Genomic DNA, 47,467 nt, shown 5'->3' with positions numbered 1-47,467 from the left:
GTCATAAAACAAGGTTGAACGGGCAAATCCAGCCACGGGAAGGACATATCCGCCCAGCGACAGGACGCCTGCCGTGGTGTGAGCATAAACCACGCTTTAAAGTAGATAACCCCGGCATGAGCGGTCATAAAACAAGGTTGAACGGGCAAATCCAGCCACGGGGAGGACATATCCGCCCAGCGACAGGACGCCTGCCGGTGTGAGCATAAACCACGCTTTAAAGTAGATAACCCCGGCATGAGCGGTCATAAAGCATGTTTGAACGGGCATATCCAACGATATGCCCGTTCAGCTCTGAGATATCTACTTTGAAATCTACTAATATGACCTTTCAACATCATTAAATGCCCATTCAATTCAATGATTAAAAATATCTTTACTTTCACTATTTTTAAATGGTAATATATTCTTTAAAAACTATATAGAGAAGTGTGGGGGGGAACGAAGTGATTAGACAGTTAACGGAAGCAGATAATCAGCAGTGTCAGCAACTTATTCAACAAAGGCCAGCCGAAAATTTATTTATTATTGGGGATATTGAGGCGTATGGTTACAAGCAAACTTTTCAAAAAATATGGGGAGATTTTGATAATCAAAATCAATTAAGAGCTGTTCTATTAAAATATGAAAAAAATTATCTGCCTTTTTCACTTGATGAATATAATGCAGCAGGATTTGCAGCTATTATGAATCAGGATGATGATTTTAAGATGCTTTCAGGATTAAAGCAAGTTACTGAAAAGTTAGAACCATTCCTCTCCAGGAAGATCACACAGAAAAAACAACTATATTATGCAAAATGTACAAATACATCTCAGATGGAAGAAATAGAAGCAGATGATATTAAACAGGTTAGTTTCGATGATTTACCAAGGCTAAAAGAATTGTTAACGAGCATACCCGAATTTGATAATATTCAGTTTAATGTAGAAAGCAAAAAAAGAAACATGGAACAGGGTGTAACACGTGCTTACTATATTGAAAGTGATGGCAAGATGGTGTCAACTGCATCTACGACTGCAGAAAATAGTAAGTCGGCGATGATCGTTGCCGTTGCAACAGATGAACAATATAAAAAAAGAGGTTATGCATCAAAATGTGTTACCAAACTCTGTTTGGATGTCTTAAATGAAGGTAAGGAATTGTGTTTGTTTTATGATAATCCAACCGCAGGCAAGATCTATAAACGAATTGGTTTTGAGGATATTGGTTATTGGACGATGTATTACTTTGACTGAGCTTAAACCTTTAAAGAAAAGGTTTAAGCTCAGCTGAAAAAATTTCGTATCATTGGTTCAAGGGCTTGGAAAACTTTAAATCCTAAATACACACCAACTATTCCGACTACCCCTGCAAGTGCGGGGGGAGCTGGGATTGGTAGTTTGAGTAGTGCAAATAAAAATCCTACGATGGTTCCAGTAAGTAAAGCTAGTATTACTTCTCCCACAGTATTTCCTCCTATAACAATGGCTTAATACATGCAGCAATTAAGCCAGATAATTTAGTCGTGATCGGTTGTTTGTTCATCCATTGTTCTGTTAACGAATTACTTGCTTGCATATCTTTAAAAAACGCTTCGCGAATCTCTTTAACAAATTTGGGATTTGTATCGATTACCATATTAATTTCCTTATTTAGCATGACACTGCGGTTGTCAAAATTAGCAGTACCGATATCGCAAAAGGACTCATCAATAATAATAACTTTTGCATGATAAAAACCATTTGTATATAAATAGCCTTTCCCACCTGCTTGAAGCAACTTTCGATAATAGGGAAATGCAGCAGGCTTAACGAAAGGATGATCACCTTTTATCGGAACAAGTAAATTGACTTCTACCCCGCGATTAAGAGCGGCAATAATTGCTTCAAACATCCGTTCACTTGGAATGAAATAGGGCGATCCAATTAAAATTTCTGATTTAGCTTGATTGATCCAAGCAACAAACTTACCTTCCAACTGACCGCTTTCGGTGACGATAAGTTTAAGCGCTTGGTCTTCGTTTGGGACATCTGATTTACGTTCAATAGTAGGTGTAATTACCTGCCCTTTAGCTGAATCCCAGTCGTAATCAAATACTTGCGATAAGCTGTTAACAACATCTCCGGTAACTTTTAGATGATAATCTCTCCACGGACCGAATTTTGTGTCCTTGCCTAGATATTCTTCGCCGACGTTAAATCCTCCAAAATAACCGATTTGTTTATCTATAACTGTAATTTTTCGATGATTACGGCGATTTAGTTTGTAAAAAAAGTAAGGAAACGATGGTTTATCACTATATTGAAATTGAACACCATTCGACTCTAGGCCTTTTATAACATCTCTTTTTAAAGAAAAACTTCCCATGTAATCGACAAGTAAACGCACATTAACTCCTTCATCTACTTTTTGTTTAAGTAAATGATACAATTGTGTACTGATATTGTCATTTCCAACGATAAAAAACATAATGTCAATGGATGTTTTAGCTTTTTCTATCTCCGAAAAATAAGATGAAAATAAATCATTTCCATTCGTAAATAACTCGTAATCTGCATCATTAATACCAAAATCAAAATGAGGAGCTTTATTTTGATACATCCGTTTTCCTAGATGAAAATCGATAACTAACAATACGATAATGACTAGTAATGTTAGGATAATGGTGAGTGGTATCAAATATATTCTCCTTTCAAAGCCTTTCTAAAATTACTATTCCCATTTGCAATGTAATTAATTAAATAAAAAAGAAAAATATTGACTGAATGTTCATTCATAATTTACAGTATACATATAGGGATGGGGGAAACGACTTTTACTACAAGGGGGAGTATAGATGAATGAACTGCTAATTATAAATTGGTTATTGTTTTTGGCTGTAACTGTATATGCAGGATATTTATTCGCAAGGGTGATTCGAACTCGAATTGCTTATATTAAATTAGGGAAAAAAGAAAATTTTGATGGGCAAATTAAACAGCGTTTAACTAACATTATGGTCAATGTATTTGGTCAAAAGAAGTTATTGAAAGATAAAAAGTCTGGTATCATCCATGTGATGATGTTCTATGGCTTTATTATGGTCCAGTTTGGTGCGATAGATTTTATTTATAAAGGACTAGTTCCAGGTGGACATCTACCTTTAGGGATTTTCTATCCAGCATTTACTTTTTTTCAAGAGTTAGTCACTGTGATGATCCTGCTTGCCGTGGTTCTTGCTTTTTACAGGCGCTACGTTGAAAAGCTAGTTCGACTAAAAAGAGGATTTAAAGCAGGCCTTGTGTTGCTATTTATCGGTTCGCTTATGTTATCTGTTTTATTTGGAAATGGGATGGAATTGATCACACACGGGGAGCAGGGTTCTTGGACAGAGCCAATTGCGACATTAATTGCAAACGCTTTCTTTTTTGTGGGTCCATCAGTTGCGGGCATTCTTTTCTTTATTAGTTGGTGGATTCACTTACTTGTGTTACTTAGCTTTCTAGTTTACGTCCCTCAATCAAAGCATGCACATCTAATAGCCGCCCCGGTAAACGTGTTTTTTAGTAAACAAACGAACCCGGGAAAGCTAGAGAAAATCGATTTTGATTTGGACGAAGAAGATGCGGAGCATGCTACATTTGGAGTTGGAAAAATAGAAGACTTTAAGCAACTGCAAATGATTGATTTCTACGCTTGTGTAGAATGTGGACGCTGTACCAATGTTTGTCCAGCAACTGCAACAGGGAAAATTCTATCGCCAATGGACTTAATTATTAAACTTCGAGACCAGTTAACACTCACCGGTGCCGCTGTTACTGGAAAGTCACCATGGGTTCCAACACAAGCATTTGCAAATACTCAAGGTAACCAATTAGCTGGCATGGCTAAAGTAGGCCAGACAGCTACAGATGAAGTAGCTGCAGGTCTGGATGGAGAACATGCTTCTAACCTGATTGGGGATGTCATTACAGAGGAAGAACTGTGGGCGTGTACAACGTGCCGTAATTGCGAAGATCAATGTCCAGTTATGAATGAACATGTTGATAAAATTATCGACTTAAGGCGTTATCTAGTACTTACTCAGGGAAAGATGGATCCAGATGCGCAAAGGGCGATGCTTAATATTGAGCGTCAAGGAAATCCGTGGGGACTTTCAAAGCGTGAACGAGAAAATTGGAGAGATTTAGATTCAACTACTACGATTCCAACGGTCAAAGAATTAAAGAAGCAAGGAGAAAGTTTTGACTATTTATTTTGGGTTAGTTCGATGGGTGCGTATGATAGTCGTAGTCAAAAAATCGCTATAGCATTTGCAAAATTAATGCAAGAGGCAGGAATTAAGTTTGCGATACTCGGTAATAAAGAAGCAAATTCAGGGGACACTGCTCGTCGGTTAGGAAATGAATTTTTATTTCAGGAACTCGCTGAGAAAAATATAAAAGAATTCGAAAAAAATGATGTCAAAAAAATAGTTACCATTGATCCACACGCGTATAATATTTTCAAAAATGAATATCCTGATTTTGGATTTGAAGCAGAAGTGTATCACCATACACAATTATTATATGATTGGATCGAGCAAGGCCTAATTGTTCCAACAAAGGAAATCAAGGAAACGTTAACGTATCACGACTCTTGTTACCTCGGTAGGTACAATGGTGTTTATGATCCACCACGAGAAATACTAAAAGCAATCCCAGGCATTACACTTGTTGAGATGGACCGAAACCGAGAGAATGGCATGTGTTGTGGTGCTGGAGGTGGCTTAATGTGGATGGAAGATAATACTGGTAATCGGATCAATGAAGCACGAACGGAACAGGCAATGAAAGTAAAACCAACAATGATCTCTAGTGCGTGTCCATTTTGTTTAACGATGTTAAGTGATGGTACAAAGGCAAAACAAGTAGAGGATGATATCGGAACAATGGATGTGGCAGAAATATTGGCCCTATCAGTATGTGGGAATAAAATAGAGCAAACAGCCATTTGAGCTATAGTTAGGGGCTTAGTTTTCGAGTGAAGGAAGGGGTGCAAATAGCATAACGGGTTCCGTTAACTATCGCAAAACCCGAAATTATATTAAAAATGTACCTAGATTTGTATAATAAATTGTGCCGTTTTTTGTAGATGTATTTGTAATTAAAATTAAAAAAATCTCAGTTCACTGAACTGAGATTTTTCTTCTATTTACATTCATAAGCTTATTAAACTAAAGCTCCTTTAGCACAAGAAACATAAGGATGTTCAACCAATTCGTTTTGTGCGGTTCATTTTTTGTTATTTACAAGAAGCAATACAACCGCTGAGACAAATCCAATAATGTTAATTAAATAATGAACTTTGGAAATGCCCAAAAGAATTATGCTGGCGAAAATTAGAATATTGTTCTCATTTTTATTTTTAATAGTTTTAAATAAGCGGTAAATTAAAATAGCGCTTATTATAAAATATCCAATTAAAGGAATATGGTATATCGCTTGCAATTCAATCCATTCCAGATCAATTATTTATTAAACTTTTCAGGACTTTTAACATAACTTTCTTTTATGTAACCACAGTCTGCACAAAATACATGCAAAATTTCAGAACCCATATTAAAAATGTTTCTACCCTCTGGAAATATATTTGCTTGATTATGCTGTGTACCTTTTAATGTGTTATTGTTTCCGCATTTTGGACATTCATAATTTTGGTAATCCACTTTTATCTACTCCTTTAATATACATACGAATAAATATCATAAAACTTTTTTTACATTCATAATAGTTTCGGGAATATATGTTAGAGTAAATGTATAAGTTTTAAAAATCTTAATTTGATCCAGATTGCCAATGACCTGTGAAAAATTCATTGATGACGGAGGGGCGGAATGAAACTACCAAATTGTAAGGTGTGTAAACGTCCATTTGGCTGGAAAAAAGTCTATACTTCCCTATGGAATTCTAATAGGAAAGCGTAATGTAATCAGTGCGGAACAATACATAGAATAACGTCACGTTCAAAATGTATATCCTTGCTCGTATTAATACCTATGCTCTCATTAGGTATGGTGTTAAATAATCTATTCGCATTCTCTCCTTTATTTGTTGTGTTGGGACTTTCATCAATACTTTTTCTTGGTCTTCTAATTTCATTATTTTCGCCCTATTTGGCAAATCACGCAGATATTTAAAGTTATCAGGTGCGTTTGACGTGATAATAAGGTAACATAGAGTTAATAAGTAGAGTGCTATTTGTTCGTAAAAGGTAACGTTTGCAAATAAGTGCTCGAATGAAAAAGTAGAGGTGTTTAGATTGCAAAAGTTAGTGTTTTTTGTTGGAGTAGCAGGGACGGGAAAAACAACCGTCGCAGAAAAAATTGCTGTACATAAAGCCTGTGCATTTCTTGATCGTGACACAGTCGGTGGAAGGTTTGTTGAGAAATTTTTGGAAGATAACGGGTTAGATAAGGACGACCGTGATTCTGAGTTTTATAAAGCAAACCTTAGAGATTTAGAGTACGACACGACAAAGGATATTTGTATTGAGAATTTAGCAGCTGGTCAAAATGTATTTATGATTTCACCATTTACTGCTGAATTAAAAAACAAACAATGGATAGAAGATGTACTTCAAGCAAGTAACAAAACAAAAGATGAAGTAGATGTGAAAGTGATTGTCGTTACACTAAGTGATATTGAAACACAGAAAAATAGAATTGAAGAACGTGGAACCATCCGAGATACATGGAAACTAGAAAACTGGAGTTCATATGAAACAAGAGTAGATTTTGTACCTACAATAAATTGGGACATACCAGAGTCGAGTGTTAACATTTTTGATAACTCAGGTGAACTAACAGAAGAAAAAGTAAAAGGGCTTATTCAGTTTATAGAACAATAAATAAAAAAAACAGATGATCATTAGCTGATCATCTGTTTTTTTACAGAACCTAGCTAAGCTTATCGAGCGCTAATACAAGCGCTTGCGACAAAGCTCTTTATTTTCTCCAACGCAACAAATAACGCTCCAATTGTGTGAGAATTGTCATGACGATGGTTACGATCAGACCAATAAATAAGATACCTGCAACAACTCTTGTATAATTTCCAAAGTCGGTTGCTAGTTTTACATAGTAACCGATACCGGCATTGGCGCCAATCATTTCAGCAGCAGTAAGTAAAATGAAACTTAAGATCATCCCAATGGTTAAACCAGTAAATATAGAAGGAAGTGCAGCAGGGAAAATAATCTTTCTAAATAATGTCCAATTGTTTAACCCCAATGTGCGTGCAGAATCAATATACCTTCTGTCTATCCCAGCAACACCATTTAATGCAGCAACAAAGATTGGCCAAAAAGCGCCAATGAAGATAACAAATATGGACGATGCTCTAAATGAAGGTAATATTGCAATAGCGTAAGGGATCAATACGATTGGCGGAATCGGCGCTAAGACGCTTGCGATTGGTCGCATAATTCTATCCAAACGTCCAAACCATGCGCTGATGATACCGAGTGGTATGGCCAAACAAACAGCAAGTAAAAACCCTGATGCAAGTAACCTAATTGAAGCAAGCAAATGTAATACTAAATCAGGTGCATCCTTTTTAAATTGTTGCATTACTTCTCCCGGTGTAGGGTAAATAAAGCTAGTTAAAATTTCAAACCGGTTTGTTGATAATTCCCAAAGGATAAGCAGTACGAATATAATAGAAATTATATCTGAGGTAACTTGCTTGTATATTGGGTGTTTATAAAAAATAAATGAAATAAAAATAAATAGCACGTATATACTAACAAATAAACCAATGATAGAGCCGTTCTCCACCCCATCTTCAACGGAAGGAAGTAAGATAGTTAGAAGAATGGCAAAACCTGTTAAGATGGTAGGTAGTATAAGATGACGTAATGACTTCATGTAGAGCCCTCCTAAACCTTTCCTTCTATCGCTTCTAGCAATTGATTTCGTATCGTTAAATATTCTGTGTCTGCTTCCAAGCTTTGACGATTCCTTGGTCGCTTAAAGGTAATCTCTTTTGCTAATATAGCTTCACCCTCGTGTAAGACAATAACGCGATCCGATAAATAAATAGCTTCTTCGATATTGTGTGTGACTAGTACAATCGTTTTTCGTGATTTTTCTTTTTCCCATAGATCCAATAGAAGTTGTTGCAGGTGCTTTCGTGTAATTTCATCGACTGCAGCAAAGGGCTCATCCATTAAAAAAATGGGCGAATCAAGTGCAAACATTCTAGCTATGGCAACACGCTGTTGCATACCACCAGATACTTTAGATGGATACACATGCTGTGATTTCCCTTTAATCCCAACTTTGTCGAGTAATTCCTTAGCCCTTTCTATTAATGCTTTTTTTGGTAAATCTGCCTTTTGTGCTAGGGCGAAACGAACATTTTCCAAATTAGACATCCACGGAAATAGTGAGTAGTTTTGGAAAACAACTCCCCTGTCAGTGCCAGGTTTTGTAATGATTTCATCATCAACTTTAAAGGCACCAAGGGACGGCTCGATTAAACCAGCCGCCACATTTAATGCTGTAGATTTACCACACCCAGAGGGTCCGATAAAGGATATAATTTCACCTGAGTTTATGGTGAGGTTTAAATTCTTGATTGCTTGGTGTCCATTTGACTCGTATGTGACGCCTACATTTTCATAAACGATTGTGCTCAAGCTAAACTCCTCCTACAAATCTAGGTTCCTGTCTTCATAACGATCAATCAATTGATCGTAATATGGATTATCGGTATCTTGTTCCATGACATTATCTAACGCTTGCTTATATACATCGATATTGATGATGTCAGAAACATCACGACTTTCTTCAAGATAACCAATGTTTACCATTGTGTCCCTAAAAGCAAGAATCGCTTCTTTATCAGGATCAGCAGTCTGAATTAAATAATCACTATATAAGTCTTTTTCGATGATTTCTTCATCGACATCGATATACTTAGCAACGTCTTTTATAACACTGTCCTTATTGTTTTCATCCTGTAAGAATGCTTCTGCTTTAATCATTGCTTCCATAAAACCAACATAAAGGTCTGGATTCTCCTCAAACTTACTTGGATTCGCAATAAGACGTCCACATACGTGTTCAGGGAAGTAATCATCGCTATAGGATACGATTTCTAAACCTTCTTGTTTTGCCTTTTCAACAAACGGCACCCATACAACACCAGCATCAACTTCACCTTGATTAACCGCAGTGATTACATCAGCAGGGCTTTGCATCTCGATGATTTCTAGATCTTCTTCCCAATCTAATCCAGCCTCCGCTAAAGCGCCTCTCCAAACAACATCACCTGTTGCGAGTGATACAGTAGCAACCTTTTTACCAGCAAAATTAGCAGGGTCTTTTAATGCTTCGGCCTGGTCAGCCTTTGCTACAACTCCTGCACCAGTTCCCATTTGTCCACCAAAGAAAATGAATTCAGCACCCTCTTCTTCAAACTTAAGTGGAGCAGCAGTTCCAAATGTACCAACATCTAATTGTCCAGCTGCAACAGCATTAATCCCTTCTCCACTATTGTTAAATGAACTTAACGTAATATCTAATCCAGCTTCTTCAAAAAATCCTTCTTCTTCAGCAATATAATAAAGACTGTGTCCAGTTGTTGGTAAGTAACCGACTTTAACAGGTGTAAGTTCGTCTGTTTCACCTTCACTGTTAGTATCACCAGCATTCTCAGTACCGGTAGCACTTTGACACCCTGTTACGAATAAAATAAAAACTAGTAAACTAAATAATGGCTTTGCAAATCTCATGATTTATGACACTCCTTCTGTAAAATATAAAGATTAGAATAGCTAAATAGTGAACGAAAAAGCCCCCTTCTCATGGAAGGGGGCTGTATGCACGATATACAATCCTCTTCCTCATCTGCAGGTACAACTGAAAAGTTCAGGTTGTAGCCACTGAAATTAGCACCGTTGCAATACAATGATTGCATGGTTGCTGAAGCTTCGTAGGGTCAGTCCCTCAGCCTCTCTTGATAAGGAAATTTCAAACTATTTAGTTTTTTCGATTTTCTAGAATTTTACGTGGTAATTAATAATTTGTCAATCACTTAAATCAATTTCATAATACCAATACTGTATTCACCTGCAACAATGTATAGTTGGATAAACATTTCCAAACTATACATTGTCGCAGATGAAAGAACAAGGTAATTATGAAATTAATCATTAAAGGGTATATTTTGAAAAATAAAAATGTTAACGTTTGCATTTATTCTCCAGTAATGATTGTCGATTTTTTCTATTGAATAATAAAAGGGTATAGGTTAGAATTTACACTAATTAAATAAAATTCTTATCTTGAGTGGTGGAGGGACTGGCCCTATGAAACCCGGCAACCGTCAATTATTTTGAAAAGGTGCCAATTCCTGCAGGATATTTTATCTTGAAAGATGAGAAGAGAACGTCCACTGTAGACAAAACTCTCTTCTTAAACTGGAAGCGAGTTTTTTATTTTTCTAGATTAATCAATTTCATAATACCATTATCGTCACTTAGACTGAATAAGGTAATTATGAAATTGACTCAGATAAGGTAGGTTTTACGGAATCTCGCTCTAATTTTTAGAAAAAACGATATCTTATCGCTTTAGCAGATAACATGCTTTGCGGATACAGCCATAGCCTAATTAGAAGCGGAACAAGAAAAGAACAATATAGCGATAAATTCGCTAGTATGTATACTTAATTTTTGCAACAATATGACTATTCACATAAAAGGGGCGAGAAAGATGTTGAAACCAATTATTAATGCAAAAGACGCTGTCAAACACGTGGAAGATGGTGCAGTGATCATGTTTGGTGGATTTTTAAATGCTGCGGAAACATTAGTGGACGCATTAGTAGAAGCAAACGTTAAAAACTTAACGATTATTAGTAACGATACATGTTATGAAAATACAGGTGTTGGCAAGTTAATAAAAAATAAGCAAGTCAAAAAAGCAATCACCTGTCATATTGGTACAAATCCGGAAACACAACGACAAATGAATGCAGGTGAGTTGGAAGTAGAGATTGTTCCAATGGGTACGCTTGTCGAGAAGGTCCGTGCTGGAGGAACCGGGTTGGGTGGAGTATTAACACCAACCGGACTCGGAACGAAGATTGCAGAACGAAAACAAATAATAGAAGTGAACGGACAGTCATTTATCGTAGAGCCTGCATTAAAGGCTGACATCGCCTTTATTCAGGCAAGTATTTGCGATAAAAAAGGAAACTTATTTCATAAGGGAACAACGCGTAACTGGAACCCAATTATGGCAATGGCTGCTGAGACAGTAATAGTAGAAACAGATAGTCTTGTTGAGGTAGGCCACTTAGACCCGGAAACAGTTCATACGCCAAATATTTTTATCGATTATATCGTGTGCAAAGAAGGGAGCAAAATCTCATGACCTTAAATTCTAGAGAAGTAATTGCGTCAAGAGTTGCCAAGGAATTACATGATGGCGATCTTGTGAACCTCGGTATCGGGTTACCTACTTTAGTAGCGAATTTTATTCCTGATGAGATTGAAATAATTTTACAATCGGAAAATGGAATGATTGGAATGGGACGGTCCCCGGAGGAAGGATTTGAAGACCCAGATTTATTTAATGCGGGTGGTCAGCCGGTAACTGTTAAACAAGGTGGAGCTTTTTTTGATTCTTCCCTATCACTCGGAATTATCCGAGGTGGTCACGTTGATTTAACAGTGTTAGGAGCATTAGAAGTTGATCAGCACGGCAATTTAGCTAGTTGGTCTATTCCAGGGGTATTTTCACCTGGAGTTGGTGGATCGATGGATTTGGTAGTTGGCGCTAAAAAAGTAATCGTTGCAACAGCTCATACAAACAAATCTGGAGCTTCTAAAATATTGAAACAGTGTAAATTGCCACTTACTGCAGCAGGGAAAGTAAATGTTATTGTTACAGAATTAGCTGTATTTGAAGTGAAAGAAGACGGTTTATATTTAAAAGAGTTACAGCCGGGGGTTACATTAGCCGAAGTGAAAGATAAGACGGAAGCGGAATTTACCATATCGAAACAATTGCTAGCGGAAATACAAGTATAAGTCAGCCTCACTAACGAAATGTTTGAATTATATAAAAAGGATGAGATGAATGGAATATATTACGTATCAACAAGATGCAAAAATTGGCTATGTTACATTAGATAATGATAAGCAGCGGAATGCACTATCTGCTCCACTTATCGAAGAATTAAACACATTACTAGCACAAATAGGCGAAAAAAGTGATGTGCATGTCGTCATTATTCAAGCAGCCGGTAAAGTATTTAGCTCTGGTCATAATCTTCGAGAAATTGAAGGTCAAACATCACAAGAAAATCTAGCATTATTTAAAAAGTGTGAACAACTTATGAAAACAATGAGAGATATCCCACAAGTAATTATTTCTAAAGTTCACGGCATTGCGACTGCTGCTGGCTGCCAATTGGTTGCCGCAAGTGATTTAGCTGTTGCGAGTGAGAAGGCGAGTTTCGGAGCACCAGGTGTTCACATTGGTCTGTTTTGTAGTACACCTGCTGTTTTTATTAGTAGAAATGTTGGCAGAAAAAAAGCCGCAGAAATGCTTTTTAGTGGCGATCTAATTCCAGCAGAAGATGCATTGGCACATGGTTTAGTAAATAAAGTAGTAGCGCATGAACAACTAGATCAAGTTACATTAGACCTTGCTAAATCAGTTAGTCGTCACAGTTTATCGACACTAGCTATTGGTAAGAAAGAATTTTATCAGCAATTAAATATGGAGGACTTTCAAGCGCTTAATTATGCCTCTGAAGTTATCGCACTTAATAGTGAGCACGAAGATGCCAAAGAAGGAATCCGAGCATTTATTGAGAAAAGACAACCAAGCTGGAGAGAAGAATAATACTTGTTACGCACAAGCCCAACGGGTACGAATTTGTTTCATGAATTCGTGCCCGTTTATAATTTCTAAACGATGGGTATTACTTTATATTGTTCGAAAAAGTTTGATTAGAGGATATATCTACAGTTTTAAAAAATATAATAATGGTGCAGGCTAGGAGCGTAGCATATTGCATTTTGATTTTTATAACAATATAATGTATGGTAGGCTTTGCAATTTAAAGTAAATTTTACATAAAAGACGTACAACTTGCCTGAGGAAATCAAGGGAATAGAAAGCTTTCACTAGCTAATCCGTAGTGATTAGCGTGAATTTAATAATCACATAAAGGGAGTGCTTTGTCCGTGAGCTTAAAAAAATATAGCAGTCAAGAAATAGCAGAAAGATCTATGATTGAGTTAGCAAACTTAATTTTAATTGAAAAAAATAAAGCAACAGACTTCAGAGAAGTATATGATGAAATCGTAGAACTAAAAGGATTTACAAAAAAACAAAAAGAAGAATACATTTCTCAGTTTTATACTGATTTAAACATTGATGGCCGTTTTATGACGATGGGTTCTAATCTGTGGGGACTAAAAAGTTGGTACACTGTTGAACAATTTGATGAAGAAATAACAGCAGCGCCAAAGAAAAAGAAGAAAAAGAAAAAAGCAGCTACGAAACGAAAAGCTAAGGTCAAAGAACCTGTAGAAGAAGATTTAGACGAAGAAGATTTAGACTTTGATGATGTCGATTTAGACGAAGAGTTAGATGATTATGACGATGATGATCTAGATGATGCTTCAGATAGTGATGATTATGACGATTTTGATGACGATGAAAGTGATGATACTACATCAGATGAAGACGATGATGAAGAGGATGAAGACTAAAAACGTGCTTGACTTTCCAAATACAAATAAGTAAAATTCTATTTGGGCTCCATTCGTTTATTTATAAAAGCGTTCCCCTGTTTCAAGGGGAGCGCTTTATTTTATTTCGATGAATAGTAGGATGCTATGTTTAAATATATTGTGTTATTCACATATGAAACTTTATCTAATAACAAAAATGTTTTAAACTATCCTAATTTTTGTACTAACAACGATTTTTTGTAATAGCGCATGATTAATGTATTGTTATTCCAATACTAACAAAATAAAAATATAGAAAGAGGGATATAGGTGACAAATTATATCTTTGTAACAGGTGGGGTAGTTTCGTCAATTGGTAAAGGAATCACAGCAGCATCATTGGGTAGATTGTTAAAGAATAGAGGGCTTAAGGTAACGATACAAAAGTTCGATCCTTATATAAATGTGGACCCAGGAACAATGAGTCCCTACCAACATGGTGAAGTATTTGTAACCGAAGATGGTGCAGAAACAGATCTAGACTTGGGTCACTATGAACGTTTCATTGATATAAATTTAAGCAAGTACAGCAATATTACAACAGGTAAGATCTATTCCACCGTAATTAGGAAAGAACGACGTGGCGACTACCTTGGTGGGACTGTGCAAGTTATCCCTCATATTACGAATGAAATTAAAGATAAAGTATTTGAAGCTGGTAAACAAACAAACGCAGACGTTGTAATTACTGAAATTGGCGGAACTGTTGGAGATATTGAATCACTTCCATTCCTTGAAGCCATTCGCCAAATAAAAAGTGATATTGGTAGAGACAATGTCATGTATATTCATTGTACACTTGTACCATATATCAAAGCAGCCGGTGAACTTAAAACAAAGCCAACCCAACATAGTGTAAAAGAACTACGTTCGCTTGGTATCCAACCAGATGTGATTGTTCTTCGTACAGAGATGGAAATTAGTCAAGAAATGAAAGAAAAAATTGCGCTATTCTGTGATATCGATGAAAAAGCAGTAGTCGAAATGCGAGATGCAGATACGTTATACCATATCCCTCTAGCATTACAAGAACAAAAATTAGACCAGCTAACATGTGATCACTTCGGTCTTAATTGTGGACAAGCGGATATGACGGAATGGATGGAAATAGTAGAACGTGTACAAAATTTATCGAAAAAAATTACCATTGGCCTTGTTGGAAAATATGTTGAGTTGCCAGATGCTTATATTTCTGTTGTGGAGTCATTAAAACATGCAGGGTTCGCTTTTGATGCGGATATTGATATTCGTTGGATCAATGCGGAAGAAGTAGATGAACAAAATGTAGTTGAGCAACTACAAGGTGTCGATGGAATCCTTGTTCCTGGTGGATTTGGAGACCGTGGAATTGAAGGTAAAATTGAAGCAATTCGTTTTGCTAGAGAAGAGCAGATTCCGTTTTTAGGTATTTGCCTTGGAATGCAACTAGCAACGGTGGAATTCGCGCGTAATGTAGTTGGTTTAGTAAATGCACATTCTGCAGAATTTGATCCAGAAACACCTTATCCAATTATTGACTTATTGCCAGAGCAAAAGGATGTATCTGATATGGGTGGAACATTGCGCCTAGGTGTATATCCATGCCGGTTAAAAGAAGGTACTAAAACGAGAGAAGTGTACAATGACGAAGATGTCATTTATGAGCGACATCGTCACCGTTTTGAATTCAACAATCAGTTTAGAGATCAAATGGAAGAGAAAGGATTTATCTTTTCTGGTACAAGCCCTGATGGCCGATTAATTGAAACAATTGAACTGGAAAACCATCCTTGGTTTGTTGCATCTCAATACCACCCAGAATTCAAATCACGACCAAACCGCCCTCAACGTTTGTTTTACGGATTTATAGGAGCATCAGTTAATAAAAAAGAGAAATAAATTAGATGAATAACAGTAGGAGTTCTTATTTACTAAATAGTAGGTAAGAGCTCCTATTTCGTTTACACCTTTACCATAAAAATACAAAAAAACAGTTTTTTTGTAGGAATAGCAGGAAAAATTAACTTTTAATAGAATATTTAGTGTTAGTTATTTTTTGATTAAGTAGAAAATCTTTTGGAATTTTAATTTATCGTGAAAATAATGTTATTTAAGGGGCTTGTGTTTTTGTGAAAAGTGTTACACTTAACGTAATAGTTGGTAAAAATTAATAAATATATTGTCTCATAGTTAAAAATTCTCCTTTTAAATAAATATAACAAAAGTTAGGTGGATTTTTATAGGCGTTGAATTTAGTAAAACTATCATAAAATATCAATCTATATCGCTAAGCCAAGTTTTTCTAAATTTAAAGAAAGGGTTGAGCTATAATGAAAAAAACGGTAATGATTGTAGATGATCAACTAGGGATCCGATTGTTATTAGAAGAGATTATTAAGAGCGAAGGACATAGTGTTTTTACTGCTGAAAATGGCAAAGAGGCTCTAGATAAAATAGAACAAACAAAGCCTGATTTATTGCTAATTGATTTTAAATTACCAATAATGGACGGTCATACATTAATCCAACAGCTGGAACAACAAGATATTAGAATCCCAACTATATTAATGAGTGGATTAGCAGATGAGGCAGCAAAAAAATGTGAAGGTTTAGAAACAGTTAAACAAGTATTCGCAAAACCATTTAATGTAGAAGAAGCCCGCAGACATATCAATCGTTTGTTAGAACTTCAATAATTCATAATTTATACATATTTATTAAAGTTTGATATAGTGGGTAAAGATTAACATGCTAAAAAGCGTTATTTTATGGATTTTTCAAGTGCGATTTTTAAGTATGTTTTATTGTAAATGACAAATAACTAATAAGAAATTAGCAAAAATTAACCAGAGAAAACGCTTACTATTATTTGATTTGTTGCACCTTTGTCAAGTAGTTGGTATTCTTATAATGTTGGTTATCAGAATTGATATTTTATTATTTAGTTAATTTAAAGGAGGAAATGAAATGCCATTAGTTTCAATGAAAGAAATGTTAGAAGACGCAAAAGCCAAAAGCTATGCAGTTGGTCAGTTCAACCTTAATAACTTAGAATATGTACAAGCTATTCTACAAGCAGCGGAAGAGGAAAAGTCTCCAGTTATTCTTGGAGTATCTGAAGGTGCTGGAAAATATATGGGTGGATTTGGTGTCGTAGTTGCGATGGTAAAAGCTACAATGGAAGCACAAGGTACTACAGTACCAGTTGCCATTCACTTAGACCACGGTTCTAGCTTTGAAGCATGTGCTAAAGCAATTCATGCTGGATTTACTTCAGTAATGATTGATGCTTCTCACGGAGAATTTGAAGATAACGTTGCAGTATCATCTAAAGTTGTTGAATTAGCACACTTTCATGGTGTATCTGTTGAAGCAGAATTAGGTGTTGTTGGTGGACAAGAAGATGACGTAATCGCTGATGGCGTTATTTATGCAGATCCAAAAGAATGTCAAGAACTTGTTGAGCGTACAGGTATTGACTGCCTAGCTCCAGCATTAGGTTCTGTACACGGACCATACAAAGGTGAACCAAACCTTGGATTTAAAGAAATGGAAGAAATCGGTTCAGCTGCAAGTGTTCCACTTGTACTTCACGGCGGAACAGGAATCCCGACAGCTGATATTAAACGTGCGATTTCTTACGGAACATCTAAAATCAATGTAAATACTGAAAACCAAATTCAACAAACGAAGGTAGTTCGTGAAGTGTTGGATGCGAACCCTGAAATGATTGATCCACGTAAATACCTAGGACCAGGCCGCGATGCAATTAAAGCAACTGTAATCGGTAAAATGCGTGAATTTGGTTCATCTAACCAAGCATAAAAAGTATATTTTTAAACATAAAAAAGGAACTGCAACTTGCAGTTCCTTTTTTATGTGATAAGAAATTCTCTATTCACTTTAACAATAATAAAATCATTCTTAAGCATTGTTACTATACCACAGGACGTTGAAATGGCACTCATGAATTTGCCCCACCCAAAGAGAAGAAGAATTCCATGAACGTTAATGTTATGAGAGGAAGGCTTAGTATCAATTAGAAACCTGTAAACTAGCTTTGGTAGAATGCTTCGACTCCTGCGGGAACAGCAAATGTTTCCGATGGGGCGAGTAATCGCAGTCCCACGCGTCCGAAGACCCCGCAGTAAGTGTTTTTTGCTTTCGATGAGGCTAAGGCCGTGCCCGCGGAAAGCGAAGTATTCTGCTAGAACGGTATAATAGCACTTAAACCATTTGCCCTTTATTTACGAAGTACTTTATATTTTATCTGTCACAAACAATAAGCTTTTAGAAAACAACCTTAACTAAAGACGAGTTCTAATTGTAAAAGAATTTAAAAGCATTTATAATAGTTATAATTGTTGCTATAAAGTGGCAATATAAATTAAATTAGTTTTTCATTAAAGAAGAACTTCTTCTAATGTTGGTAATTATAATATCGTACATAGGAAATTCGAATTTCTTCCAGTTGGCACGGTTATTATTTTTTAATGGAAATGACATTTCTTATGCATAATTAACGAGAAGTTGTTGATTTAAAAAATAATACTGTATTGTTTTGGTAAATATGTGCAAACTAAGAAGTGAAAGGATTTACCTTAAAAGTGAGGAGTTCCAAATGCAAAAAATACTTGTACAAGGTGGCAATCCTCTTACTGGTAAAGTGAGGATTAGCGGGGCGAAAAATAGCGCGGTTGCTTTGATACCTGCTGCTATTTTAGCTGATTCGAAAGTGATCATTGAAGGATTGCCTCAAATTTCAGATGTAGATATTTTGAGTAATTTGTTGGAAGAAATAGGTGGAAGTGTCTCATGGCGAGGTCAAACAATTCACATTGATCCAAGTCAGATGACTGCGATGCCATTACCAAACGGCAAAGTGAAAAAACTTCGCGCTTCCTATTACTTTATGGGCGCAATGTTAGGCCGTTTTAAAAAAGCAGTTATTGGCTTACCAGGTGGATGTCATCTTGGACCCAGGCCAATTGATCAGCATATTAAAGGATTCGAAGCGCTTGGTGCTAAGGTAACAAATGAACAAGGCGCAATTTATCTTCGTGCTGATGAATTAAGAGGTGCGAGAATTTATTTAGATGTAGTTAGTGTCGGTGCTACCATTAATATTATGTTAGCGGCAGTTAAGGCTAAAGGTAAGACCATTATCGAAAATGCTGCAAGAGAACCGGAGATTATCGATGTTGCTACACTTCTTACTAGTATGGGTGCAAAAATAAAAGGTGCTGGTACAGATGTCATTCGTATAGAAGGTGTAGAAACACTTACTGGTTGTATGCACACAATTATTCCTGACCGAATTGAAGCAGGAACTTATACGATTATGGCTGCAGCTCAAGGAGAAAAAGTGTTAATTGATAATGTAATCCCGCAGCACTTAGAACCATTGCTCGCAAAACTTCGGGAAATGGGTGTTAATATTGAGGAAGGGGAAGAACAGTTACTTATCACTTCTAGTAAGAACTTGAAGAGTGTTGATATAAAAACCTTAGTTCATCCCGGATTCCCAACAGATTTACAACAACCATTTACATCGTTGTTAACGAGTGCGCAAGGTACAGGTGTTGTTACAGACACGATTTATCAAGCGAGGTTTAAACACATTGACGAGTTGCGGAGAATGAATGCACAAATCAAGGTGGAAGGTGGCTCCGCTATTGTGTCAGGACCTGTACAATTAGAAGGAGCGAAAGTGAAAGCGAGTGACCTTCGCGCTGGAGCGGCATTAATTATTGCCGGTTTAATGGCAGATGGTATCACAGAAATAACAGGATTAGAGCATATTGATCGTGGTTATGAGAAGTTAACCGAAAAATTGAAAGAGTTAGGTGCAGACATTTGGCGTGAAGAAATGACAGAAGAAGAAATTGAACAATTTCAAAATTCATGACCTAACATATTTTACACCTTGAAAAGGAAGCCGTCTCGTTTGTGGCTTCCCTTTTTACTATGGTTAAGCCCCAGTGATTCTGTCGGGTGGAGATTCTTTCATCCGATCTTCATAGATAGTTTCGGAATTATTTCTAGTTAAAAAACCAAAAAACATCGAAATCATGTCTAAATAGTGAGTTTTTCTATAACTTTTTAAATTTAACTATAAAATAGAGTTGAATAAAACAATTTTAAAAGGTAATATGAAAGAGGTTTAACTCAATCTAGTTTAGGGAACCTTTAATAGAGAAAACTTCAATTCTAGCTTTTATGTTTTCCTTCTCATTCTTCTTGGCACATTGGTTTATTAACTCCACTAGAATTCTTCAATAATTTATGTGTGGAATAAATTATTTTCAATAAACTTGCCAAAAGACTTCATTCTAAAGATTTGTATAACCCAAGGAGTATTATTTATGATTTTAATTTAGTCGTAATATTGGTATAGGAGAAAAGACCTCTCTTAAATTGACTCATCCGTTTATGATTGAATAGAGTGGCTTACATAGTAGCCTGATTATTCGTTATGCTCTAAATAAAATTAAAGATTATATGTATGAAATAAAAAAAGAAAAATTAAATAGGTGTGGTGATTTTGTGGCTGAAGTAACAATTTCTCAATTAGAGTCGATGACATTAAAAGATCTCTATGCGCAAGCGAGAGAATTTAAAGTATCGTATTATGCAAAACTAACAAAAAAGGAATTAATTTTTTCGATTTTGAAAGCTCAGGCTGAAAAAGGCGGATTTCTCTTTATGGATGGTATATTAGAAATCATCCAATCAGAAGGGTTTGGTTTTTTACGTCCGATTAATTATTCACCAAGTGCAGAGGATATCTATATATCTGCATCGCAAATTCGACGTTTTGACCTCCGAAATGGAGATAAAGTATCAGGTAAAGTAAGACCACCGAAAGAAAACGAGAGGTATTATGGTTTGTTGCATGTGGACGCAGTAAATGGAGAGAATCCAGAAGCTGCAAAGGAACGTGTGCATTTTCCTGCACTAACGCCTCTATATCCAGATAGATTAATGCGTCTAGAGACAGAAACGAAAAATATTTCTACACGGATTATGGACTTAGTTTCACCGGTTGGTTATGGCCAACGTGGTCTAATCGTTGCCCCGCCAAAGGCTGGGAAAACGATGCTACTTACGCAAATAGCGAACAGCATTACAAAAAATCATCCAGACGCTAAGTTAATCATTTTATTAGTAGATGAGCGACCTGAAGAAGTAACAGATATTGAACGTTCGGTTCATCCTGATGTAGACGTAGTGAGCTCAACATTTGATGAAGTGCCGGAGAATCATATCAAAGTATCTGAATTGGTGTTGGAACGAGCAATGCGTTTAGTTGAACACAAAAAAGATGTCATCGTTTTGATGGACAGTATCACTAGATTAGCAAGAGCGTATAACCTAGTAATCCCACCAAGTGGTAGAACATTGTCAGGTGGTATTGACCCAGCTGCATTCCATAGACCTAAGCGTTTCTTTGGTGCTGCACGAAACATCGAAGAAGGTGGAAGCTTTACGATTCTTGCGACTGCGCTAGTAGAGACAGGCTCTCGTATGGATGATGTCATTTATGAAGAGTTTAAAGGTACAGGTAATCTGGAGTTGCATTTAGATCGTAATTTAGCGCAACGAAGAATCTTCCCTGCCATCGATATTATACGTTCTAGTACTAGAAAAGAAGAGCTTCTACTTCCTAAACCGCATTTGGAAAAAATGTGGGCAATCCGTAAAACGATGCAGGATTCTCCTGATTTCTTGGAGCGTTTCTTAAGAAAACTAAAAGCTTCAAAAAACAATGAAGAGTTCTTCCAAAATGTGGAGGAAGAGATGAAGCGTAAAGGTACAGCTCGTAGGTCTTAATGGTTAATAAGTAACAAGCGTTTGTCAAAATAAAAAAAACAAGCTCTTGCAAACAAAAATTGACACTGTTATAATCTTTCTGTATGAAATAAAATACTTTTCATTGCAAAGGTATTTATAATAACTCTGTTTCTAAATGATTCAGGGCAAAAGGAGTGGAAAGACATGAAAGAAGCAATTCATCCGAATTACAGAAAAGTTGTTTTCCTTGATACAAGTTCTGATTACAAGTTTCTTACTGGATCTACAAAGACTTCTGAAGAGACAATCGAGTGGAAAGATGGTAACACATACCCATTAATCCGTGTTGAGATTAGTTCAGAATCACACCCGTTTTACACTGGTAAGCAAAAAGCTGACAAAGCTGGCGGCCGTGTAGACCGATTCAAGAAAAAATACAATCTTGGTTAAAAAGCGGAGACGACTGGTTAACTCAGGCTGGATAAGAAAGACAGCTATAGTGTCGTGAACTTCGACACAATATATGGATTGCTTATCATAGCGAGGAGTTAGGAGTCGTAGCTGAACAGCGGCTTAAGCTGTTTGCTACCAAGATTAAATAAAAGTGGTTCTTTAACCAGAATCCAAAAAACAGGCAAATTGTCTAACGTTTGCCTGTTTTTTTACTTTTATTTTACTGGAATTATCCTTTTTTCTTCTAGAAATCGCTATTTTTTACAATAAACCTTATAAATAATTGGATTTTTAGAGCAAGTCTTTAAAAGTTCGGTTTATAATAAACAATAAGACGAATCTCACATATAACTTAACTATCGAAGGGAGAGACCTGTAAAGTGCACGTAATGAAACATACTGGATGGGTAGAACTAATTTGCGGAAGCATGTTTTCAGGAAAATCAGAAGAATTGATTCGACGTGTTCGTCGTGCTACATATGGCAATTTATCTGTTAGAGTGTATAAACCAGCCATTGATAGTAGGTATTCTGAGGAATCTGTGGTTTCTCATAATGGAACATCAATTTTGGCAAGACCTGTAGATTGTGCCGATGATATTATTAATAATATGGATAAAGATATTGATGTGGTTGGAATTGATGAAGTTCAATTCTTTGATGATAAAATAATTGAAGTCGTTGATGAACTTGCGAATTTAGGATATCGTGTAATCGTTGCGGGTTTAGATACGGATTTCCGCGGAGAACCTTTTGGCCCGATGCCTAAGTTAATGGCTTTAAGCGAGTCCGTAACAAAACTGAATGCTATTTGCCCTCTCTGTGGGTCACCAGCGAGTAGAACACAACGTTTAATAGATGGAGAGCCTGCTTCTTACGATGACCCTATAATCCTTGTGGGAGCTTCTGAGGCATACGAGCCGAGATGTCGTTATCATCATGAAGTACCGAATCGTCCGAGGTTAGCATTAGATTTAAGTTCTTCTAAGGTTGCTAATAATAAATAATAGAGTAACGAGCCCGATTTGAATCGAGCTCGTTTTTTTGATCTAGATATCGCTAGTTTCAATCAATAACATAACTAAGCGAAAAGTGATTACAGGTTACGTGCCATAGGATAATTACATAGGAATGAAAATAGGAATGGTATATTTTGATCCTCATTCTTATGTTTCATAGCATGAGTGCCCAGGTATAAGTATACCTGGGCCTAATTTTTTACATACCGATCTTTTATAAAGCATCTGCTTACTGGTCATACTATAGAGTAAGTATGAACTTGTAGAGGAGGCGCGGAATACATATGAAATATCGGATTGTTTTATTTATGTTTACGATAGTGGTGCTAACTGCATGTCAGCAAGGAAACCCTTCAGAGGTGCTTCGAGATCCGGAGTCGCCTCTTGGTCCAGATGAAATTGAAACGACAGATGAAGGATATACTCAAACTAATAATCCAGGTCCAAGGACATTTGGTCGAAATGGAGAAAGTCATGATATCATAGAAGATAAGAAAACAATAAAAAAAGCTGCAGAACGAATGCCGGATGTTCAAGTAGTATCGGTAGCTATTATGGAAAATGAAGCGCATGTAACGGTAAAAGTTAGTACACCACTTAGTAGCAATGAACGAAAGGATCTCCAAGCTAATATCAAATCTGCTATTGAGGCAGTTACTCAAGAATACGAGATTAAAATCACAACAGAATCATGACCTCCGAATTTCGCCTTTTGACGGGGGTTTTCTCTTGTACTATAATTAGACTGTTAAGGAGAAAGAGGTGGAAGACGTGCTAGATAGATTAGAATCATTAGAAGCTCGTTATGATAAGTTGAATGAATTACTAAGTGATCCCGAAATAATTAATGATACAAAAAAGTTAAGAGAGTATTCAAAAGAACAATCAGACTTAGAAGACATTATTCAAGCTTATCGTGAATATAAAGAGGTTAGTTCCGAGTTAAATGATGCAAAAGTAATGCTAGAAGATAAATTAGATCATGACATGTATGAAATGGTGAAATCAGAAATAAGTGAGTTAGCAGAGAAAAAGGAAGAACTTGAAGAAAGCCTGCGAATATTACTTCTTCCAAAAGATCCAAATGACGATAAGAACGTTATTATGGAAATAAGAGGTGCTGCTGGTGGTGACGAGGCTGCTTTGTTTGCTGGTGACCTTTTCAGGATGTACTCGAAGTATGCAGAGACACAAGGTTGGAAGCTTGATGTAATGGATGCTAACTCTACTGGTGTTGGCGGTTATAAAGAAATCATTTTTATGATCAATGGTAAAGGTGCGTATTCAAGTTTTAAATTTGAAAATGGTGCACACCGTGTTCAACGTGTACCTGAAACAGAATCAGGCGGACGAATCCATACATCTACGGCAACGGTTGTTGTTATGCCGGAGGCGGAAGAAGTAGAAGTAGATGTTCATGAAAATGATATACGAGTAGATACATTTACTTCTAGTGGTCCAGGAGGGCAGAGTGTTAATACTACCATGTCTGCTGTTCGTTTAACGCATATGCCGACTGGAATTGTTGTTTCGATGCAGGATGAGAAATCTCAAATTAAAAACAAAGAAAAAGCAATGAAGATATTGCGCGCTCGTATTTATGATAAGTTTCAACAGGAAGCGCAAGCAGAGTACGATCAAACAAGAAAATCCGCAGTCGGTACTGGGGATCGTTCTGAGCGTATTCGCACGTATAATTTTCCGCAAAACCGTGTAACAGACCACCGTATTGGTCTAACGATTCAAAAGTTAGATCAAATCATGGAAGGTAAAATGGGAGAGTTTGTCGACGCGTTAATGATTGAAGAACAAACAAAGAAAATGGAACAGATTGGTGAGTAATATGACGAAACAACCAATGACTATTCATGAAGCCCTTCGTTGGGCTTCTCTTTTTTTACAAGAGTTTCATCGTGAAACACCTGTCGCAGAAATATTACTGATGCACCACCTTCATATGACTAAATCGCAATTGTTAATGTCACTAAGAGATAAAATTAATCCGGAAACGTTGAGCCTTTTTGAAAAGGATATTAAACGTCATGCTTCTACTGGCGTACCTGTGCAACATCTTACCGGAGTCGAAGATTTTTATGGTAGAGAATTTCAAGTAAATAAAGATGTACTTATCCCAAGGCCCGAAACAGAGGAATTAGTGTTAGGTGTATTGGCACGAGTGGACAAGTACCCAAAACCGGTTTCTGTTGTCGACCTTGGTACGGGTAGTGGGATTATTGCAATTACCTTAAAACTAGAGAATCCTGAACTGATTGTAAACGCTAGTGATCTTTCAGAGCACGCATTAAATGTAGCTAAGCAAAACGCCAAATGTTTAGATGCAGACATTGACTTTTTCCAAGGGGATTTTTTGTCCCCTTTCATAGAGAATGACATAGAAGTGGATGTCATCGTCTCTAACCCACCATACATTCCGTATGATGAGGAAGCTACATTAAATGATACCGTTAAAGATTACGATCCAGCACTCGCGTTATTTGCAGATAGTGACGGTTTAGCTGCTTATCAACAAATTATTAACAATGCCAAACACGTCCTAAAAAAACCGGGACTGATTGCTTTTGAAATTGGTCATCAACAAGGAAAACAAGTAAGTGAACTAATTGGACGTAAGTTTCCCCATAGTAAAGTGGAAGTAAAAAAAGACATTAATAGTAAAGATCGAATGGTATTTGCGGAGATTTTTGCATAAATAACTAATAAGAAATGTGGATAATCAACATATCCACATTTTTATTTTAAAAAAATACTAGATTACAAGTTTAAAAGATAAAGTTCCTGCCCATACTGTGGATAACAGTTTATAAGGGGGCAGGAATTATTATGAAAAGGTATCTAGCGGCATTTTTTATATTTTTAGTTTTATTCGGCTCATTTCCAGCCAAGGGATTTAGTACAGGAGAGCAGGAGCAATACACAACATCGGATTATCAAGTCATCCCAGATGAGGCAATCCGTTTACGAATATTAGCAAATAGTGATAATGAAAAAGATCAAGTGCTAAAACGTGAGATTCGTGACCAAGTAAATGAGGAAATTACAGAATGGGTAGAAGAGATTACTGAAATTGAACAAGCAAGACAATTGATTGAAAATCGTTTAGTTGATATTGATGCAATAGTTAAAAGAGTCCTAAAAGAAAAAGGGATAGATCAAGACGTTAAAGTTGAATATGGGGATAACGTTCAATTTCCTACAAAAGTTTACGGTGCTTATGTATATCCTGCAGGTGAATATGAAGCAATTTTAATCACGTTAGGAGAAGGCAAGGGTGCAAATTGGTGGTGCGTTTTGTTTCCTCCATTATGCTTTTTAGATTTCTCAAATGGCACAAGTGTTGACGAAGAAGCGCAAGAAGAAAAGAAAGAAGAAAAAGAAGAGCCTAAAGAGGAAGAGAAAAAGAAAAAAGACAAGGACGAAGATGATGAAGAGAAGAAAGAAGTCACGTTTAAACTTTTCTTTTTAGATTGGTTTAGCTAATCTAGCATATTTCTCTCTATTTTTCATAGAGTAGTAGTAACTACTAAAAATGATTAATAGGGAGTGGAAAGTAAATGAAATTTGTAAATACATCAAATTTAAAGGCTAGTGTACTACATGAATTTTTTGAAGAAAAATGGGAGACGTTTGATAATCAACAGTCCTTAAGGGAATATGGGTATCTTGTCGAACACAAGGGTGTCTATCAAGCGTATTTCGCGCTAGCGCCTGTGGAAGAACAAGCATTTTGGTTAAAAAGTTTATACATAAAAGAAGGAGTCCCTTCGTCTTTCCCACTGGCAATTATTGAAGCATCGATTACATTAGCAAAGGATAATTTAGGTTCTTATTTATATATTAATAGTCATCAAGACGCTTTAAGTTCTCTACTTTCTCTGATGAACTTTGAAAAAAAACAAGAACCTTTTTTTGCTGAAGGTCTTGAATGTAAGGATGGTACCTGGTGGAAAATGGATGTAACGAGCATAGCCCAAACAAATTGATATAGTTATCAACAACTGTGGATAAACTATGTTAATAAACTGTGTATAGTTGTGGATAACATACAGATAACTTTTGAACGAAATAAATTAATAACGCTAAATTTACATCTATCTCGCCGATTTTGCGCTAAAATAAAAGCTCTTTGCCTAATTACAATTAGGCAAAGAGCTTTTTCCTTTCTTCCTCAAATAGCAGAAGTGCTTGCGAAAATAAAAGGTACCTTTCATAATGTGGATAAAGTGTTGATAAAAAGCGAATGGTTGTAAAAGGAGTAAATAATGAAAAAAGAAACAAAGTATTGGAAAATTGACAAAATAAAAGATGATCATAAAATAGCAATGGAAGAAGCGGCTCAATTAATAAAAGATCAAGAAGTAGTTGCGTTCCCTACGGAAACTGTGTACGGACTTGGAGCAGATGCGACAAATGAACAGGCTGTAGCAAAAATTTTTGTCGCAAAAGGCCGTCCGTCTGATAATCCGTTAATTGTCCATGTCGCAGATGAACATCAAATAGAGCAATATGTTACAAGTATTCCTGATATAGCTAGGAACCTGATAAAAGCCTTTATGCCTGGGCCACTTACTATCATTTTAAAAAGTAATGGGAAGATAGCTAAGAATGTGACAGCAGGACTAGATACCGTTGCTGTACGAATTCCAGATCACCCCATTGCTCTTGAATTGCTTCGTTCAGCCAATCTTCCACTAGCTGCCCCAAGTGCAAACGTTTCTGGTAAGCCCAGTCCAACAAAAGCAGATCATGTATTTCATGATTTAAATGGCAAAATAGCTGGCATTGTAGATGGTGGAGCGACAGGTGTTGGGTTAGAATCGACGGTAATAGATTGCACGAGTGAAATTCCTGTGATTTTACGACCAGGTGGCATAACGATAGAAGACTTGAAACAAGTAATAGGTGAAGTAATGCTAGACCCTGCATTAACAAAAACCGAAGATCAACCTAAAGCACCAGGGATGAAATATAACCATTACCAGCCAGACGCACCTTTGTGGTTAATTAACGGCGATGCGAACTTTTTTCAAGATCAAATTAACCAACTAGTAGAAGCAGGGAAAAAGGTAGGTGTGATGGGAAGCGTAGAATTAAAGAGTGAGATTCAAGCTAAAATGATTATTTCATGCGGTACACGTCAGGACTTGAAAGATATTGCCATCCATCTATACGATACGCTTAGGGCTTTTAAACAAACTGATGTTGATATCATTCTATGTGAAACTTTCGTTGAAACTGGTGTAGGTCAAGCAATTATGAATCGTTTAAATAAAGCGGCAACACGCAAGATTACACAAGACTAGTAGCGGAAACTTGCGCATATATCCCTCTCTCAAAGCATATAGTGAAATAGCATGTCCGGAGAGAGGGGTAGTGGGATGTCGGTGGCGTTTATTGGGGAATTTTTTTCTCTTTTATTTATGGCAATTGCTTTAGGAATGGATGCATTTTCAGTAGGTCTGGGGATGGGGATGCAAGCGTTAAGATTAAAAAGGATTTTCTTTATTGGTGTAACAGTGGGCATTTCTCATATTGCTATGCCATTCCTGGGGATTGTTATTGGCAAGTTTATTTCGACAAGAATGGAAGGATTTGCAGTATTAGGTGGCGGTTTATTACTATTTGGATTAGGTGTGCAAATGGTACTCAATTCATTTAATCGTGATGGAAAACAAATTATGAAACCAGTAGGAATTGGACTTATGCTATTTGCTTTTAGTGTAAGTTTAGATAGTTTTTCCGTTGGTTTAAGTTTAGGGTTATCAGGAGTAAAAACATTCCTAGCACTCATGCTTTTTGGACTAGCTAGTATGTTTATGACGTGGACAGGCCTATTAGCAGGTAAAAAAGCAAGAGGTTTATTAGGAGTCTATAGTGAATTGCTTGGTGGAAGTATTCTGTGTGGCTTTGGATTAAAGATAATATTTGGGTAAATATCTTTCAATTGTATAAACACATAGAACATCGCCTAATAATAGTGTAGGCGATACATAGTTGTTACAGCTTAAGCGGAGCGATTTTGACTTAATGAGTAGGTAACGCAAAATAACCTATCAAAAAGTATAAAAATAATAATAGGAATTACTAAGCAAGGACTCATGTTTACTACGTTGAAAAAATAGTAAACTTAAGCCCTTGCTTCTTTGTCGCTACCTAAGATTGTGGTATAGTTTTTGACATAGAGAATTTATTTCAATGGTTCCACTACACTTACTCGAAGAATAGGCATATAGGTAGTAGTTCATCATAACAAGTTAGATTGTCTCATGGAAAAAAACAGGGCACCTAAGATTTTCATAATTAATGGAGGTTAAAGTAATGAAGATATTATTTGTTTGCACCGGAAATACATGTCGTAGTCCGATGGCGGAGGCTTTACTTAAAAAGTTATCTTCAGCACAAGTCAAATCTGCAGGGATATATGCGGGTGACGGGCAACAGGCTTCGCAAGGAACGCTTGACGTACTTCGTCAAAAGGGAATTGCCCTTAATCACAGGTCACAACCTGTATCCATTGACTTGTTAAAATGGGCAGACCTTGTTTTAACAATGACAACTAGCCATAAGCAAGCTTTAGCCCTTCAATACCCAACCTATAATGATAAATTATTTACCTTAAAAGAATACGTTGACCAAGAAGATAATGAAATATGGGAAAGACTTAAAAAAGCTTATTCGGAATTAGAGGATAAAAGAGCTGTTTTTATTGCTGAAAGGGGAAAAGAATTAGATCATAATGAAATGGATCGTGCCCTATACGACCATTTAAGAACAGAAATAAGTGATATTCAAGTACTAGAAGCGAGATTACCGAACTATGATATATCTGATCCATTTGGTGGGGACGTGTCTGTTTATCAAAAAACTTTAAAAGAAATGGAAAAGTATGTTGAACTATTGGCGAAAAAAATAGAGAATAGAAATAGTTGAAGTTTTTAAATTACCACTCATTTTAGTTGCCTATACATCAGGAGGAGAACCAATGGAAAACAGATCAAGATTAAACCTGCGTTTAAAACTAGTTATTTTTACAACATTATTGGCAATCGTTACCTATTCAACAAGTGCTATTTTTATTTATCTAGTATTTAATCAGGTAGAGTCCTATATCGGGATATCAGAAACACAATTCGTTTTAATTACATTAGTACTCGGTATCATTTGGTCAGGGATATTAGCATTTTTTGCAGCACGTTTCATTACAAAACCATTAATAAAACTAGAAGAGGTTGCATCAAAAGCTGCAGATGGTGATTTGCAACAAGAAATAGAACTGCCAAAGTCAATGGATGAGATTGGGTTACTAACAGTAGCATTCAGTAAAATGCTAACAAACCTAAAAGGTATTATTGGGAATATAGATGCTAACTTTGAACAAACAAATAAATCTGTTCATGAGATCAAGGAAGCAGCTTCACGTTCAGCGTCCCAAACAAGCTTGATAGAACAGACGGTTATGCAAATATCAGCAGGTGCAGAAGAATCATCGAAATCGATTCAACGAACGGCTGAATCGATTGATAAATCGACACAGATTGCTAGTCAAGTTAGCCAGAAAGCAAATACATCGAAACATAAGTCTGATGCGATGATGAAAGATTTAGATAGTGGTAAAGAAGTTATTCATTCATTAATATCTGGAGTTAACGCATTAGCTGAAAATCAAGAAGCGTCTTTAAAAGATGTTGAGCAACTATCACAAAATGCAACAGAAGTAGAAAATATTATTACAATGGTTGGAGATATTGCTGAACAAACTAATTTACTTGCTCTTAACGCGTCTATTGAAGCAGCAAGGGCTGGGGAGCATGGAAAAGGGTTTGCTGTTGTTGCTGAGGAAGTAAGAAAACTGGCTGATCAAAGTACCCAGGCTGTTCAAGGGATTTCTGATCTTATTAAAAATATGCAACAAGATGTAACCCAAGTTGTTACGAAGATGACGGAACAAGTGAATCACACACGTGATGAAGCTAAAAAAGGTGAAAATACTAACCAGGTTATTCAAAATATGTCAACATCCGTTGGAGAAGTTGTAGGAACGATTGAAGAAATAGCAACGCTTGTCGACAAACAATTAATAGAAATCAAAGCAACATCGAAACAATCACAAGAGGTTTCAGCGATTGCAGAAGAAACATCAGCAGGAGCACAACAAATGAGCGCCTCGGTCCAAGAACAAACAGCTGTTTCAGAACATCTAGAGGAACTGGCAATTACATTAGAAGACCATGCACAAGTGTTAAAGAAGCAAATTCGTCGTTTTAAACTAACTAGTTGAGTCAATTTCATAATTGCCTTATTCATAGGTGACGACAAGATTGGTATTATGAAATTGATTAAGTTAATAAATTACCGTAAAAGGAGCATGTGAAAATGAAAGTTATTCTAGCGTCTGATCATGGTGGGATTAATTTATCAAAGGAAATTGCTACACTTTTAACAGACTTAAAGATTGAATTTGAGGATATCGGGTGTAATTGTGCGGATTCGGTGGATTACCCGGACTACGGGATTCCAGCAGCAGAAAGAGTTGCGAATGGTGAGTTTGATAAAGGTATTTTAATTTGTGGTACTGGAATTGGTATGTCAATTGCGGCAAACAAAGTCAAAGGTATCCGTTGTGCACTTGTTCATGATGTGTTTAGCGCGAAGGCAACAAGAGAGCATAATGATTCAAATATGCTTGCGATGGGCGAGCGGGTCATCGGAGCTGGTTTAGCTGGAGAAATTGTACAAACATGGTTAGGCACAGAATTTTTAGGTGGCCGACATGCAAATCGTATCGGGAAAGTAAGTGAATACGAGACGAAGTAAGGTTGGGAAGGAATGTTTGAAGTGGAGCAGTTGCAAACGAATCTAAAAGTAATTATAGATGAATGGTTAACGAATGGTTATGTTCAGGAAGGTGATTTATTTGTGATTGGCTGTTCGACTAGTGAAGTAGCCGGTGAGCATATTGGAACAGCTGGAAGTGAACAGATTGCAGCGGCTATATTTGAACAGGTCAATCGCTTAAAACAAGAAGCGGGTGTACAACTCGCATTTCAGTGCTGTGAGCATTTAAACAGAGCGCTCGTTGTAGAAAAATCAACCATGCGTGTTTTTGGTTATGAACAAGTCAGTGCCATTCCTGTTCCTAAGGCTGGAGGTTCCATGGCTTCATACGCCTATAAACAGTTCAAACAACCCGTACTAGTAGAACAGATTGAGGCAGATGCAGGCATCGATATCGGTGAAACGATGATAGGAATGCACATAAAAAAAGTTGCAATTCCTTTACGTTTAAAGCAACGGTACGTTGGTAATGCACGCGTCAATGCAGCGAGAAGGCGGCCAAAATTAATTGGCGGGGAACGAGCAGTTTACGCAGATGAAATACAACAAGAGCATTGTGATTAAGGTATCTCTTTTTGCACAATGATGTGCATACTTCCTAACGGAGGTAAACAACATCTTACTATAAATAAGAAATAGGATAAGGGGGAAATACGAATGGATCACGTTAAACAATTTGATTTAGATGTTTTTAATGCGATTGAAGATGAAAGAAACCGTCAGAATGACAAAATTGAACTGATTGCATCAGAGAATTTTGTATCGCAAGCGGTGATGGAAGCTCAAGGTTCTGTATTGACGAACAAATATGCTGAAGGTTATCCAGGCAAACGTTATTATGGTGGTTGTGAGCACGTAGACGTAGTGGAAGATTTAGCTCGTGACCGTGCTAAAGAACTGTTTGGAGCTGAACATGTTAACGTACAGCCGCACTCCGGGGCACAAGCTAACATGGCTGTTTACTTCACGGTGTTAGAACCAGGAGACACAGTTCTTGGTATGAACTTAAGTCATGGTGGCCACTTAACACACGGAAGTCCGGTGAATTTCAGTGGTTTACTTTACAATTTTGAAGAATACGGTGTGGACGAGCATTCTGAACAACTAGATTATGATGCTGTTTTAGAAAAAGCGAAACAAGTCAAACCTAAATTAATTGTTGCTGGTGCCAGTGCCTATCCACGTACAATTGATTTCGAAAAGTTCCGTGCTATTGCCGATGAAGTTGGCGCATATTTAATGGTCGACATGGCTCATATTGCTGGACTTGTAGCAAGTGGTCTTCACCCAGATCCGGTTCCGCATGCCCATTTTGTTACAACGACAACACATAAAACATTACGTGGACCTCGTGGTGGAATGATTATGTGCAACGAGGAATTTGCCAAGAAAATCGATAAGACAGTATTTCCTGGTATGCAAGGTGGCCCATTAATGCACGTAATCGCTGCAAAAGCGGTAGCCTTTAAGGAAGCATTACAGCCTGAATTTAAAGAGTATTCAAAAAATATCATTGCCAATGCCAAGCGTTTTGGTGAGGCTCTTCAAGCAGAAGGTATTCGCATCTCTTCTAGTGGTACAGATAACCATTTATTATTACTAGACGTTCGTGGTCTTAACTTAACTGGAAAAGATGCAGAAAAAGCATTGGATGATATCGGTATTACAACAAACAAAAACACTATTCCTTTTGATCCAGAAAGTCCATTCGTGACTAGTGGAGTTCGTGTAGGAACAGCTGCGGTTACATCTCGAGGATTTGGTTTGGAAGAGATGGAAGAAGTTGCATCGATCATTGCTTTTACGTTAAAGAATATAAATGACGATGCAAAATTAGAAGAAGCGAGAGAAAGAGTCAAAACCTTAACCGGTAAATTTCCCTTATATCAATAGTAGATGTGGTCCCTTGTCCTCTGTTTGAAGTGGTGAGGGACTGTTTTAATATCTAAAGAACGCTATTAAATGGATGTGTAATCAAAGTAAATAGATTGGGAAAACTAACAATTGCATGAACTTGCTTGAATTATCGACAAAAATATTGTATCTTCGCTTGAAAGCAAGCCATTTTTTCAGTACACTTTTAAGGATGTAAAAAATAGAAGGAGTGATCGTATCGTGAGTAATGTATTTGTACTGGATCATCCATTAATTCAACATAAACTTACCTACATAAGAAATAAAAAGACAGGAACAAAAGAATTTCGTGAGCTAGTTGATGAAGTAGCTGGGCTTATGGCCTTTGAAATTACAAGAGATTTACCTGTCGAGGAAATAACGATTGAAACACCGGTAACGACTGCGAAAACCAAAATACTTAGTGGTAAAAAAATTGGTTTAGTGCCAATTTTGCGTGCAGGGCTTGGGATGGTTGATGGTATTCTCAGTTTAATTCCAGCAGCAAAAGTAGGGCATGTTGGACTTTACCGTGATCCAGAAACATTAACGCCGGTCGAATATTATATTAAATTACCTTCAGATATCGAAGAACGTGAACTTATCGTCATTGATCCAATGTTGGCAACAGGTGGTTCAGCAAATGATGCGATCCATTCACTAAAAAAACGTGGTGCAACAAACATTAAGTTAATGTGTTTAGTCGGTGCGCCAGAAGGTGTAAAAGTAATCCAAGAGGAACACCCTGATGTTGATATTTACTTAGCAGCTTTAGATGAAAAGTTAAATGACCATGGATATATCGTTCCAGGCTTAGGTGACGCTGGAGACCGTTTATTCGGCACGAAGTAGAATTTAAAAATAGCTAGCAATTGGAGTGAGTTTAATGGGTAAAAGAATAAAAGTTATGACTATATTTGGTACAAGGCCAGAGGCAATCAAAATGGCTCCGTTAGTGTTAGAACTTAAAAAAAGGCCGGAACAATTTGAAGCGATTGTGACTGTAACGGCTCAGCATAGAGAGATGCTTGATCAAGTATTAGATATTTTTGGTATCACACCTGATTATGACCTAAATATAATGAAGTCCAGACAAACGTTAGCTCAAATCACAACGAGGGCCTTAGAAGGTTTAGATCAAGTGATGCAAGAAACAAAACCAGATATTGTGCTTGTTCATGGTGATACAACGACAACGTTTGCAGCGTCGCTTGCCGCTTACTACAATCAAATTGCAGTTGGTCATGTGGAAGCGGGACTTCGTACATGGAATAAATATTCTCCGTATCCAGAAGAAATGAATAGACAACTTACTGGCGTTATGGCTGATCTTCATTTTTCACCGACAGATCAATCAAAACAAAATTTGTTAAATGAAAATAAACCTGCTGATAATATTTTTGTTACAGGTAATACTGCAATAGATGCGCTGAAAACTACGGTTAACAACGCGTACCAAAGTCCTGTATTAGAAGGGATAGGGAATAAGCGGCTTGTGCTAATGACAGCTCACCGTCGTGAAAACCTAGGGAAAAATATGCAGCAAATGTTCCGAGCTATTAAACGATTAGTGGAAACGCATGATGACATACAAGTGTTATATCCAGTTCACTTGAATCCAGTCGTTCAGGAAACTGCCAACGAAATATTAGGTAACGATGACCGCATTCAATTAATAGAACCACTTGGAGTTGTCGATTTTCATAACTTTGCTAGTAGAGCCCATTTGATATTGACAGACTCTGGTGGTGTCCAAGAAGAAGCGCCATCTTTAGGTGTTCCTGTACTTGTATTGCGTGATACAACAGAACGTCCAGAAGGAATTGCAGTTGGTACATTAAAATTAGCTGGAACAGAAGAAGATAACATTTTTAATTTAGCCAATGAACTGCTTTCGAATCCAGAAGCCCATAAACAAATGGCACAAGCATCTAATCCATATGGGGATGGCCAAGCATCAGCAAGAATTGCAGATGCAATCCGCTTCTTCTTTAACGAATCAGATTCTAAACCAGATCCATTTAACGTATAACTATCGAGAATTTCTCGATAGTTTTTTTATACTTGAAAGCAATTCAAATTGTCCATCTCTATATATAGATGGACCTGAAATAAGCTTCATTACAGTAGAAAATAGAAATTAGTCAGACCGAGCTCAGAAAAATATTAGAACAAGGCTCTTTTCGAAAACATTGTCCCTTTACAACTGCGAACTTGATATAAAGTACGCAGTAGAGTACTGACCCCGCTCCTCAAGCAAAATCGACTCCCTTTCCGCAGGCACGGCTTCAGCTAACTCAGAAGAAAACCACTTCTGAGTGGATCTTCAGCTCGCGCTGTTCCTGCAGGAGTGTCGCCAATTTAACTTGATCCGCTGAAAACAGCATCTATTAGATTAGAATAACATTTCATCTGGTAGTTAAGTTTTTAATATGTTTCTTTATAGTGCATGAAATCAAACCCTAACTACCCTCACACTTAGAAAGAAAATTATACGAAGCGGAGGGGAAATGCGACACTCCTATGGGAAAGGAACAGTCTGAAGACCCCACAGAGAGCGCTTTTTGCGAACGAGGAGACTGAGGCGTTCCCCATGGAAAGGGAGTATTTTCCCGCAGCGCCGGATTACCACCCAACTTGGAAAGAATGCAAAAAAATTAAGAATGTCTTACTGCGTACTTTATATATTATCTGTCATAAACAACAAACTTTTAGAAAAAAGCTAGTTCAAAAATAGCCCTAATTAATAGAAAACCTACATAATAATTATCCCACCATATGCCAAAGCTGGCAAAAGTAAATACGAACTCTTCCTAAGCAAATTTACCATGCATGAAAATCAATAAATCCTCTCATACTAAATAGAAAAAGAGGGGAAGTTCAAATATGAAAGTAATCACAAAAATACTATTATGTTTCTTTTTCACCACGATCTTTTTCTCTGTACATATCAAAGCAATAGAAGAGGAACAATCAATCATTATTGAAGTGGAAGGCGATCCGCATAAACATAGGCAATACATTGAAGACTACCACCCATTAATTGAAGTAGTTCAAGTATACGATACAATTTTTACCGGAATAGCTTTGAAAGGAAAAGCAAGTAACTTAGAACGGATGGGATCCCTGCATTTTGTTAAGAAGTCCTATCCGGTCCGCACGTATCAAACAAATATTAACCGTAGTGTTCCGTTTTTAACAGAAACGGATGATATCGACACAGAACAAATGAAATTTACAGGAAAAGGTGTAAAGGTCGGTGTTATCGATACGGGAGTTGATTATAGTCATCCTGATTTATCGGCTAATTATAAAGGTGGCTATGATTTAGTGGATTTAGACGATGATCCAATGGAAACCTTACCTGAACAAGGTGAGCCAACTTTACACGGGACACATGTTTCGGGAATTATCGCAGCAAGCGGCAACATGAAAGGTATTGCACCAGAAGCAGATCTATATGGATATCGTGCACTTGGCCCAGGCGGGAGGGGTACATCGATTCAAGTGATTGCAGCCATTGAAAAAGCTGTCAAAGATGGCATGGATGTCATTAATATGTCACTAGGAAATACAGTCAATGGTCCAGATTGGCCTACGAGTATTGCTGTTAACCATGCCGTTGATCGCGGCGTATCTATCGTAATAGCTAATGGAAATTCAGGCCCGGCAAATTGGACGGTTGGTTCACCAGCTACATCACCAAAAGCCGTTTCAGTTGGTGCTTCAACTCCACCAATGAAAATTCCTTTTCTGGAAGATTCCTTTGAAGACAAACGAATTGAATTAGCTCCTTTAGCGGGATCAAAACCATGGGATCTTGAAAAAGAATATCCACTAATAGATGGAGGCTTGGGAGAAGAAGAACTTCCCAATGCCCGAGGTAAAGTCGTTATCATGGAAAGAGGAATAGTTCCTTTTTCTGAAAAAGCAAGGAAAGCAGCTGAGGCTGGTGCAAATGCGCTCATTATTTATAACAATGAAGAAGGAATATTACAAGGTTCACTTGATGATAGTCAAGGCCCGATTGATATACCGGTTGCAGCTGTAGGAAAGAAAGATGGTCAATGGTTAATGGATCACGTAACAGAAGGTGAATATTGGATTGATACGACCTATCAAAATATTCAAGACAAAATAGCGGATTTCAGCTCAAGAGGCCCGGTTACTACAAACTGGAATATTAAGCCTGAAATTGTTGCACCAGGTGCAGCAATTGTCAGTACTGTCCCTGGCGGTTACCGAGAACTGCAAGGAACGAGCATGGCGTCTCCGCATGTTGCAGGTGGGTTAGCGCTTGTTAAGCAAGCCCATCCAGACTGGAAACCTGAGCAATTAAAGGGTGCATTGCTAACGACAGCTTTACCATTAAAGAATGGCAAAGGATTGTATAACCCAATTGATCAAGGTATGGGACGGATGCAACCACAAGCAGCTATTGACACAGAAACGATTATTTATAACCCAATGTTGGCTTTTGGGAAAATAGATAAGCTGAAAGACTCCCAAACAGTAGATGTGAAAATTGAAAATGTATCAAAGGAAACAAAAACTTATCATTTTGAATTACCACAGAATACACATGGTTTAAGCTGGCAGCTACCAAAATCGTTCACACTAGAGCCTGGGGATAAGAAAAATGTTTCCATTCAGCTTTCTGTAATAAGTAATATGATGGACAAGGGGTTACATCAGGGCTGGATTACGTTAAAGGCGAAAGATACAAGCTACCAACTACCATATTTATTTATAAACCGAGAAGCAGATTATCCAAAAGCGATGGGATTAGAATTTGCACTTAAAACATTCTCGAAAGAGGAGTATGAATATCGAATTTACCTACCGGAAGAAGCAAAATCAGTTACTATAGATTTGTATGATCCACATTCCTTAGTGTTCCAAAAAACGCTAGTCACCCTGGAAGATACAGAAGCTGGTGTGATTGAAGGAACATTAAAGAAGAGGAACATAACAGAAAACGGTGAATTTATAGCGAATGTTGAAGTGAAGACAACAGAGGATAAAACATATAATTATCAGACGGTCTTATCTATTGAATAAGACCTTTTCCCCTAAGTGTTGAGAAGTGTAAACATCTTGTATGAATTGTCACAAAAAGTTCACATTAATAGTTGTTTAAGTAATTGGTATATTCCTTTATAATTAAAGATACACTTCTCACCTTTAACTTAAACTGAATATATTGGGGATTTTATCCAACTCATAAAATGTCCCCCAAATGAATTGACATTACTTTACCCCTATTGTACACTGTTTTAGTATGGGTGAAAAGGGTTGCAAAGTGTGATGTTTATCACTGTGATTGGCACTTGTTTATGATACAGGGGCGGTTTTAATGAGCAAAAAGCAAAGTGATAATCCGTTTTATGGTATGGCAATTACGAGTAGTATATTGTCTCAATTAGTTGGGAGTCCGCTCATTGGCATTTTTATAGGTAGGTTTTTAGATGATTATTATTCTACCAAACCCATCTTTTTAATTATTGGTTTCGTATTAGGTTTAATAGCAGGTATATATGGTACCATTTACTTAGTTCGAAAATACATAGGGGACGAATAAAAATGCAGGATGAAATCTATAAGAAAATGATAAACCGACAACGTAAATGGATGCTCTACTTTATTTCTGTGCTTGTTCTTGGTGCAGGATTCACGCCATACACAACTGTATTCCTCGGCCTTTTATTAGGCTCAGTGCTTAGCTTTTTTAATTTATGGGTTCTTCAAAAGAAGATTAATAAATTTGGACAGGCAGTTATCGAAGGGAAAAGAATATTGGGTATAGGAACAGTAACCCGATTAACTGTTGCAGTGTTAGCAGTAGTAACCGCCCTTCGTTTTGATGATTACTTCCACGTGATTTCCGTAATTATTGGATTAATGACGACTTACATAGTCATTATGATAGATTTTTCCATTTTCGAAACAAAAACTAATACATGAAAGAGAGGTGAAACAGCTTGGATCATAAAGCACCGATGTATTATGATTTTTTAGGAATACCAGGGTTGAATTTTAACCTATCAACTGTACTAATGATATTCATATCTAGTGTCGTTGTGTTTGTCATTTGTACGTTAGCAACTCGTAAACTTCAAATGAAGCCTACTGGTGTTCAGAATTTCATGGAGTGGATTGTAGATTTTGTGAAAGGGATTATTGGAGATACGATGGATTGGAAAACAGGGAAAGTTTTCTTGCCTCTTGGACTAACCCTAATCACTTACATTTTTATAAGTAACATTTTAGGTGTTATTACAATGGTTACTTATGGTGAGTATTTATGGTGGAAATCACCAACCTCTGATGCAGGTGTTACCTTATCGTTAGCAGCGATGGTAATAATTCTTACCAATTTTTACGGTATTAAACTACATGGGTTTAAAAACTATGGAAAAGAGTATATGAAGCCAGTACCGTTCTTGCTACCAATCAAGATTTTGGAAGAGTTTACAAATACGATGACTTTAGGATTTCGTCTATTTGGTAATATTTTTGCCGGGGAGATTCTCCTCACCTTAATTGCGAAATTAGCATTTGTACTTGCTCCGGTTACTTTTGTTGGAGCGCTAATTCCGATGATGGCATGGCAAGGATTTAGTTTATTTATTGGAGCAATACAAGCGTTTATTTTCACTATGTTAACAATGGTTTATATGTCTCACAAGGTGAGCACTGACCATTAAGATATTATAAAAAATTATAAGAATTCAAATTCTTAGAGGAGGATATTATTAATATGGAAGCTTTAGCAGCAGCAATAGCAGTAGGTTTAGCAGCACTAGGTGCAAGTTTTGGTAACAGTCAGATCGTTAGTAAGGCATTAGAGGGGATCGCTCGTCAACCTGAATTACGTGGTCCACTTCAAACAACAATGTTAATCGGTATCGCACTAGTAGAGGCGATTCCTATTTTCGCCGTAGTTATCGCATTTATGGTAATGTAATTAAATTTAAAGATATTACATGGAATGGCGAAGTTCGTCTTTAAAAAGAACCTTCGCCTTTCCTTTATGTTCATTTAACCTAAAGATTGAAAAAACAGAAGCGATAGATGCCCGAAAGGAGTGAATACTGTGCAATTATCTAGTGATTGGCTGATTGTTGGAGCCGAGGTGGGTGGGTTAAACCCTGGAGATATCATTTTCTCTCTATTAAGCTTTGCTTTACTATTATTTCTACTTAAGAAATTCGCTTGGGGTCCATTAATGGATAAGATGGAAGAGCGTGAAAACTATATTTCAAATGAGATTGATGTCGCAGAAAAAAACCGTGTCGAAGCTGAAAAAGCATCTCTAGAAGCAGCTGAGCAGTTGAAAAACACACGTCAAGAAGCGCAAGCAATCATTGAAGAAGCAAAGAAATCAGCAACAGAACAAGAACAATCTATTCTTAAAGCAGCAACAGAAGCTGCTGAACGTTTAAAGAAATCTGCACAAGAAGATATCGAAAACGAAAAAGAAAAAGCTGTTCAAGCTTTACAGGCACAGGTGGCTACATTATCTGTACAAATTGCAAGTAAAGTAATTGAGAAAGAAATTAATGCACAGGATCAAGAAAAATTGATTTCCGAGTACATTAAAGAGGTAGGAGAAGAGCGATGAGTAACGTAGAGGTATCAAAACGCTATGCAGATGCTCTTTTTCAAATCGGTAAAGAAAAGAATCAATTAGAACAATTTGAAGCACAACTTCAAATTGTGAAAGAAGTTTTTATGAATAATAAGGAATTAAGTGCATTCCTAGAACATCCAAGAGTGGCAAAAGAGAAAAAGAAACAATTAATTAAAGATTCGTTTCAAGGTTTCTCTTCAGATGTAAATAATCTATTACATTTGTTGGTGGATAGACATAGCGAACATGCTGTTACATCCATCGTTGGTCATTTTGTTTCATTAGTACAGGATGCTAAAGGAATTGCAGAAGCAAAAGTATATTCCATACGTGAACTAACGGATGACGAAAGGCAACACTTGTCAAACGTATTTGCTAAAAAGCTAAACAAAACTGAACTTAAAATTGTGAACGTCGTAGACCCTACTATTCTTGGTGGTGTAAAAATCAAGGTTGGTAACACCATTTACGATGGATCAATTAAAGGTAAGTTAGATCGTTTAGAACGGAATATCGTAACTGCAAATTAATGATGATAGGGGTGAAATGGCATGAGCATTAAAGCTGAAGAAATCAGTGCGCTGATTAAACAGCAAATTGAAAATTATGAATCTGATATTGAAGTCAACGATGTTGGTACAGTTATCGAAATCGGTGACGGTATCGCTCGTGCTCATGGACTAGACAAAGTCATGTCTGGTGAGCTCGTTGAATTTTCGAATGGTGTCATGGGTATGGCGCAAAACTTAGAAGAAAGCAACGTAGGTATTGTTATTCTAGGGCCTTACACTGACATTCGTGAAGGTGACGAAGTTCGTCGTACTGGACGTATTATGGAAGTGCCAGTAGGTGAGGAATTATTAGGACGCGTAGTTAATCCACTTGGTCAACCATTAGATGGAAAAGGACCTATTGAAACTAGTAAAAAACGTCCGATTGAATCACCAGCTCCTGGTGTTATGGATCGTAAATCTGTTGATCAACCATTACAAACAGGTATTAAAGCGATTGATGCATTAGTACCAATCGGTAGAGGACAACGTGAACTTATCATTGGTGACCGTCAAACAGGTAAAACAACTGTTGCTATCGATACAATCTTAAACCAAGCAGACCAAAACATTATCTGTATTTATGTAGCGATTGGTCAAAAAGACTCAACTGTTCGTGGTACTGTTGAAACACTACGGAGATATGGTGCATTAGATTATACTATTGTTGTATCTGCCGGTGCTTCTGAACCTGCACCACTACAATACTTAGCACCTTATGCCGGCGTTTCTATGGGTGAGGAATTTATGTATAACGGCAAGCATGTTCTTGTTGTATATGATGACCTTTCTAAACAAGCAAACGCATATCGTGAATTATCACTTTTACTTAAACGCCCGCCGGGTCGTGAAGCATTCCCTGGTGATGTATTCTATCTACACTCTCGTTTATTAGAGCGTGCAGCAAAGCTTAGCGATGCTTTAGGTGGAGGCTCTTTAACAGCTCTTCCTTTCGTTGAAACACAAGCTGGTGATATTTCAGCTTACATTCCAACAAACGTTATTTCCATCACGGATGGACAAATATTCTTACAGTCAGATCTATTCTTCTCAGGTGTTCGTCCTGCGATTAACCCAGGTCTTTCCGTATCACGTGTTGGTGGATCCGCACAAATTAAAGCAATGAAAAAAGTTGCTGGTACCTTGCGTCTGGATTTAGCATCGTTCCGTGAACTTGAATCATTTGCGCAATTTGGTTCTGATCTTGATAAAGCTACACAAGCAAAGCTTAACCGTGGTGCACGTACTGTTGAAGTATTAAAGCAAGGCTTACATAAGCCACTTGTTGTTGAAAAACAAGTTATGATTATCTATTCGTTAGTTAACGGCTATTTGGATGATATTCCTGTAGCAGATATTACTCGTTTTGAATCTGAATTCTTAGCGTGGATGGATAAGAATAAAGCTGACATTCTAACAACAATTCGTGAAACAGGTAAACTTGCAGAAACAGAAGATATGAATAGTGCGGTAGAAGAATTCAAGAAACAATTTGTAGTTTCTGAATAAAAGTTACACTTCTTCCTTAATCCTCCTGAAGAAAGGGCGGTGAAATACGTGGCATCTTTAAGAGATATTAAAACCCGGATTAACTCGACACAGAAAACAAAACAAATTACAAAAGCAATGCAAATGGTATCTGCTTCTAAAATGAATAAAGCAGAACAAAATGCAAAAGCGTTTGTACCATATAGCGAAAAGATACAGGAAGTGGTTGCAAGTATCGCTGGTAGTGATCAAGATACAGAGCATCCGATGCTACAAGAAAGAGAAGTTAAAAAAACAGCATACTTTGTAATTACATCCGATAGAGGACTAGCTGGTGCTTTTAATAGTAGCATTTTGCGATCTGTTTATCGTACGATTCAAGAACGTCATAAGTCAAAAGATGAGTACACAGTAATTGCTGTGGGTAGAGTAGGTCGTGATTTCTTTAGAAAACGCGATATTCCTTTGACCAATGAGATCATTGGTTTATCCGATCAGCCTAATTTCACGGATATAAAGGATCTAACATCTGAAACAGTTCAATTATATATTGATGAAGAAATTGACGAATTGATTGTCTATTACAATCATTATGTTAGCGCGATTTCACAAGAAGTATCATCAACAAGACTTTTGCCACTTACTAATGTAGCTGAGGAAGCTACCAAAAAATCAATCGAATATGAATATGAACCAAATCAACAAGAAATTCTTAATGTACTACTGCCACAGTATGCCGAAAGCTTGATTTATGGAGCTTTACTAGATAGTAAAGCAAGTGAACACGCTTCACGTATGACTGCTATGCAAAGTGCAACAGATAATGCAAATGATTTAATTGATGATCTTTCACTTGCATATAACAGAGCACGTCAAGCTGCGATTACTCAAGAAATCACTGAGATTGTTGGTGGAGCAGCAGCGCAAGAATAATTTCTTCAAATGTATATCGCGTTTTAGTTAATTAATATTTCATATACATTGGAAGACTTAAAGTCAGTTAGGAGGGAAATCGATGAGCAAAGGATACGTTACACAAATCATGGGACCGGTCGTAGATGTTAAATTCCAAACCGGCCAGCTTCCCGATATTTATAACGCTTTGCAAGTCCCGTCTCAGGATGAAAAGAGCGAAAGTCTTACTTTAGAAGTTGCTTTACATCTAGGAGACGATAGTGTTCGTACAATCGCGATGTCATCCACTGAGGGACTGCAACGTGGTTCTGAAGTAATTGATTTAGGTGCACCAATTTCTGTACCTGTAGGAGACGTAACACTAGGTCGAGTTTTTAATGTGTTAGGTGAAAAGATTGACCTTGATGAGGAATTACCAAGTGATGTTCGCCGTGATCCAATTCACCGTCAATCTCCAGATTTTGAAAACCTAGCAACAGAAACAGAAATTTTAGAAACTGGTATTAAGGTAGTAGACTTACTAGCCCCTTATATTAAGGGTGGTAAAATCGGTCTATTTGGTGGTGCGGGTGTTGGTAAAACCGTACTTATCCAGGAGCTTATTAACAACATCGCTCAAGAGCACGGTGGTATTTCGGTATTTGCTGGTGTAGGTGAGCGTACACGTGAAGGTAATGACCTTTACTACGAAATGAAAGATTCAGGTGTTATCACAAAAACAGCCATGGTATTCGGTCAAATGAACGAACCGCCAGGAGCACGTATGCGTGTTGCATTAACTGGTCTTACAATGGCGGAATACTTCCGTGATGACCAAGGTCAAGACGTACTATTATTTATCGATAACATTTTCCGTTTCACGCAAGCAGGTTCAGAGGTATCAGCACTTCTTGGTCGTATGCCATCAGCCGTTGGTTACCAACCAACCCTTGCTACAGAAATGGGACAATTGCAAGAACGTATTACGTCAACGAATAAAGGTTCTGTTACTTCAATCCAGGCTATCTATGTACCTGCGGATGACTATACAGATCCGGCTCCTGCGACTACGTTTGCGCACTTAGATGCTACAACAAACTTGGATCGTAAACTTTCCGAGCAAGGTATTTATCCTGCTGTGGATCCATTAGCTTCCACTTCTCGTGCACTTGACCCTGAGGTAGTAGGGGAAGATCACTATAATGTTGCCCGTGAAGTTCAACAAACATTGCAACGTTATAAAGAATTACAAGATATTATTGCAATCTTAGGTATGGACGAGTTATCTGATGAAGATAAATTAACGGTTTCGCGTGCACGTCGTATCCAGTTCTTCTTATCTCAGAATTTCCACGTTGCAGAACAATTTACTGGTCAAAAAGGTTCTTATGTTCCTGTACAAGAAACTGTTCAAGGCTTCAGAGAAATTCTTGATGGTAAATACGATGATCTTCCAGAAGATGCATTCCGATTAGTCGGACGTATCGAAGAAGTAGTCGAAAAAGCAAAACAAATGGTTTAATAGAAAGTGTAACGGGCTTGTTCAGATGCGAGATACATAAGCAGAGTGCCTGTAAGTAACCAGGTCTTGGGTCACGGAAGGTGAACTGCTTATGTTACAAGCAATTTAGCCCATGAAGTTAGACTTCATTATAATGTGGAGGTGACTGTTCAGCTCCGAAATGGATAAGCCGAATGTTGTAAAAGGCTTTGCACTTTTACCCATGGAAAGCTTATGCTTGTCTCAGCGAGGACTTAGGAGCCGCAGCTCAAATGCTACCGCAGATATAATATTTTTTGGAGTGGTTGAGTAACAGCTACTTTATTCCAGCCTAAGGAGGGGTTTGATTGAAAACACTAACTGTGAGTGTTGTCACTCCTGATGGCCCTATTCTGGAAAATTCATTTAATATGGTTAGTTGTAAGGCGGAAAGTGGAGAGCTTGGTATATTACCAGGACATATTCCACTCGTTGCTCCTTTATCGATAAGCGCTGTACGTCTAAAAGGTGAAGATGGTACTGTTAAGATAGCTGTAAATGGTGGTTTCTTAGAAGTTCGACCTGACAAAGTGACCATACTTGCACAATCGGCAGAAGCACCTTCAGAAATTGACGTAGAAAGGGCTCGTAAAGCAAAGGAACGTGCTGAAAGACGTCTGAAAACTAAACAAGATGATATTGATTTCAGAAGGGCAGAACTAGCACTAAGACGAGCAATAAATCGTTTAGATGTTGTAGAAAAATAAAAAGTAATGAAAGGCTTTAGTTGAACTGACATAGCGATATGAGACACATATAAAACACCTATTTTAGGCTGCCACGACGCCAAATTCTTTTGGCGTAAGGTAGCCTAATTTTTCTTGAATTCTTTCCTCATTATAATGTTTAATGTATTCATCCACTTTCTCAACAACAGTAAAGTTGGATAAAGAATTGAATTTAATATACTGAAATTCCTCTGACTTTAAACTAGAATGAAAGGATTCAATTACGGCATTATCCCAACAATTTCCTCGTCTTGACATACTGCTGACAAAATGGTTTTTCTTCGCGTTATTCTGATAGGCATACGATGTATAAACACTCCCCTGGTCTGAATGAAGAATGACACCTTCTGGATTATGACGATTGATTAATGCCTCTTCGAGTGTATCAATCACCAGCGGCGTCTGTTGATGGTTATACAGCTTATATGCAATGATTTCATTACTATACAAGTCCATAATGGATGAAAGATATAAGGTTTCGCTCCCATATTGAATATACGTAATATCCGTTACCCATTTCTCATTTGGTTTAGAAGCAGTAAAGTCACGTTGTAGAATATTCGGTGCAATTACTTCTGATTCCCCTTGTGATTTCCATCTTCGCTTTGGTTTCACTCTACACTGTACATTGTGTTTTTGCATGATTTTCTGTACTGTATTTCGGTGTAATTCAATATTATGATCACGCTTCAACAACTTTTTAATCTTACGGTGACCACAACGATATTTGTATTTTTTGCATAGTTCTATAATGATATCTTCATGTGGATTCCGATAGGTGATTCCACTATTCATCCAACGATAGAATGTAGAACGTGGCACTTCTAGGGCAGACAAAATAGAAGTGATTGTGTACTTCCCCTTGAATTGTTCAACCAATTGAA

Annotated in this window: 46 protein-coding genes and 2 riboswitches; of the genes, 39 read left to right on the top strand and 7 right to left on the bottom strand. The window is 37.1% G+C overall.

Going from position 1 to position 47,467, the window contains the following annotated elements; all coding sequences use genetic code 11:
* Nucleotides 1-446: 446 nt before the first annotated feature.
* Nucleotides 447-1,238 (top strand): GNAT family N-acetyltransferase, encoded by a 792-nt coding sequence (locus QQS35_RS01750; RefSeq protein ID WP_285930042.1) that lies wholly within the window; start codon nt 447-449, stop codon nt 1,236-1,238.
* Nucleotides 1,239-1,267: 29 nt separating this feature from the next.
* Here the strand turns inward: QQS35_RS01750 and QQS35_RS01745 are convergent, their stop codons facing one another.
* Entirely contained in the window at nt 1,268-1,447 is a 180-nt protein-coding gene (locus QQS35_RS01745) for a XapX domain-containing protein (RefSeq protein WP_285930041.1), read from the bottom strand.
* Nucleotides 1,448-1,458: 11 nt separating this feature from the next.
* Complete coding sequence (cls, locus tag QQS35_RS01740; RefSeq protein WP_285930039.1) at nt 1,459-2,661, bottom strand: cardiolipin synthase; 1,203 nt, start codon at nt 2,659-2,661, stop codon at nt 1,459-1,461.
* Between the two features lie 157 nt (nt 2,662-2,818).
* Between cls and QQS35_RS01735 the strand changes: the two genes are divergently transcribed.
* Nucleotides 2,819-4,957, top strand: a complete 2,139-nt coding sequence (locus QQS35_RS01735; RefSeq protein WP_285930037.1) for a heterodisulfide reductase-related iron-sulfur binding cluster — start codon at nt 2,819-2,821, stop codon at nt 4,955-4,957.
* 513 nt (nt 4,958-5,470) lie between these two features.
* Here QQS35_RS01735 and QQS35_RS01730 read toward each other — a convergent pair.
* Nucleotides 5,471-5,668, bottom strand: a complete 198-nt coding sequence (locus QQS35_RS01730; protein ID WP_285930036.1) for a Lar family restriction alleviation protein — start codon at nt 5,666-5,668, stop codon at nt 5,471-5,473.
* A 593-nt stretch (nt 5,669-6,261) separates the two neighbouring features.
* On the opposite strand from QQS35_RS01730, the gene QQS35_RS01725 reads away from it, so the two are divergent.
* Nucleotides 6,262-6,849: an AAA family ATPase gene (locus tag QQS35_RS01725; protein WP_285930034.1), complete on the top strand. Its 588-nt coding sequence runs from the start codon at nt 6,262-6,264 to the stop codon at nt 6,847-6,849.
* A 97-nt stretch (nt 6,850-6,946) separates the two neighbouring features.
* Here the strand turns inward: QQS35_RS01725 and QQS35_RS01720 are convergent, their stop codons facing one another.
* Genes QQS35_RS01720 through QQS35_RS01710 form a run of 3 tightly spaced genes read right to left on the bottom strand, consistent with a single transcriptional unit; the run spans nt 6,947 to nt 9,738 of the window.
* Entirely contained in the window at nt 6,947-7,867 is a 921-nt protein-coding gene (locus tag QQS35_RS01720) for an ABC transporter permease (protein ID WP_285930033.1), read from the bottom strand.
* 11 nt (nt 7,868-7,878) lie between these two features.
* Complete coding sequence (locus QQS35_RS01715) at nt 7,879-8,640, bottom strand: ABC transporter ATP-binding protein (RefSeq protein WP_285930031.1); 762 nt, start codon at nt 8,638-8,640, stop codon at nt 7,879-7,881.
* Between the two features lie 12 nt (nt 8,641-8,652).
* Nucleotides 8,653-9,738 carry an ABC transporter substrate-binding protein gene (locus QQS35_RS01710; protein ID WP_285930030.1) on the bottom strand — a complete coding sequence of 362 codons (1,086 nt, stop codon included), beginning with the start codon at nt 9,736-9,738 and terminating at the stop codon, nt 8,653-8,655.
* A 108-nt stretch (nt 9,739-9,846) separates the two neighbouring features.
* Nucleotides 9,847-9,972: riboswitch (SAM riboswitch) on the bottom strand.
* 310 nt (nt 9,973-10,282) lie between these two features.
* Nucleotides 10,283-10,389: riboswitch (SAM riboswitch) on the top strand.
* A 331-nt stretch (nt 10,390-10,720) separates the two neighbouring features.
* Here QQS35_RS01710 and QQS35_RS01705 point away from each other — a divergent pair.
* The 36 genes from QQS35_RS01705 (at nt 10,721) to QQS35_RS01530 (ending at nt 46,562) form a co-directional block, all read left to right on the top strand.
* Nucleotides 10,721-11,383 carry a CoA transferase subunit A gene (locus tag QQS35_RS01705; protein WP_285930029.1) on the top strand — a complete coding sequence of 221 codons (663 nt, stop codon included), beginning with the start codon at nt 10,721-10,723 and terminating at the stop codon, nt 11,381-11,383.
* Entirely contained in the window at nt 11,380-12,042 is a 663-nt protein-coding gene (locus tag QQS35_RS01700; protein WP_285930028.1) for a 3-oxoacid CoA-transferase subunit B, read from the top strand. Before QQS35_RS01705 ends, QQS35_RS01700 begins: the two co-directional genes overlap by 4 nt.
* Before the next feature lie 49 nt (nt 12,043-12,091).
* Nucleotides 12,092-12,862: an enoyl-CoA hydratase-related protein gene (locus tag QQS35_RS01695; protein ID WP_285930027.1), complete on the top strand. Its 771-nt coding sequence runs from the start codon at nt 12,092-12,094 to the stop codon at nt 12,860-12,862.
* Nucleotides 12,863-13,206: 344 nt separating this feature from the next.
* Nucleotides 13,207-13,737, top strand: coding sequence for a DNA-directed RNA polymerase subunit delta (gene rpoE / locus QQS35_RS01690; RefSeq protein ID WP_285930026.1), 531 nt, complete (start codon nt 13,207-13,209; stop codon nt 13,735-13,737).
* 291 nt (nt 13,738-14,028) lie between these two features.
* Nucleotides 14,029-15,636, top strand: a complete 1,608-nt coding sequence (pyrG, locus tag QQS35_RS01685) for a glutamine hydrolyzing CTP synthase (protein ID WP_285930025.1) — start codon at nt 14,029-14,031, stop codon at nt 15,634-15,636.
* Nucleotides 15,637-16,067: 431 nt separating this feature from the next.
* Entirely contained in the window at nt 16,068-16,433 is a 366-nt protein-coding gene (locus tag QQS35_RS01680) for a response regulator (protein ID WP_285930024.1), read from the top strand.
* 271 nt (nt 16,434-16,704) lie between these two features.
* A complete protein-coding gene (locus QQS35_RS01675) occupies nt 16,705-17,562 on the top strand; it encodes a class II fructose-bisphosphate aldolase (RefSeq protein WP_285930023.1) in 858 nt (285 codons plus the stop codon).
* A 796-nt stretch (nt 17,563-18,358) separates the two neighbouring features.
* Entirely contained in the window at nt 18,359-19,645 is a 1,287-nt protein-coding gene (locus tag QQS35_RS01670; protein WP_285930022.1) for a UDP-N-acetylglucosamine 1-carboxyvinyltransferase, read from the top strand.
* A 638-nt stretch (nt 19,646-20,283) separates the two neighbouring features.
* Nucleotides 20,284-21,570: a transcription termination factor Rho gene (gene rho, locus QQS35_RS01665; RefSeq protein ID WP_285930021.1), complete on the top strand. Its 1,287-nt coding sequence runs from the start codon at nt 20,284-20,286 to the stop codon at nt 21,568-21,570.
* Between the two features lie 165 nt (nt 21,571-21,735).
* A complete protein-coding gene (locus QQS35_RS01660; RefSeq protein ID WP_285930020.1) occupies nt 21,736-21,981 on the top strand; it encodes a type B 50S ribosomal protein L31 in 246 nt (81 codons plus the stop codon).
* A 383-nt stretch (nt 21,982-22,364) separates the two neighbouring features.
* Nucleotides 22,365-22,991 carry a thymidine kinase gene (locus tag QQS35_RS01655; RefSeq protein ID WP_285930018.1) on the top strand — a complete coding sequence of 209 codons (627 nt, stop codon included), beginning with the start codon at nt 22,365-22,367 and terminating at the stop codon, nt 22,989-22,991.
* Between the two features lie 296 nt (nt 22,992-23,287).
* A complete protein-coding gene (locus tag QQS35_RS01650; RefSeq protein ID WP_285930016.1) occupies nt 23,288-23,698 on the top strand; it encodes a YhcN/YlaJ family sporulation lipoprotein in 411 nt (136 codons plus the stop codon).
* Between the two features lie 76 nt (nt 23,699-23,774).
* Nucleotides 23,775-24,845 carry a peptide chain release factor 1 gene (prfA, locus tag QQS35_RS01645; RefSeq protein ID WP_285930014.1) on the top strand — a complete coding sequence of 357 codons (1,071 nt, stop codon included), beginning with the start codon at nt 23,775-23,777 and terminating at the stop codon, nt 24,843-24,845.
* Between the two features lies 1 nt (nt 24,846).
* Entirely contained in the window at nt 24,847-25,713 is an 867-nt protein-coding gene (prmC, locus tag QQS35_RS01640; RefSeq protein ID WP_285930012.1) for a peptide chain release factor N(5)-glutamine methyltransferase, read from the top strand.
* 131 nt (nt 25,714-25,844) lie between these two features.
* Nucleotides 25,845-26,501, top strand: a complete 657-nt coding sequence (gene spoIIR / locus QQS35_RS01635; protein ID WP_285930011.1) for a stage II sporulation protein R — start codon at nt 25,845-25,847, stop codon at nt 26,499-26,501.
* Between the two features lie 74 nt (nt 26,502-26,575).
* Nucleotides 26,576-27,004, top strand: coding sequence for a hypothetical protein (locus QQS35_RS01630; RefSeq protein ID WP_285930009.1), 429 nt, complete (start codon nt 26,576-26,578; stop codon nt 27,002-27,004).
* Between the two features lie 279 nt (nt 27,005-27,283).
* On the top strand, nt 27,284-28,324 hold the full coding sequence (locus tag QQS35_RS01625) for an L-threonylcarbamoyladenylate synthase (protein WP_285930007.1): 1,041 nt from the start codon (nt 27,284-27,286) through the stop codon (nt 28,322-28,324).
* Between the two features lie 75 nt (nt 28,325-28,399).
* Nucleotides 28,400-28,954 carry a manganese efflux pump MntP gene (locus tag QQS35_RS01620; RefSeq protein WP_285930006.1) on the top strand — a complete coding sequence of 185 codons (555 nt, stop codon included), beginning with the start codon at nt 28,400-28,402 and terminating at the stop codon, nt 28,952-28,954.
* 385 nt (nt 28,955-29,339) lie between these two features.
* Nucleotides 29,340-29,951, top strand: a complete 612-nt coding sequence (locus tag QQS35_RS01615; RefSeq protein ID WP_285930005.1) for a low molecular weight protein arginine phosphatase — start codon at nt 29,340-29,342, stop codon at nt 29,949-29,951.
* A gap of 52 nt (nt 29,952-30,003) precedes the next feature.
* Nucleotides 30,004-31,299: a methyl-accepting chemotaxis protein gene (locus tag QQS35_RS01610; protein ID WP_285930004.1), complete on the top strand. Its 1,296-nt coding sequence runs from the start codon at nt 30,004-30,006 to the stop codon at nt 31,297-31,299.
* Between the two features lie 95 nt (nt 31,300-31,394).
* Complete coding sequence (gene rpiB / locus QQS35_RS01605; RefSeq protein WP_285930002.1) at nt 31,395-31,835, top strand: ribose 5-phosphate isomerase B; 441 nt, start codon at nt 31,395-31,397, stop codon at nt 31,833-31,835.
* Between the two features lie 21 nt (nt 31,836-31,856).
* Nucleotides 31,857-32,420, top strand: coding sequence for a TIGR01440 family protein (locus QQS35_RS01600; RefSeq protein WP_285930043.1), 564 nt, complete (start codon nt 31,857-31,859; stop codon nt 32,418-32,420).
* Nucleotides 32,421-32,513: 93 nt separating this feature from the next.
* On the top strand, nt 32,514-33,749 hold the full coding sequence (gene glyA, locus QQS35_RS01595; protein ID WP_285930001.1) for a serine hydroxymethyltransferase: 1,236 nt from the start codon (nt 32,514-32,516) through the stop codon (nt 33,747-33,749).
* 222 nt (nt 33,750-33,971) lie between these two features.
* Nucleotides 33,972-34,601, top strand: coding sequence for a uracil phosphoribosyltransferase (upp, locus tag QQS35_RS01590; RefSeq protein ID WP_285930000.1), 630 nt, complete (start codon nt 33,972-33,974; stop codon nt 34,599-34,601).
* Between the two features lie 34 nt (nt 34,602-34,635).
* The gene (wecB, locus tag QQS35_RS01585; RefSeq protein ID WP_285929999.1) at nt 34,636-35,781 is read left to right on the top strand and encodes a non-hydrolyzing UDP-N-acetylglucosamine 2-epimerase; all 1,146 of its coding nucleotides are present in this window, start codon (nt 34,636-34,638) and stop codon (nt 35,779-35,781) included.
* Nucleotides 35,782-36,635: 854 nt separating this feature from the next.
* A complete protein-coding gene (locus QQS35_RS01580; protein WP_285929998.1) occupies nt 36,636-38,810 on the top strand; it encodes a S8 family serine peptidase in 2,175 nt (724 codons plus the stop codon).
* Nucleotides 38,811-39,105: 295 nt separating this feature from the next.
* Entirely contained in the window at nt 39,106-39,330 is a 225-nt protein-coding gene (locus tag QQS35_RS01575) for an AtpZ/AtpI family protein (protein ID WP_285929997.1), read from the top strand.
* Between the two features lie 2 nt (nt 39,331-39,332).
* Nucleotides 39,333-39,713, top strand: coding sequence for an ATP synthase subunit I (locus QQS35_RS01570; protein ID WP_285929996.1), 381 nt, complete (start codon nt 39,333-39,335; stop codon nt 39,711-39,713).
* A 17-nt stretch (nt 39,714-39,730) separates the two neighbouring features.
* Nucleotides 39,731-40,456: a F0F1 ATP synthase subunit A gene (gene atpB / locus QQS35_RS01565; protein ID WP_285929995.1), complete on the top strand. Its 726-nt coding sequence runs from the start codon at nt 39,731-39,733 to the stop codon at nt 40,454-40,456.
* Between the two features lie 53 nt (nt 40,457-40,509).
* Nucleotides 40,510-40,716 (top strand): F0F1 ATP synthase subunit C, encoded by a 207-nt coding sequence (atpE, locus tag QQS35_RS01560; protein WP_285929994.1) that lies wholly within the window; start codon nt 40,510-40,512, stop codon nt 40,714-40,716.
* Nucleotides 40,717-40,845: 129 nt separating this feature from the next.
* Complete coding sequence (gene atpF, locus QQS35_RS01555; RefSeq protein ID WP_285929993.1) at nt 40,846-41,373, top strand: F0F1 ATP synthase subunit B; 528 nt, start codon at nt 40,846-40,848, stop codon at nt 41,371-41,373.
* A complete protein-coding gene (locus tag QQS35_RS01550; protein ID WP_285929992.1) occupies nt 41,370-41,912 on the top strand; it encodes a F0F1 ATP synthase subunit delta in 543 nt (180 codons plus the stop codon). The genes atpF and QQS35_RS01550 overlap by 4 nt, the downstream gene beginning before the upstream one ends.
* 21 nt (nt 41,913-41,933) lie before the next feature.
* Nucleotides 41,934-43,442: a F0F1 ATP synthase subunit alpha gene (atpA, locus tag QQS35_RS01545; protein ID WP_285929991.1), complete on the top strand. Its 1,509-nt coding sequence runs from the start codon at nt 41,934-41,936 to the stop codon at nt 43,440-43,442.
* A gap of 48 nt (nt 43,443-43,490) precedes the next feature.
* Nucleotides 43,491-44,354 (top strand): ATP synthase F1 subunit gamma, encoded by an 864-nt coding sequence (gene atpG / locus QQS35_RS01540; RefSeq protein WP_285929990.1) that lies wholly within the window; start codon nt 43,491-43,493, stop codon nt 44,352-44,354.
* Nucleotides 44,355-44,436: 82 nt separating this feature from the next.
* Nucleotides 44,437-45,837: a F0F1 ATP synthase subunit beta gene (gene atpD / locus QQS35_RS01535; protein ID WP_285929989.1), complete on the top strand. Its 1,401-nt coding sequence runs from the start codon at nt 44,437-44,439 to the stop codon at nt 45,835-45,837.
* A 326-nt stretch (nt 45,838-46,163) separates the two neighbouring features.
* Entirely contained in the window at nt 46,164-46,562 is a 399-nt protein-coding gene (locus tag QQS35_RS01530; RefSeq protein WP_285929987.1) for a F0F1 ATP synthase subunit epsilon, read from the top strand.
* Nucleotides 46,563-46,625: 63 nt separating this feature from the next.
* Here the strand turns inward: QQS35_RS01530 and QQS35_RS01525 are convergent.
* A partial coding sequence (locus tag QQS35_RS01525; RefSeq protein ID WP_285929948.1) for an IS3 family transposase occupies nt 46,626-47,467 on the bottom strand: 842 nt, incomplete at its 5' end.

This window comes from Aquibacillus rhizosphaerae (assembly GCF_030282825.1).
Lineage (GTDB): Bacteria > Bacillota > Bacilli > Bacillales > Amphibacillaceae > Aquibacillus_C > Aquibacillus_C rhizosphaerae.
This window is presented reverse-complemented; position numbering and strand designations above follow the sequence as displayed.

Coding starts and splice junctions, on each gene's coding strand:
- QQS35_RS01620 (WP_285930006.1), top strand. CDS start 28,400: ATGTCGGTGGCGTTTATTGGGGAATTTTTTTCTCTTTTATTTATGGCA.
- QQS35_RS01735 (WP_285930037.1), top strand. CDS start 2,819: ATGAATGAACTGCTAATTATAAATTGGTTATTGTTTTTGGCTGTAACT.
- QQS35_RS01695 (WP_285930027.1), top strand. CDS start 12,092: ATGGAATATATTACGTATCAACAAGATGCAAAAATTGGCTATGTTACA.
- atpE (WP_285929994.1), top strand. CDS start 40,510: ATGGAAGCTTTAGCAGCAGCAATAGCAGTAGGTTTAGCAGCACTAGGT.
- QQS35_RS01700 (WP_285930028.1), top strand. CDS start 11,380: ATGACCTTAAATTCTAGAGAAGTAATTGCGTCAAGAGTTGCCAAGGAA.
- glyA (WP_285930001.1), top strand. CDS start 32,514: ATGGATCACGTTAAACAATTTGATTTAGATGTTTTTAATGCGATTGAA.
- QQS35_RS01610 (WP_285930004.1), top strand. CDS start 30,004: ATGGAAAACAGATCAAGATTAAACCTGCGTTTAAAACTAGTTATTTTT.
- QQS35_RS01705 (WP_285930029.1), top strand. CDS start 10,721: ATGTTGAAACCAATTATTAATGCAAAAGACGCTGTCAAACACGTGGAA.
- QQS35_RS01670 (WP_285930022.1), top strand. CDS start 18,359: ATGCAAAAAATACTTGTACAAGGTGGCAATCCTCTTACTGGTAAAGTG.
- QQS35_RS01625 (WP_285930007.1), top strand. CDS start 27,284: ATGAAAAAAGAAACAAAGTATTGGAAAATTGACAAAATAAAAGATGAT.
- QQS35_RS01550 (WP_285929992.1), top strand. CDS start 41,370: ATGAGTAACGTAGAGGTATCAAAACGCTATGCAGATGCTCTTTTTCAA.
- QQS35_RS01680 (WP_285930024.1), top strand. CDS start 16,068: ATGAAAAAAACGGTAATGATTGTAGATGATCAACTAGGGATCCGATTG.
- atpD (WP_285929989.1), top strand. CDS start 44,437: ATGAGCAAAGGATACGTTACACAAATCATGGGACCGGTCGTAGATGTT.
- QQS35_RS01660 (WP_285930020.1), top strand. CDS start 21,736: ATGAAAGAAGCAATTCATCCGAATTACAGAAAAGTTGTTTTCCTTGAT.
- rpiB (WP_285930002.1), top strand. CDS start 31,395: ATGAAAGTTATTCTAGCGTCTGATCATGGTGGGATTAATTTATCAAAG.
- QQS35_RS01710 (WP_285930030.1), bottom strand. CDS start 9,738: ATGAGATTTGCAAAGCCATTATTTAGTTTACTAGTTTTTATTTTATTC.
- QQS35_RS01650 (WP_285930016.1), top strand. CDS start 23,288: ATGAAATATCGGATTGTTTTATTTATGTTTACGATAGTGGTGCTAACT.
- QQS35_RS01570 (WP_285929996.1), top strand. CDS start 39,333: ATGCAGGATGAAATCTATAAGAAAATGATAAACCGACAACGTAAATGG.
- spoIIR (WP_285930011.1), top strand. CDS start 25,845: ATGAAAAGGTATCTAGCGGCATTTTTTATATTTTTAGTTTTATTCGGC.
- QQS35_RS01630 (WP_285930009.1), top strand. CDS start 26,576: ATGAAATTTGTAAATACATCAAATTTAAAGGCTAGTGTACTACATGAA.
- QQS35_RS01675 (WP_285930023.1), top strand. CDS start 16,705: ATGCCATTAGTTTCAATGAAAGAAATGTTAGAAGACGCAAAAGCCAAA.
- QQS35_RS01720 (WP_285930033.1), bottom strand. CDS start 7,867: ATGAAGTCATTACGTCATCTTATACTACCTACCATCTTAACAGGTTTT.
- QQS35_RS01575 (WP_285929997.1), top strand. CDS start 39,106: ATGAGCAAAAAGCAAAGTGATAATCCGTTTTATGGTATGGCAATTACG.
- prmC (WP_285930012.1), top strand. CDS start 24,847: ATGACGAAACAACCAATGACTATTCATGAAGCCCTTCGTTGGGCTTCT.
- wecB (WP_285929999.1), top strand. CDS start 34,636: ATGGGTAAAAGAATAAAAGTTATGACTATATTTGGTACAAGGCCAGAG.
- atpA (WP_285929991.1), top strand. CDS start 41,934: ATGAGCATTAAAGCTGAAGAAATCAGTGCGCTGATTAAACAGCAAATT.
- QQS35_RS01615 (WP_285930005.1), top strand. CDS start 29,340: ATGAAGATATTATTTGTTTGCACCGGAAATACATGTCGTAGTCCGATG.
- QQS35_RS01580 (WP_285929998.1), top strand. CDS start 36,636: ATGAAAGTAATCACAAAAATACTATTATGTTTCTTTTTCACCACGATC.